At 73.9% G+C, this 54874-nt stretch carries 50 protein-coding genes (1 of these 50 only partly in view); 27 read left to right on the forward strand and 23 right to left on the reverse strand.

Going from position 1 to position 54874, the window contains the following annotated elements; translation table 11 throughout:
• The 6 genes in view from ACZLKG_RS06795 to ACZLKG_RS06820 are tightly spaced (at most 38 nt apart) and all read left to right on the forward strand, a layout consistent with a single transcriptional unit that may run on beyond the window.
• Positions 1-618 carry the 3' portion of an ABC transporter ATP-binding protein gene (locus tag ACZLKG_RS06795; RefSeq protein ID WP_463648294.1) on the forward strand. 951 nt of this gene lie to the left of the window's left edge, so the window shows 618 of its 1569 coding nt (coding positions 952-1569); its start codon lies off the left edge, out of view; the stop codon is at positions 616-618.
• Positions 615-2048, forward strand: a complete 1434-nt coding sequence (locus tag ACZLKG_RS06800) for an ABC transporter permease (RefSeq protein WP_463648295.1) — start codon at positions 615-617, stop codon at positions 2046-2048. The genes ACZLKG_RS06795 and ACZLKG_RS06800 overlap by 4 nt, the downstream gene beginning before the upstream one ends.
• Positions 2045-3355: an ABC transporter permease gene (locus ACZLKG_RS06805; protein ID WP_463648296.1), complete on the forward strand. Its 1311-nt coding sequence runs from the start codon at positions 2045-2047 to the stop codon at positions 3353-3355. Before ACZLKG_RS06800 ends, ACZLKG_RS06805 begins: the two co-directional genes overlap by 4 nt.
• Positions 3356-3385: 30 nt before the next feature.
• On the forward strand, positions 3386-3913 hold the full coding sequence (locus ACZLKG_RS06810; protein ID WP_463648297.1) for a cytidine deaminase: 528 nt from the start codon (positions 3386-3388) through the stop codon (positions 3911-3913).
• Positions 3910-5196, forward strand: a complete 1287-nt coding sequence (locus ACZLKG_RS06815) for a thymidine phosphorylase (RefSeq protein ID WP_463648298.1) — start codon at positions 3910-3912, stop codon at positions 5194-5196. Before ACZLKG_RS06810 ends, ACZLKG_RS06815 begins: the two co-directional genes overlap by 4 nt.
• Before the next feature lie 38 nt (positions 5197-5234).
• Positions 5235-6131, forward strand: coding sequence for a hypothetical protein (locus ACZLKG_RS06820; protein WP_425708232.1), 897 nt, complete (start codon positions 5235-5237; stop codon positions 6129-6131).
• A 42-nt stretch (positions 6132-6173) separates the two neighbouring features.
• On the opposite strand, the gene ACZLKG_RS06825 is transcribed toward ACZLKG_RS06820, so the two are convergent.
• Positions 6174-7871, reverse strand: a complete 1698-nt coding sequence (locus ACZLKG_RS06825) for a phospho-sugar mutase (RefSeq protein ID WP_463648329.1) — start codon at positions 7869-7871, stop codon at positions 6174-6176.
• Positions 7872-8089: 218 nt separating this feature from the next.
• On the opposite strand from ACZLKG_RS06825, the gene ACZLKG_RS06830 reads away from it, so the two are divergent.
• The 7 genes from ACZLKG_RS06830 (at position 8090) to ACZLKG_RS06860 (ending at position 15850) form a co-directional block, all read left to right on the forward strand.
• A complete protein-coding gene (locus ACZLKG_RS06830; protein WP_463648299.1) occupies positions 8090-9628 on the forward strand; it encodes an NAD(P)H-quinone dehydrogenase in 1539 nt (512 codons plus the stop codon).
• Complete coding sequence (locus ACZLKG_RS06835; protein ID WP_425708229.1) at positions 9625-10200, forward strand: hypothetical protein; 576 nt, start codon at positions 9625-9627, stop codon at positions 10198-10200. Before ACZLKG_RS06830 ends, ACZLKG_RS06835 begins: the two co-directional genes overlap by 4 nt.
• A gap of 77 nt (positions 10201-10277) precedes the next feature.
• Positions 10278-11423: a succinyl-diaminopimelate desuccinylase gene (gene dapE, locus ACZLKG_RS06840; RefSeq protein ID WP_463648330.1), complete on the forward strand. Its 1146-nt coding sequence runs from the start codon at positions 10278-10280 to the stop codon at positions 11421-11423.
• Positions 11424-11473: 50 nt separating this feature from the next.
• A complete protein-coding gene (locus ACZLKG_RS06845) occupies positions 11474-12289 on the forward strand; it encodes an LOG family protein (protein ID WP_425708227.1) in 816 nt (271 codons plus the stop codon).
• A 77-nt stretch (positions 12290-12366) separates the two neighbouring features.
• On the forward strand, positions 12367-13848 hold the full coding sequence (gene aspA, locus ACZLKG_RS06850) for an aspartate ammonia-lyase (protein ID WP_463648300.1): 1482 nt from the start codon (positions 12367-12369) through the stop codon (positions 13846-13848).
• Between the two features lie 163 nt (positions 13849-14011).
• Complete coding sequence (locus tag ACZLKG_RS06855; protein ID WP_425708225.1) at positions 14012-14179, forward strand: DUF3117 domain-containing protein; 168 nt, start codon at positions 14012-14014, stop codon at positions 14177-14179.
• 66 nt (positions 14180-14245) lie between these two features.
• Positions 14246-15850, forward strand: coding sequence for a leucyl aminopeptidase family protein (locus ACZLKG_RS06860; protein ID WP_463648301.1), 1605 nt, complete (start codon positions 14246-14248; stop codon positions 15848-15850).
• A gap of 37 nt (positions 15851-15887) precedes the next feature.
• Here the strand turns inward: ACZLKG_RS06860 and ACZLKG_RS06865 are convergent, their stop codons facing one another.
• Complete coding sequence (locus ACZLKG_RS06865; RefSeq protein WP_425708223.1) at positions 15888-16520, reverse strand: O-methyltransferase; 633 nt, start codon at positions 16518-16520, stop codon at positions 15888-15890.
• A 175-nt stretch (positions 16521-16695) separates the two neighbouring features.
• Between ACZLKG_RS06865 and ACZLKG_RS06870 the strand changes: the two genes are divergently transcribed.
• Together ACZLKG_RS06870 and ACZLKG_RS06875 are read left to right on the forward strand one after the other, a co-directional pair.
• On the forward strand, positions 16696-18771 hold the full coding sequence (locus tag ACZLKG_RS06870; RefSeq protein ID WP_463648302.1) for a S1C family serine protease: 2076 nt from the start codon (positions 16696-16698) through the stop codon (positions 18769-18771).
• Between the two features lie 25 nt (positions 18772-18796).
• Positions 18797-19231 (forward strand): twin-arginine translocase TatA/TatE family subunit, encoded by a 435-nt coding sequence (locus ACZLKG_RS06875; protein ID WP_425708221.1) that lies wholly within the window; start codon positions 18797-18799, stop codon positions 19229-19231.
• 57 nt (positions 19232-19288) lie between these two features.
• Here the strand turns inward: ACZLKG_RS06875 and ACZLKG_RS06880 are convergent, their stop codons facing one another.
• From ACZLKG_RS06880 to ACZLKG_RS06895, 4 genes are all read right to left on the reverse strand, one after another.
• Complete coding sequence (locus tag ACZLKG_RS06880) at positions 19289-19762, reverse strand: MaoC family dehydratase (protein WP_463648303.1); 474 nt, start codon at positions 19760-19762, stop codon at positions 19289-19291.
• An 81-nt stretch (positions 19763-19843) separates the two neighbouring features.
• Positions 19844-20977 (reverse strand): Mrp/NBP35 family ATP-binding protein, encoded by a 1134-nt coding sequence (locus tag ACZLKG_RS06885; RefSeq protein ID WP_425708219.1) that lies wholly within the window; start codon positions 20975-20977, stop codon positions 19844-19846.
• Positions 20974-21645, reverse strand: a complete 672-nt coding sequence (locus tag ACZLKG_RS06890) for a DUF1003 domain-containing protein (protein WP_425708218.1) — start codon at positions 21643-21645, stop codon at positions 20974-20976. Before ACZLKG_RS06890 ends, ACZLKG_RS06885 begins: the two co-directional genes overlap by 4 nt.
• Positions 21638-22948, reverse strand: coding sequence for a magnesium transporter MgtE N-terminal domain-containing protein (locus tag ACZLKG_RS06895; protein WP_463648304.1), 1311 nt, complete (start codon positions 22946-22948; stop codon positions 21638-21640). Before ACZLKG_RS06895 ends, ACZLKG_RS06890 begins: the two co-directional genes overlap by 8 nt.
• 126 nt (positions 22949-23074) lie before the next feature.
• On the opposite strand from ACZLKG_RS06895, the gene ACZLKG_RS06900 reads away from it, so the two are divergent.
• Positions 23075-23980, forward strand: a complete 906-nt coding sequence (locus ACZLKG_RS06900; protein WP_463648305.1) for a YflT domain-containing protein — start codon at positions 23075-23077, stop codon at positions 23978-23980.
• On the forward strand, positions 23977-24783 hold the full coding sequence (locus tag ACZLKG_RS06905) for a sugar phosphate isomerase/epimerase family protein (RefSeq protein WP_463648306.1): 807 nt from the start codon (positions 23977-23979) through the stop codon (positions 24781-24783). Before ACZLKG_RS06900 ends, ACZLKG_RS06905 begins: the two co-directional genes overlap by 4 nt.
• 122 nt (positions 24784-24905) lie before the next feature.
• Here ACZLKG_RS06905 and ACZLKG_RS06910 read toward each other — a convergent pair whose 3' ends face one another.
• Entirely contained in the window at positions 24906-26447 is a 1542-nt protein-coding gene (locus ACZLKG_RS06910; RefSeq protein WP_463648307.1) for an aminopeptidase P family protein, read from the reverse strand.
• Positions 26448-26488: 41 nt separating this feature from the next.
• Between ACZLKG_RS06910 and ACZLKG_RS06915 the strand changes: the two genes are divergently transcribed.
• Together ACZLKG_RS06915 and ACZLKG_RS06920 are read left to right on the forward strand one after the other, a co-directional pair.
• On the forward strand, positions 26489-27361 hold the full coding sequence (locus tag ACZLKG_RS06915) for a PHP domain-containing protein (protein ID WP_463648308.1): 873 nt from the start codon (positions 26489-26491) through the stop codon (positions 27359-27361).
• The gene (locus ACZLKG_RS06920; protein WP_425708212.1) at positions 27358-27987 is read left to right on the forward strand and encodes a MarC family protein; all 630 of its coding nucleotides are present in this window, start codon (positions 27358-27360) and stop codon (positions 27985-27987) included. The genes ACZLKG_RS06915 and ACZLKG_RS06920 overlap by 4 nt, the downstream gene beginning before the upstream one ends.
• A 160-nt stretch (positions 27988-28147) precedes the next feature.
• Here the strand turns inward: ACZLKG_RS06920 and ACZLKG_RS06925 are convergent, their stop codons facing one another.
• Together ACZLKG_RS06925 and ACZLKG_RS06930 are read right to left on the reverse strand one after the other, a co-directional pair.
• The gene (locus ACZLKG_RS06925) at positions 28148-29803 is read right to left on the reverse strand and encodes a DEAD/DEAH box helicase (RefSeq protein ID WP_425708211.1); all 1656 of its coding nucleotides are present in this window, start codon (positions 29801-29803) and stop codon (positions 28148-28150) included.
• Positions 29804-29971: 168 nt separating this feature from the next.
• Entirely contained in the window at positions 29972-30196 is a 225-nt protein-coding gene (locus tag ACZLKG_RS06930) for a DUF3107 domain-containing protein (protein WP_425708210.1), read from the reverse strand.
• A 126-nt stretch (positions 30197-30322) separates the two neighbouring features.
• Between ACZLKG_RS06930 and ACZLKG_RS06935 the strand changes: the two genes are divergently transcribed.
• The 3 genes from ACZLKG_RS06935 (at position 30323) to ACZLKG_RS06945 (ending at position 38164) form a co-directional block, all read left to right on the forward strand.
• Positions 30323-31180 (forward strand): DUF3152 domain-containing protein, encoded by an 858-nt coding sequence (locus tag ACZLKG_RS06935; RefSeq protein WP_425708209.1) that lies wholly within the window; start codon positions 30323-30325, stop codon positions 31178-31180.
• A 142-nt stretch (positions 31181-31322) separates the two neighbouring features.
• Positions 31323-34679, forward strand: coding sequence for a PD-(D/E)XK nuclease family protein (locus ACZLKG_RS06940; protein ID WP_425708208.1), 3357 nt, complete (start codon positions 31323-31325; stop codon positions 34677-34679).
• Positions 34676-38164: an ATP-dependent helicase gene (locus ACZLKG_RS06945; protein WP_425708207.1), complete on the forward strand. Its 3489-nt coding sequence runs from the start codon at positions 34676-34678 to the stop codon at positions 38162-38164. Before ACZLKG_RS06940 ends, ACZLKG_RS06945 begins: the two co-directional genes overlap by 4 nt.
• Before the next feature lie 18 nt (positions 38165-38182).
• Here the strand turns inward: ACZLKG_RS06945 and ACZLKG_RS06950 are convergent, their stop codons facing one another.
• Together ACZLKG_RS06950 and ACZLKG_RS06955 are read right to left on the reverse strand one after the other, a co-directional pair.
• A complete protein-coding gene (locus ACZLKG_RS06950; RefSeq protein ID WP_425708206.1) occupies positions 38183-39493 on the reverse strand; it encodes a phosphotransferase in 1311 nt (436 codons plus the stop codon).
• 52 nt (positions 39494-39545) lie between these two features.
• Positions 39546-40157: a TetR/AcrR family transcriptional regulator gene (locus ACZLKG_RS06955; RefSeq protein WP_425708205.1), complete on the reverse strand. Its 612-nt coding sequence runs from the start codon at positions 40155-40157 to the stop codon at positions 39546-39548.
• 51 nt (positions 40158-40208) lie between these two features.
• On the opposite strand from ACZLKG_RS06955, the gene ACZLKG_RS06960 reads away from it, so the two are divergent.
• Positions 40209-41258, forward strand: a complete 1050-nt coding sequence (locus ACZLKG_RS06960; RefSeq protein WP_463648309.1) for a zinc-binding dehydrogenase — start codon at positions 40209-40211, stop codon at positions 41256-41258.
• 75 nt (positions 41259-41333) lie between these two features.
• On the opposite strand, the gene ACZLKG_RS06965 is transcribed toward ACZLKG_RS06960, so the two are convergent.
• The 3 genes from ACZLKG_RS06965 to ACZLKG_RS06975 all read right to left on the reverse strand — a co-directional run bounded on the left by ACZLKG_RS06965 (position 41334) and on the right by ACZLKG_RS06975 (position 44187).
• Entirely contained in the window at positions 41334-41996 is a 663-nt protein-coding gene (locus tag ACZLKG_RS06965) for a hypothetical protein (protein ID WP_463648310.1), read from the reverse strand.
• Positions 41997-42051: 55 nt separating this feature from the next.
• Entirely contained in the window at positions 42052-43038 is a 987-nt protein-coding gene (locus ACZLKG_RS06970) for a DUF2332 domain-containing protein (RefSeq protein WP_463648311.1), read from the reverse strand.
• Positions 43039-43236: 198 nt separating this feature from the next.
• A complete protein-coding gene (locus ACZLKG_RS06975; RefSeq protein WP_463648312.1) occupies positions 43237-44187 on the reverse strand; it encodes an aldo/keto reductase in 951 nt (316 codons plus the stop codon).
• A 108-nt stretch (positions 44188-44295) separates the two neighbouring features.
• On the opposite strand from ACZLKG_RS06975, the gene ACZLKG_RS06980 reads away from it, so the two are divergent.
• Entirely contained in the window at positions 44296-44778 is a 483-nt protein-coding gene (locus tag ACZLKG_RS06980) for a MarR family winged helix-turn-helix transcriptional regulator (RefSeq protein WP_463648313.1), read from the forward strand.
• A gap of 96 nt (positions 44779-44874) precedes the next feature.
• Here ACZLKG_RS06980 and ACZLKG_RS06985 read toward each other — a convergent pair whose 3' ends face one another.
• Both ACZLKG_RS06985 and ACZLKG_RS06990 read right to left on the reverse strand, forming a co-directional pair.
• Positions 44875-45267, reverse strand: coding sequence for a hypothetical protein (locus ACZLKG_RS06985; protein ID WP_463648314.1), 393 nt, complete (start codon positions 45265-45267; stop codon positions 44875-44877).
• Between the two features lie 58 nt (positions 45268-45325).
• Positions 45326-45913: a TetR/AcrR family transcriptional regulator gene (locus ACZLKG_RS06990; RefSeq protein ID WP_463648315.1), complete on the reverse strand. Its 588-nt coding sequence runs from the start codon at positions 45911-45913 to the stop codon at positions 45326-45328.
• Positions 45914-46069: 156 nt separating this feature from the next.
• On the opposite strand from ACZLKG_RS06990, the gene ACZLKG_RS06995 reads away from it, so the two are divergent.
• The gene (locus ACZLKG_RS06995; protein ID WP_463648316.1) at positions 46070-46480 is read left to right on the forward strand and encodes a VOC family protein; all 411 of its coding nucleotides are present in this window, start codon (positions 46070-46072) and stop codon (positions 46478-46480) included.
• Positions 46481-46663: 183 nt separating this feature from the next.
• Here the strand turns inward: ACZLKG_RS06995 and ACZLKG_RS07000 are convergent, their stop codons facing one another.
• The 5 genes from ACZLKG_RS07000 to ACZLKG_RS07020 form a co-directional block, all read right to left on the reverse strand.
• Positions 46664-47257, reverse strand: coding sequence for a TetR/AcrR family transcriptional regulator (locus ACZLKG_RS07000; protein WP_463648317.1), 594 nt, complete (start codon positions 47255-47257; stop codon positions 46664-46666).
• 4 nt (positions 47258-47261) lie between these two features.
• Positions 47262-49067: a PH domain-containing protein gene (locus ACZLKG_RS07005; RefSeq protein ID WP_463648318.1), complete on the reverse strand. Its 1806-nt coding sequence runs from the start codon at positions 49065-49067 to the stop codon at positions 47262-47264.
• On the reverse strand, positions 49064-49588 hold the full coding sequence (locus tag ACZLKG_RS07010; RefSeq protein ID WP_463648319.1) for a PH domain-containing protein: 525 nt from the start codon (positions 49586-49588) through the stop codon (positions 49064-49066). The genes ACZLKG_RS07005 and ACZLKG_RS07010 overlap by 4 nt, the downstream gene beginning before the upstream one ends.
• Before the next feature lie 131 nt (positions 49589-49719).
• Positions 49720-50568, reverse strand: coding sequence for an arsenite methyltransferase (arsM, locus tag ACZLKG_RS07015; protein WP_463648320.1), 849 nt, complete (start codon positions 50566-50568; stop codon positions 49720-49722).
• Between the two features lie 152 nt (positions 50569-50720).
• Positions 50721-50966, reverse strand: coding sequence for a CopG family transcriptional regulator (locus ACZLKG_RS07020; protein ID WP_463648321.1), 246 nt, complete (start codon positions 50964-50966; stop codon positions 50721-50723).
• Positions 50967-51120: 154 nt separating this feature from the next.
• On the opposite strand from ACZLKG_RS07020, the gene ACZLKG_RS07025 reads away from it, so the two are divergent.
• A complete protein-coding gene (locus ACZLKG_RS07025) occupies positions 51121-51759 on the forward strand; it encodes a hypothetical protein (protein WP_463648322.1) in 639 nt (212 codons plus the stop codon).
• Positions 51760-51768: 9 nt separating this feature from the next.
• On the opposite strand, the gene ACZLKG_RS07030 is transcribed toward ACZLKG_RS07025, so the two are convergent.
• Together ACZLKG_RS07030 and ACZLKG_RS07035 are read right to left on the reverse strand one after the other, a co-directional pair.
• Complete coding sequence (locus ACZLKG_RS07030; protein WP_463648323.1) at positions 51769-52632, reverse strand: hypothetical protein; 864 nt, start codon at positions 52630-52632, stop codon at positions 51769-51771.
• Positions 52629-53228 (reverse strand): hypothetical protein, encoded by a 600-nt coding sequence (locus ACZLKG_RS07035; RefSeq protein ID WP_463648324.1) that lies wholly within the window; start codon positions 53226-53228, stop codon positions 52629-52631. Before ACZLKG_RS07035 ends, ACZLKG_RS07030 begins: the two co-directional genes overlap by 4 nt.
• A gap of 470 nt (positions 53229-53698) precedes the next feature.
• Here ACZLKG_RS07035 and ACZLKG_RS07040 point away from each other — a divergent pair.
• A protein-coding gene (locus ACZLKG_RS07040; protein ID WP_463648325.1) for an IS3 family transposase occupies positions 53699-54861 on the forward strand; the annotation gives its coding sequence in 2 pieces (ribosomal slippage) (positions 53699-53977 and positions 53980-54861; 1161 coding nt in all).
• Positions 54862-54874 lie beyond the last annotated feature (13 nt).

Raw genomic sequence — 54874 nt, forward strand, 5'->3', positions numbered from 1 at the left:
GACATCACCCGGCAGCGCGTCAAGCAGCGCCTGCACGGCGGCCTCGGGTTCGTCCCGGAGGACCGCTCGCAGGACGGCATCATCTCCTCGTTCACCATCGCCGAGAACTTCATCCTCGATCTCTACGACACCAGGCCGTACGCGTCCGGGCCGTCGATGAAGCCCCGCGAGATCGCCCGCAACGCCCAGGAGCGCACGGAGGAGTTCGACGTGCGGCTGACGTCGGTCGACGACCCGATCTCCACACTGTCGGGCGGCAACCAGCAGAAGGTCGTCATGGCGCGGGAGATGTCGAAGGACCTGCGCCTCTTCGTCGCCTCGCAGCCCACGCGCGGGGTCGACGTCGGTTCGATCGAGTTCATGCACCAGCGGATCGTCGCCGAGCGCGACGCCGGCACACCCGTCCTCATCGTCTCCACCGAGCTCGACGAGGTCGTCGCCCTCGCCGACCGCATCGCGGTCATGTATCGCGGCCGAGTGGTGGGCGTCGTGCCGGGCGACACCGACCGCGACACGCTCGGCCTGATGATGGCGGGCGTGCCTGCCGACGAGGCGGCCGCACAGGCTGCCAGGCACCACACGACACTCGGTGCCGCGGACCAGGAGGAGGCCTCGTGAGCGAGCCGAACGACGCCGGGGGACGCACGCCCGGCGACCCCGCCGCACCGACGCCCCCGGTGCCCGATCCCGGTGAGGAGGAGAGCACCAGGACGGGTCGGCGCCGCGACTGGCCGGGCACGGTGCGTGACATCTCGACCAAGGGCTGGCTCGTCACGCTGCTGGCCATCGTCGTCGCCCTGGTCGTGGGCTCGCTGCTCGTCATCGTGTCCTCGCCGCGGGTGGCCGAGACGTCGACCTACTTCTTCTCGAGGCCGTGGGACACGATCTACGCGTCGATCGACGCGGTCTACGGCGCCTACCAGGCCATGTTCCGCGGATCCATCTGGGACTTCCGGGCCGACACGCTCACCGGCGCCCTGCAACCCCTGTCCAACACCCTCGTCAACGCGGTGCCGCTGATCCTGGCCGGGCTCGGCCTCGCCATCGGATTCCGGGCGGGCCTGTTCAACATCGGCGGCCAGGGGCAGATCATCCTCGGCGCCATCGTGGCGACCTACATCGGGTTCAGCTGGGAGCTGCCCTTCCTCGTGCACCTGCTGATCGCGGTCGTCGGCGGCGCACTCGGCGGAGCGGCCTGGGCATCGATCGCCGGCCTCCTCAAGGCACGGACCGGGGCGAACGAGGTGATCGTGACGATCATGCTCAACTCGATCGCCGGGTTCCTCATCCTCTACGTCCTCAAGACCACGGTCTTCGGCGGCGAGCGGCCCAACGGCCAGACCTCCTTCCGGGTCGACCCCGATGCCACCTACCCGCTGCTCCTCGGGGCCGACTTCCGCCTCCACGCCGGATTCCTCCTGGCGATCCTCGCCGCGATGTTCACCTGGTGGTTCCTCGAGCGGTCCACCTGGGGCTTCGAGCTGCGTGCCGTCGGGGCGAACCCGGAGGCCGCGCGCACGGCCGGGATCTCCGTCCCCAAGGCCATCTTCGTCGCGATGGCCGTCTCCGGCGCGCTGTGCGGGCTGGCCGGGACCGCGCCCGTGCTCGGCACCGAGCAGTACCTCTCCCTCGGGGTTGCCGGCACGTACGGGTTCGACGCGATCACGGTCGCCCTGCTGGGCCGGTCGCGCCCGTGGGGGACCTTCTTCGCCGGCCTCCTGTTCGGCGCGCTCAGGTCCGGTGGCACGCTGATGTCGACGACCAACACGACGCCGCTCGAGGGAGCGCCCGCCTCCATGCCGATCGAGTTCATCCTCGTCCTGCAGTCCGTCATCGTGCTCTTCATCGCCGCCCCGCCGCTCGTGCGCTGGATCTTCCGGCTGCCCGACCCCGCGCGGCGGACGAGGCCCGGCACGCCCTCGGCGCCGCGGTCGAGCACGACCGAGGGCGAGGGCCTCGCCCCGGCCGGCGCCGTCGGAACGAGCCGTGGCGCAGGAACCGGTAGCGCCTCCACGAGCACGAGCACGAGCACCCGGGAGGACTCATGAGTGCCGCCGTCGTCGATCCGCTCGCCACGCCCGACGCCGGCCCGGTCCAGCAGAAGGTCCGCACCGAGCTCGCCCGGCGGAGCTGGCGCTGGCCGATCATCCACGCGCTGCTCGCCCTGGTCGTGCTCGGCTGGTTCCTGCCCCGCACGCCGGAGGGCGCGACGACCTTCCAGTTCTCGTTGCGCAGCGACCTCGTGCAGCTCCCCAACGCCGAGCTGCCGGGATTCACCACCGTCCTGATCCTGGGCCTGCTCGTCGTCGCGATCCTCGGCGCCGTCACGTTCCTCGCCTGGTCGCGCAGGCACATCACGGTGTGGCTGCACGTGGTCAGCGTCATCGCGCTCGTCGTCGCCTTCCTCACCTGGGTGGGGGCCGGACGGCCGACGATCATCCCGGTCACGTCGCTCATCGCGGGCGGGCTGGCCCTGTCGGTGCCGCTCGTGTTCGGCGCGATGTCGGGCATCCTGTGCGAACGGTCCGGAATCATCAACATCGCGATCGAGGGGCAGCTGCTGTTCGGTGCCTTCCTCGCGGCGATCGTCGCGTCCATGACGGCCTCGGCCTACGTCGGGATGCTCGCGGCACCGGTCGCCGGCGCGCTCGTCGGCGGCCTGCTCGCGCTGTTCACGGTGAAGTACCACGTCGACCAGATCATCGTCGGCGTCGTGCTCAACGTGCTCGTCCTCGGCCTGACGGGCTTCCTCTTCTCGACCGTGCTCTCGGGCGACGGTGCCGACCTCAACCAGCGGCTCCGACTGCCGGACCTCCCGATCCCGTTGCTGTCGGACCTGCCGATCGTCGGCCCGGTGCTGTTCAACCAGTCGATCCTCGTCTACCTCATGTTTGCCGGCGTCGTCCTGCTGCAGATCTACCTCTTCCGCTCCCGCTGGGGCCTGCGGCTCCGGTCGGTGGGCGAGCACCCCAAGGCGGCGGACACGGTCGGCATCGACGTCGTCCGCACCCGCGTGCGCTCGGTGGTCCTCGGCGGCGCCGTCGCCGGGCTGGGCGGGGCGTTCCTCACCGTGGGCTCCGGCCTCGCGTTCGGCAAGGACATGTCCGCCGGACAGGGGTACATCGCGCTGGCGGCCATGATCCTCGGCAGGTGGAACCCGGTGGGCGCGGTGGCGGCCGCCCTGCTGTTCGGGTTCGCGCGCAACGTCGGCAACGTCCTGTCGTCGATCAACTCGCCCGTACCGTCGGAGATCCTGCTCATGCTCCCCTACGCCGTGACGATCGTCGCCGTCGCGGGGCTCGTCGGACGGTCGCGAGCGCCCGCGTCGATCAACACCCCCTACATCAAGGACTGACGCCCCGCCCGACGACGAAGGAGGAGACCGATGTCCCGTCCCCATCCGAACGGCTCGGGTACGGCCGGCCCGGACACGGGCGGTGCGGACGCGGGCGACGCGGACGTGCTCGGCGCGGACGCGCCCGGTCCGGACGTGTGGCAGCGCCTGACGGCGCTCGCCCGCTCCGCGTGCTCGATGGCGTACGTCCCCTACTCGCGGTTCCCGGTCGGCGCGGCCGCGCTCGTCGACGACGGCCGGTACGTCTCGGGCTGCAACGTGGAGAACGCCGGGTACGGGGTCACCCTCTGCGCCGAGTGCGGCCTGGTCTCCGACCTCGTGCTCGGCGGGGGCGGCCGCCTGGTGGCGTTCGCCTGCGTCGGTGCCGACGGAGAGCCGCTCACCCCCTGCGGGCGGTGCCGCCAGCTCCTCGCGGAGCACGCCGCGCCGGGGATGGTCCTGGCCGTCCCGGGCGGGAGAGCCACCATCGAGGAGATGCTGCCCGGCGCGTTCGGCAGCAAGGACATCGACCGGATCGCGGCCTGGCGGGCCGACCGAGCACCTGAGGAGCCCACGTGACCGAGAGCCACGACGCCGTCGACGTCATCCGCACCAAGCGCGACGGTGCACCCCTGAGCGAGGACCAGATCGACTGGGTGGTCGACGCCTACACGCGCGGCGTCGTCGCCGACGAGCAGATGGCGGCCCTCGCCATGGCCGTCTACCTGCGCGGCATGGACGCCGCCGAGACGGCCCGGTGGACGGCCGCGATGATCGCGTCGGGGGAGCGCATGGACTTCTCCTCCCTCGGACGCCCGACGGCGGACAAGCACTCCACCGGGGGCGTCGGCGACAAGATCACCCTCCCGCTCGCGCCGCTCGTTGCCGTCTTCGGCGTGGCCGTCCCGCAGCTCTCCGGCCGTGGCCTCGGGCACACCGGTGGCACCCTCGACAAGCTCGAGTCGATCCCCGGCTGGCGCGCGGCCCTGACGAACGACGAGATCATGGGGCTGCTCGACGGGGTCGGCGCGGTCATCTGCGCCGCCGGAACCGGCCTGGCCCCCGCCGACAAGAAGCTCTACGCGCTGCGCGACACGACCGGCACGGTGGAGGCGATCCCGCTCATCGCCAGCTCGATCATGAGCAAGAAGATCGCCGAGGGGACCGACTCGCTCGTCCTCGACGTCAAGGTCGGTTCCGGCGCGTTCATGAAGGACCAGGACCGCGCCCGCGAGCTCGCCACCACGATGGTCGAGCTCGGCGAGCGCGCCGGCGTCGCCACGACCGCCCTGCTCACGGACATGAGCGTCCCGCTGGGTCGCACCGTCGGCAACGCCCTCGAGGTCCGCGAGTCCGTCGAGGTCCTGTCCGGCGGGGGACCGGCCGACGTCCGCGAGCTCACCCTCGCGCTCGCCCGCGAGATGCTCGACGCCGCCGGCAAGGCCGACGCCGACCCCGCCGCCGCGCTCGACGACGGCCGCGCGATGGACGTGTGGCGGCGGATGATCGCCGGCCAGGACGGAGACCCGGACGCCGCGCTCCCGACGGCGCGCCACACCCAGGACGTCGTCGCCGAGCGCGCGGGGGTGCTCACGCGGCTCGACGCCTACGGCGTCGGGGTGGCCGCCTGGCGGCTCGGGGCCGGACGGGCCCGGCAGGGCGACGCGGTGCAGTCCGGCGCGGGCGTGGAGATCCTCGTGCGACCCGGCGAGCCGGTCGCCGCCGGGCAGCCGATCCTCACGCTGCACACCGACGACGAGCCGCGGGTGGCCCGGGCCCTCGAGGCGCTCGACGGGGCCCTCGAGGTCGGCGACGCAGCCCCACCGGTCGGCGAGGTCGTGCTCGCGCGGATCTCGGGGTGACCCTGGCGCCGGACGCCACCGCGGGGCACGCTGGGCGCATGACGACGCCGGCGCCCCGCCCGTGGGCACACGTCACCCTGTCCACGCTGCTCGACCCGTTCGCCCGCCCCGTGCGCACGACGCCCCTGGCCAGGCGGCTGTCCGCGCTGGTCCTGCCGGCGCGCGCGGCGGGGCTCACCGAGGACACCACGCGTGCCGCGAGCGTCGGCGACGCGCGGCTGCTCGCCGGGGTCCGCGCGGAGATCGGCGGCGCGCACGCCGTCCAGCGGGACCGGACCACGTGCGGGTCGGCCACCCTCGTCGTCCTCGCCGCGCTCGGGGACCCGGCGCTGGAGCGCTGGATCGCGGACGGCACCCGGCCGGCCGGTGCGCGGCCCGAGATCCCGGACGACGCCGAGACCGCGGCCCTGGCCGGCGACGGCCTAACGCTGAACTCGCCGGAGCGTCGGTTCGACGCCGCCCAGCGGATCGTCAAGCGGAGGACCTCCCGGCGGGCGCTCGCGATCGCCGACTGGCCCGACCGGCTGGGCACGCCGCCCTGGGCGGCGGCCCGCGTGGCCCGGTTCCCCGGTGTGCGCTACCGGTGGACCCCGGTCGACGACCGCTCCGAGCGCGGGGCACAGGTCCTCGCCGCCGTCCACTCCGCGACGCTGGCGGGCGTGCCCGTCCCCCTGTACACCTCGGGCGACCTCGGCGGCGGCCTCGGCGTCGCGGTGCCCCGGCACGTGGTGCTCGCCCTGCCTGCCGTCGACCGCGGGAGCGGACGCGGCGTCGACGACTCGGGCGCGCCGGTGCTGACGATCTACGAGCCCTCGCGCGGGCTCGACCACCAGGTGCCCGTGGCGGACCTGCTCGCCCGGTCCGTCCCGCTCAAGGCACTCGGTTCCTGGTCGCACGTCGCCTGGGCGCTGCTTCCCGTGCCCGCCACGCGCTGAGGGAGGATCAGGTCCCCCTCGGGCGTGCGGGCGGAGGGACGATCAGATCCCGATCGCGGCGGCGACGTCCTCGCGCAGCGCGGCCATCCGGAGGTCGGCCGCCTCGCGGGCGGCCGCCAGGCCGGCCTGGCCGACCCCGACGACGACCTCGAGGTAGCACTTGAGCTTCGGCTCGGTGCCGGAGGGACGTACGACGACCCGGTCGCCGACCTCCGTCTCCCACACCACGCCGTCGGTCGGCGGCAGGTCCCGGGACCCGTGAACGAGGTCGAGCGAGACGACGACGGGGGAGCCGGCCAGGTCCGTCGGCGGCTGCTCGCGGACCTGTGTCATCGCCCGGGAGATGAGGGACAGGTCGGTGACCCGCACCGTGAGCGGGGCGGTGACGTGCACGCCGTGCTCCAGCGCGAGGTCGTCGAGCAGGTCCTGCAGCGTGCGACCCTCCCGCCGCGCGGTGCCGGCCAGCGCGGCGAGCCGGACCGCGGCGGAGATCCCGTCCTTGTCCTTCACGCCCTCGGGGTCGACGCAGTAGCCGATCGCCTCCTCGTAGCCGAACACGATCCGCGGCGCGCGCGCGATCCACTTGAAGCCGGTGAGGGTGACCGCATGGTCGAGCCCGTGCGCGGCAGCGACCTTGCCGAGCAGCCGCGAGGAGACCACCGAGCTCGCGAGGACCGGCCGCTGCCCGGCGGCCGCCGGAGAATGCCCGTCGCGGGCGTCCGACGCCGCTCGCGCGGCCTGTGTGCCGAGGAGCGCGCCGATCTCGTCGCCCGTGAGCTGGCGCCAGCCGCCCGCGGCGTGCGGCGCGGGAACGGCGGCCGAGCAGCGGTCGGCGTCGGGGTCGTTGGCGATGACGAGGTCGGCCCCGACGCGGCGGGCCGCGGCGAGCGCGAGGTCGAGGGCGCCCGGCTCCTCGGGGTTGGGGAACGACACGGTGGGGAAGTCGGGGTCCGGGTCCCGCTGCTCGGCGACCTCGCTCAGGTCGCTCGCACCGATGCGCGCCAGCGCCGCCCGCGCCACCTCGGCGCCGACGCCGTGCATGGACGTGTGGACGATCGTCAGCCCCTCGGCGGCGCCGCCGGGAGCGAGCGTGGCGACCCGGTCGAGGTAGGCGTCGACGATCTCCTCGCCGAGCCCCTCGCGCTGCCCGCGGGGCAGCTCGCGCAGGTCGCCGACGGCGGCGATCGCCTCGGCGATCCGTGCGTCCCAGGGCGCGACGATCTGTGCGCCGCGCTCCTCGGTCGGCACGGTGCGGCCACCGAGGTAGACCTTGTACCCGTTGTCGGCCGGCGGGTTGTGGGAGGCCGTCACCATGATCCCGGCGTCCGCGTCCAGGTGCCGCACCGCGAATGCGAGCACCGGGGTCGGCAGGGGACGGGGCAGGAGGAGCGCCCGACCGCCGGCTCCGGAGACGATCTCCGCGGCGTCGCGAGCGAACTCGTGCGAGCCGTGCCGTGCGTCGTGGCCGACGACCACGACCGGGCCGTCGCCGACGTGCTCGCGCAGGACGGCCACGAGTCCCGCAGTCGCCCGCGTCACGGTGGCGCGGTTCATGCGGCTCTCGCCGGCGCCGATCTCGCCCCGGAGCCCGGCGGTGCCGAACTCGAGGGGTCCGTCGAACCGGCTCGCGAGGTCCGTCGCCGCGTCGCGGTCGGTCCCCGCGAGCGCGATGAGCCCGGTGAGCTCGGCCCGGGTGTCCGGGTCCGGGTCCTGGTCGGCCCAGTCGCGGGCCCGGCCCATGACGTCCGGCCCCACGACGATCGGTGCGGTCTCGCTGTCCTGCGCATCGGTCATCCCCCGAACCTACTGCGCGCCGGGGCGGGGCCGCGACGCGGCGGGCCCGGTCTCCCGGCCGCCCGTGCGGGGCGGGCGGACCGGCGGGCAGGCGACCCGGCATGCGGACGACCCGGCCCCCCGTGCGGCGCTCCGGCTACGCGGACTCTGGGAGCATGGGCGCCGTGAGCCAGACGACCAGCGCACCGCCGACCGCAGGGGCCGCCCCCGCACCGACCACCGGCCCGAGCACCACGCCGCACGCCGGCACCGAACGTCCGGGCCCCTCGGAGGTCCGCGGCGGGTCCCGCGTCGTCATCCTCGGGGGCGGGCCGGGCGGCTACGAGGGGGCACTGGTCGCGGCCCAGCTCGGTGCCCGCGTCACGCTGATCGAGCGCCACGGCCCGGGCGGGTCCGCCGTGCTCACCGACGTCGTGCCCTCCAAGACCCTCATCGCCACCGCCGAGTGGCTCACCGTCACGGACTCCGCCCACGAGCTCGGCATCCGCTCCGACGAGGTCCCCGAGAGCGGCGTCGGCGACCTGTACGCCGATCTGGGGGTCGTCAACGCGCGGGTGCGCGAGCTCGCCGCCCGCCAGTCGGACGACATCCGCGGCCGGCTCGTACGCGAGGGCGTCGAGATCGTCGACGGCACCGGGGCCCTCGGCGGCGTCCTGTCCGCCGGCGGCACGCGTCGCGTCACCGCGACCCTGGCCGACGGCACCGTCCGCGAGCTCGAGGCCGAGATGGTCCTCGTCGCCACCGGCGCGACCCCACGGGTCCTGCCGACCGCCGAGCCGGACGGCGAGCGGATCCTCACCTGGGCGCAGATGTACGCGCTCGACGAGCTGCCCGAGCACCTGGTCGTCGTCGGCTCCGGCGTCACCGGCGCGGAGTTCGCGAGCGCCTACAACTCGCTCGGCGCCCGGGTCACGCTCGTCTCCTCCCGCCACCGGGTGCTGCCCGGTGAGGACGCCGACGCGGCCGGGCTCATCGAGGACGTGTTCCGGCGACGCGGGATGACCGTCCTGTCCCGCTCGAGGGCCGCGGCCGTGCGCCGGGTCGGGGACGGCGTCGAGGTCGAGCTCACCGACGGCCGGGTGGTCGAGGGCTCGCACTGCCTCGTCGCCGTCGGCGGGGTCCCCGCGACGGACGGGATCGGGCTCGAGGAGGCCGGTGTCGAGCGGACCGGTTCCGGGCACGTCGTCGTCGACCGGGTCTCGCGCACCCGCGCGTTCCGCGTCTACGCGGCCGGCGACTGCACCGGCGTGCTCCCGCTGGCCTCCGTGGCCGCCATGCAGGGCCGGATCGCCATGTGGCACGCCCTCGGCGACGCCGTCCAGCCGCTGGACCTGTCCATCGTGTCCGCCAACATCTTCACGGCGCCCGAGATCGCGACGATCGGCGCGACGGCCGAGGACTGCGCCTCGGGAAGCGTCGACGGGGCGATCTCGATGCTGCCGCTGGCCCGCAACCCGCGGGCGAAGATGCTCGGCATCGCCGACGGGTTCGTCAAGATGATTTCCGACCGGGCCACGGGCACGGTGCTCGGCGGCGTCGTCGTCGCCCCCCGCGCCAGCGAGCTCATCCTGCCGATCACGCTCGCGGTCACCCACCGGCTCACGGTGGACCAGGTCGCCAACGCGTTCACGATCTACCCCTCGCTGTCCGGGTCGATCACGGAGGCGGCGCGCACCCTCCACGTCGCCGGGTCCGAGTCATGACGCCGCGACGGTGGCTCGCGGCGGCGGTCTGCGTGGCGGGCCTGGCTGCCTGCTCGCCCACGCCCTCCGGCCCGACCGACGCGCCGTCCGGGTCGTCGGACGCGCCGTCCGGGAACGACGAGCGGGCCGAGGCGGAGGAGCTGCTGCGGTCGGAGGGCTATCTCGCGGACGACGGCTCGGTCGAGTTCGGGCCGGCCGGGCCCGGGACCGACGAGGTCGACGTGCACGAGGCCCTGTGCACCTACGTCTTCGGCGCCGAGGGCGAGGTCGCCGAGCGGGCGGGCCTCGACGAGGCGGTTCTCGCCGACGGCAGCGGCTACCGGATGCTGGGTGCCAACGGTTCGGGGGTCGAGTGCGCCTGGGGCGCGCCCGAGGCTCCCGTGCTCGTGCTGGCGTCCTGGGGGAGCAGCGACCGGTTCGACGACGACGAGGACGCGCTCGAGGTGCTCGTCGAGCTCCCCGACGGCGTCGGGGTCGCCCACTACGACCCGGACTCCGACGTGGAGCGCCTCCCGGCCGACGAACTCGAGGAGTGGTTGACGGAGGCGCCCGCGGTCACGCAGTCGGTGTGACCCGCGGGGGAGACTCCGCGCGGGTGCGCCGGCGGTCCGGCTACCCTGGCTCGGTGAGCGACCCCGCCAGTACCGGCCTGCCCCCCACGACCGCCACGCAGCTTCCCGACCTCGCGAGCAGCGACGTCGTCGACCTGTTCCGGGCGGTGTGCGACGTCCCGTCCGTCTCGGGGGCCGAGGCGCCGCTCGCGGACGCGATCGAGAGCGCCCTGCGCGCCCAGCCGCACCTCGAGGTCCTGCGCGACGGCGACACGGTCGTCGCACGGACGCACCTCGGCCGTGCCTCCCGGATCGTCGTCGCCGGCCACATCGACACGGTCCCGCTCGCGGACAACCTTCCCACCGAGCTCGTCGAGGAGGACGGCGCCCAGGTGCTGGTCGGGCGCGGCACCGTCGACATGAAGGGCGGGGTCACGGTGGCGCTCTGGCTGGCGGCCCGCCTGACCGGGCCGCAGCACGACGTCACCTGGGTCTTCTACGACAACGAGGAGGTCGACGCCGACCGCAACGGCCTCGGGCGCGTCGTGCGCGAGCACCCGGAGTGGGTCGCGGGGGACGTCGCGGTCCTCGGGGAGCCCACCGCCGGCGGCGTCGAGGGCGGCTGCAACGGCACGCTCCGCGTCGACGTCACCACCCGGGGCGTCACCGCGCACTCCGCGCGGGCCTGGCGCGGCCACAACGCCGTGCACGCGGCCGGGGAGGTCCTCGAGCGCCTCGCGGACTACGAGCCGGCGGAGGTCGCCGTCGACGGCCTGGTCTACCGTGAGGGCCTCAACGCCGTCGGCATCACCGGCGGGATCGCGACCAACATGATCCCCGACGCCTGCACGGTGAGCGTCAACTACCGCTTCGCGCCGTCGCGATCGGTCGACGAGGCGGTCGAGCACGTGCGCGCCGTGCTCGCCGGCATCGACGCCGAGGTCGTCGTCACCGACGCGGCCGGCGGGGCCCGGCCCGGGCTCGACGACCCCGTGCTGGCCGCCGCCGTGGCCGAGCTGACCGGCGCGACCGGCGGCAGCGTCGGACCGAAGTACGGCTGGACCGACGTCGCCCGGTTCGCCGAGCTCGGCATCCCCGCGCTCAACTTCGGCCCCGGCGACCCGATGCTGGCCCACGCCGACGACGAGCGGTGCCCGACGGACCAGGTGCGCGACTGCGCCCGGGCGCTCGCCGCGTGGCTCGCCCCCGACCTCGATCTCGCCGCCGCGGGGCGGGGAGCCTGACCCGTGGCGGGGGTGCGCACCGTCCCTGGTCGGTGCGCCACACTGGTGCCATGAGCGCCGAACGAGGGCCACAGCGTCGGACCGACGACACGTACCGGAAGGGGCCAGTACTCCTGCGCCGCCAGCAGATCCCCGACCAGACGACCGACGCGCGCCTCCTCGCGCCCGACCAGGACGCCTCCTTCGTCCACCAGGACCCGTGGCGGGTCATGCGCATCCAGTCCGAGTTCGTCGAGGGCTTCGGGGCGCTCGCCGACCTGGGCCCGGCGATCTCCGTGTTCGGCTCCGCACGGCTGGGCGAGGAGTCGCCCGAGTACGAGATCGCGCGCGAGGTCGGCCGGCTGCTCGCCGGCGAGGGCTTCGCGACGATCACCGGCGGCGGCCCCGGCATCATGGCGGCCGCCAACCGCGGCGCGGTCGAGGGGGGCGGGCTCAGCGTCGGGCTGGGCATCGAGCTGCCGCACGAGCAGGGCATGAACGAGTACGTCGACCTCGGCGTCAACTTCCGCTACTTCTTCGCCCGCAAGACGATGTTCCTCAAGTACAGCCAGGGCTTCGTCGTCCTGCCGGGCGGGTTCGGCACGATGGACGAGCTCTTCGAGGCGCTCACGCTCGTGCAGACGCAGAAGGTGACGAGCTTCCCGATCGTCCTGGTCGGCACCGCGTTCTGGTCCGGCCTCGTCGACTGGCTCACCGACACCATGCTCGAGCGGGGCACCATCTCGGAGTACGACGTCGAGCTCGTGCCGGTCGTGGACACCGCCGAGGAGGCCGTCGACGCCGTCCTGTCCCGGGTGCACCGGCTCGCCGACGAGAAGCGGGCCCAGCAGGCCGCCGAGGAGGAGGGCGCCGGTCGGCCCGAGTAGCCGGCGATCCGGGACACTGGTCCGACGGTCCCGAGGTCGGACCACCCATGACCACCCGAGGGCGAGGAGCAGCGCGGATGACGACCAGGACCGAGGAGGACCTGCTGGGCACGGTCGAGGTGCCCGCGGACGCGTACTACGGGATCCACACGCAACGGGCGATCGACAACTTCCGGATCAGCTCGTCGAGGATCAGCGACTTTCCCGCGATGGTTCGGGCGATGGTGCAGGTCAAGAAGGCGTCCGCGCTCGCCAACGGCGAGCTGCGCACGATCGAGCCGCGGATCGCGCGGGCGATCGCGGCGGGCTGCGACGAGATCCTCGTCGGCGGACGGTGCCTGGACCAGTTCCCGATCGACGTCTTCCAGGGCGGCGCCGGCACGTCGGTCAACATGAACACCAACGAGGTCGTCGCCAACCTCGCCCTCGAGACGCTCGGGCTGCCGAAGGGCCGGTACGACGTCGTCAACCCCAACGACCACGTCAACAAGAGCCAGTCCACGAACGACGCCTACCCCACGGGCTTCCGCCTCGCCGTGTACTCGGTGGTGCACGAGCTGCGGGCGGAGATCGCCCGCCTCGCGGACGCGTTCGGGGCCAAGGGGGAGGAGTTCGCGGACGTCCTGAAGATGGGGCGCACCCAGCTCCAGGACGCCGTGCCGATGACCCTGGGCCAGGAGTTCACCGCCTTCGCCGTGCTGCTGCACGAGGAGGTCCGCCACCTGTCCCGGCTCGCCGAGCTGCTCCTCGAGGTCAACCTCGGGGCCACCGCGATCGGCACGCGGCTCAACACCCCGACCGGCTACTCCGAGCTCGCCGTCGCCAAGCTCGCCGAGGTCTCCGGGCTGCCCGTCGAGCCCGCGGAGAACCTCATCGAAGCGACGTCGGACACCGGTGCCTACGTCTCCATGCACGCCGGGCTCAAGCGCGTGGCCGTCAAGCTCGGGAAGATCTGCAACGACCTGAGGCTGCTGTCGTCCGGCCCGCGCGCCGGGTTCAACGAGATCAACCTGCCCGAGCTGCAGGCCGGGTCGTCGATCATGCCCGCCAAGGTCAACCCGGTGATGCCCGAGGTCGTCAACCAGGTGTGCTTCAACATCATCGGCAACGACGTCACCGTGACGATGGCGTCAGAGGCCGGCCAGCTCCAGCTCAACGTCATGGAGCCGGTCATCGCCCAGGTGCTCTTCGAGTCCGTCGACCTGCTGCGCAACGCCTCGAAGGGACTTCGCGAGAAGTGCGTCGTGGGGATCACGGCGAACCCCGAGGTCGGTCTCGCGGACGTCCTGGGCTCCATCGGGATCGTCACCTACCTCAATCCCGTCATCGGCCACCACAACGGTGACCTCGTGGGCAAGGAGGCGGCCCGCTCCGGCCGGTCGGTGAAGGAGGTCGTGCTCGAGATGGGCCTGCTGGACGAGGCGCGGGTCGACGAGCTGCTCTCCAGGCGCAACCTCATGCACCCCGAGTACCAGGGCGAGATCTTCCCCGACGAGGACCCGGACACCTACCCGCGCCCCGACGGCTCGACGCCGGACGGCGAGATGGCTGCGCACTGACCGGCGTGGCAGGTCAGCGGGGAGGCCGGACCATACAGCACCCTGCTACCTCCGGCGCGTCTTGACCTAGAATGTACGAGGCCATGGTGCCCGCGCGGTCGGTACGGGGCAGGCCCCCGTCTCGCGGCGGGCCCGATGATGCAGGAGAACGAGAGGTGCGGCAATGGCAGCGATGAAGCCGAGGACCGGGGACGGGCCGCTCGAGGTGACGAAGGAGGGCCGCGGGATCGTCATGCGCGTCCCGCTCGAGGGTGGTGGCCGCCTGGTCGTCGAGCTCAACGCGACCGAGGCCGGCGAGCTGAGCGAGGCGCTCTCCGCCGTCGCCTCCTGACCGACGCACCACCTGCCGACGGCCGGCCGCCCAGCGGCCGGCCGTCGGCGTGAACGGAGGACCGCCGTGCGCACCACCGAGACCACCGGCCCGCAGGTCGACCTTCCGGACGCCGTGCTGCCCGGGCTGAGCATGAGCGACCGCCCGTGGGAGGAGGCGCTCGGCGGCGATCCGGCGCCCGGGGCGGTCGTCCTCCTCCTCGGGGCGGACGGACCGGGCCCGCGGGCCCGCGCCGTCGGTGAGCGCTACGGCGTCGACGTCGAGGCGGAGTCCGAGGCCGGGGGAGGCGGGGCGGCGGGCGCCGTGCGCACGGTGCGTCTCCCACGCAAGCTCGACGGTGTCGACGTCCCCTGGTCCGGCCTGCCGCCCGTGCTGCACCTGGTCCGGGCCGGCACCGGCCGGGCGCCGGACCTGCGCGCCGCCGGGCTGGCCGCCGGCCGCGCCCTCGCCGGCACCACGGCCGCGGTCGTCGTCGCGGAGGACCCGGACCCGTCCTCGCCGGGCGACGACGTCGCGGCGTTCGCGGCGGGTCTGTGGCTGGACGCCTACCGGCTGCCGACCGCCGCGCACGACGACGCCACGAAGGCACCGGTCGCCGAGGTCGAGCTGCTCGTGCCCGGCGGCACGGACCACGACGCCACCGCGCTGGCCCGCGAGGCCGTCACCGCCACGCACCAGGCCCGCGCGCTGACCGCGACTCGGTCGACCGTGAAGAACCCCGCGTGGCTCGCGGCCGCCGTGCGCCACCTCGTCGACGGTCTCGAGCCGACGGTCCGCGGCCGCGTGAGCGTCGACGTCCAGGACGAGCGGGCGCTCGACGAGCGGGGCGCGGGCGCGATCCTCGCCGTCGGCGCGGGTTCTCCCACGCCGCCGCGGCTCGTCACCGTGACCTGGACGCCGCCGGGGCCGGTGCGCTCGCGGGTGGCCCTGGTCGGCAAGGGCATCACGTTCGACACCGGCGGGCTGTCGAAGAAGCCGACCGACGGCATGCTGACGATGACCACCGACATGGCGGGCTCGGCCACCGTGCTTGCCGCGGTGCTCGCGGCGGCGCGGCTCGGCCTCCCGCACGCCGTGACCGCCGTCCTCCCGCTCGCGGAGAACTCCTTCGGCGGCGGTTCCTACCGGCCCGGGGACGTCGTGCGCACCCTGTCGGGACGCACCGTCGAGGTGGCGAACACGGACGCGGAGGGGCGGCTCGTCCTCGCCGACGGCCTCACCCACGCGATCGAGGTGGCCGATCCGGACGTGATCCTCGACGTCGCCACCCTCACCGGTGCCGCACGCATCGCGCTCGGTACCTCGACGACGGCGATGGTGGCGACGGACGACGCCCTCGCCGCGGAGCTGTCCGCCGCGGGCGAGGCGGCCGGCGAGCCGCTCTGGCGCCTGCCGATGCCCGCGGACTCCGAGGCGGCGCTGGACTCCGACCTCGCCGATCTGCGGCAGACGCCGCGCGCGGACGTGCACGCCGTGGGCGGCACGATCTTCGCCGCCCTGTTCCTGCGCCGGTTCACCGAGGGCCGGCGCTGGGCCCACCTGGACATCGCCGGCACCGGGCGCTCGACCGGCGGCAAGCGGCTGCCCAAGGGGGCGCCCACCGGGGTGGGGGCCGCGGTGATCGTGCGGTGGCTCGCCGAGCTCGGCCGGGACGGGACGCCGGAGGACTGACCGGGCGCCGGTGAGGGGCGGTATCGCGGACGGAGGATCAGATGCGGACGGCGGCCACCACGCCGGTGCCCGCGGTGAGCAGCGTCGGCAGGAGCCGCTCGTCCTCCCGCAGGGAGCGGACGAGCTCGCGCGCCGTGACCGTCGTGTCGTCCCGCCGGGCTGGGTCCGCCACGCGGTCCCCGGACAGCGCGCCGGAGACGACGAGGACGCCGCCCGGGCGCAGCAGGCGGATCGACTGCTCGACCGCCTCCGGAGCCTCGGCCGGGTCGCCGTCGACGTGCACGAGGTCGTAGGCGCCGTCCGCGAGGCGCGGCACCACGTCGAGCGCGCGGCCCGAGATCAGGCGCGTGCGGGCCGGACGGACACCGAGCGCGAGGAAGGACTCGCGGGCCGAGCGCTGGTACTCGCCCTCGACGTCGATCGTGGTGAGGACGCCGTCGGCGGGCATGCCGGACAGCAGCCAGAGGCCGGAGACGCCGGTGCCGGTGCCGATCTCGGCGACCACCCTGGCCTGGACGGTCGCGGCCAGGAGGCGCAGCACCGCACCGGTGCCCGGGGAGACGGGCGTGACGCCGAGCTCCTCGGAGCGTGCCCGGGCCCCGGCGATGACGTCCTCCTCGGGGACGAACTCCTCCGCGTAGGCCCACGACTGCGCCTTGTCGACCGACATTCGATGCTCCCTCCACACGGCACGGCGTGCCCGACTGCCCCCGATCGTATGCGCCGGGCCGCCGCACGCCGGGAGGCGGGCCGCGAACCGGCTGCCGCGGGGGAGCGCTCCACCGCGCCCGTGCCACGACCAGCACCGCGCGGCGATACCGTATGCCCGACAGAAGGAGGGTCACATGGCCGACGAGAGACAGTTCCCCGCCGGGCCGGGTGCGCGTGACGACGAGCGGCACCCGGACGGACGCCAGGGTCCTGCGGACCCGACGCAGGGGGGCCCGTACTCGCGGTTCGCCCCGCCCGCAGAGCACGACGACGAGCCGGCCGGCCGGCACGCCCAGTCAGGCCCGCAGGGCGGGCCCGGCGCGCCGGACCAGCGCCCGGCGAACCCGGCGAGACCGATCGGTGCGCCGCGTGAGCGGGCCGAGGCCCGGGGCGAGGGCCAGTGGATGCCCTCGGGGGCACGCCAGCCGATGCCGTCCGCACGCCCGACCGGCACCGGACCGCAGTACGTGGGTTCGGGCGGCGAGGCTCCGTCGGGCGGCTCGGCGACCGGGGCCACGCGCGCCCTCGACGGCACGTCGGAGACGGCCCCCGTGGCCCCGGCCCCCGGTGGTGAGGCGGGTGCGGGCGTGGCTCGATCCGGCGCGGCACCCGCGGCCGCGGGCCCCGGGTCCGGGCACGCGGCCGGGGGCCCTCGCGCGCAGGGTCCCGGGCCGGCAGGACCCGACGGCGCCGACCCGACCGCGCCGGGGTACCCGGGGCCGACCGGCGCCGGGTCCGGCGCCGAGGGCCGGTACGGACCGGGCGGACCCGCACCGTCTGCCGCGTCCGGCGCCGGTGCCCACGGGGCCGCGTCGTCCTCGACCGCGGTCGGTGGTGGGCCCTCGGGCGGGGGGCCGGGCGGGCACGACGCCGCCTACCGGCCCGGTCACGGCTTCTCCGCGCCCGCCGGGGCGTCCGACCACGGGTCCGCCCCCGGTGTCGGCGGAGGAACCGGGCAGGGCTTCAGCGGCGGTTCCGGCGGGTTCGGTCCCGGTGGTCACGGCGGCGGCGCGGGTGCGGGCGGGTTCGGCTCCGGCGGCTACGGCTCGGGCGCCGACCGGAGCACTGCCGCGGGCGACGGCTCCGGGTCGGGCCGGGCAGGTCGCAGGGGGGTCGCCGTACCGATCGTCGCCCTGCTCACGGTCGTCGCGCTCCTGGCCGGGCTCGTGCTCGGCGCCGTCGGGGGCCGCTGGCTGTTCCCGGAGGGGTCCACCGACGCCGCCGACGAGGAGGGGGAGACCAGCGACTCCGCGGAGTCCGAGAGCGGAGCGGTCGGGGTCGACCGCCCGGACGCCTCGGTCGCGCAGATCTCCGACATCGCGCTCGCCTCGACCGTCTACATCGAGGCCCGCAGCGGCCAGGTCGGCGGCACCGGCACGGGGATGATCTACTCCGAGGACGGCCTCATCGTCACGAACAACCACGTGGTCGAGCCCGGCATCGACGGCCGGCTCACCGTGACCTTCCACGACGGGACCCAGGAGGAGGCCGAGCTCGTCGGCCGCTCGCCGGGGTACGACCTCGCGGTCCTCCAGGTGCCGCGCGAGGACCTCACGCCCCTCGCGCTCGCCGACTCCGACGAGGTCGTCGTCGGTGACCTCGTCATCGCCGTCGGAGCCCCGCTCGGCCTCACCGGCACGGTCACCGCCGGGATCATCTCGGCCCGGAACCGGCCCGTGACCGCCGGGGCGCCGGGCGACGAGAGCTACATCAACGCGCTCCAGACCGACGCGGCGATCAATCCCGGCAACTCGGGCGGGCCGCTGCTCAACTACGACGGCGAGGTCGTCGGCATCAACTCGGTGATCTACGCGACGTCGGGCGAGGGCGGTGGAACTCCCGGCAGTATCGGGCTCGGCTTCGCCATCCCGTCCAACCAGGTGGAGATCACGGTAGGACAGCTCATCGAGGACGGGACCGCCTCCTTCGCCCAGATCGGCATCAGCCTCGACCCCAGCTACTTCGGCGAGGGCGTGCGCGTGGTCGAGGACGAGAACGGCATCGTGCCCGACGGCCCCGGCGACGAGGCCGGGATCGAGCCCGGCGACATCATCACCGCCGTCGACGGCACCCCCGTCACGGAGCCGTCGGAGGTCATCGTGTTCGTCCGGTCGCACCAGGGAGGCGACACCCTCACGCTGACGATCGAGCGCGACGGCAACGAGGAGGAGGTCGAGGTCACCCTCGCGGAGGTCGAGGAGGAGGTGTGATGCCCCCCGCCTAGGATGGGGTGCCATGGGGATCAGCGGGAGCGAGCTCGTCGTCCTGCTGCTCGTGGGCTTCCTCGTCGTCGGACCGGAGAAGCTGCCGGAGCTCTCGCGCCAGCTCGCGCGGGTCGTGCGGCGCGTGGTGGCCGTCGCCCGGGACACCGGGGACAAGGTGCGTGCCGAGCTCGGCGACGACCTGGACGACCTCAAGTCCCTCGACCCGCGACAGTACGATCCGCGCCGGATCGTCGCCGACGCCATGAAGGAGCCGGCGCGCACCGCCCGTCCTGCCACGCCGGCCGAGTACACGGGGGCGTCCTCCGGCGCCTCGGGTGCCGCCGCGGGGTCGGTGGCGTCGGGCCTCGCCGGAACTGCCGGGTACCCGGACGGCGCACCGGAGCGTCCGCGGGCCGACCCGGTCGACCCGACCCGCCCGGCGCCGTTCGACCCGGACGCGACCTGACCGGTCGGTGACGTCCGACCCGGACGCGACCCGACCGTGCGTCGGTCCTGCGGCGGCTCAGCTCTCCGCCGGCGCCTCCACCGACCCGGGGGAGCGCATGACGACCAGCTTGGTGACCATCCGCTGGCACAGCTCGTCGTCCTGGTTGAGGGTGCGGCACTCCACGACGACGATGCCGCGGTCCGGCCGCGAGCGTGAGGGCAGGATCTCCTGGACCGTGCTGACGACCCGGAGCGTGTCGCCCGGCCGCGTGGGGCGCGGCCACTCGAGCTCGGCCCCGGCGCCGATGACGCCGGCGGCCAGCGGCACGCTCTCGACGACGAGGCGCATCGTCACGCCGGCGGTGTGCCACCCGCTGGCGGCCAGGCCGCCGAAGAACGTCCCGTCGGCCGCCTCGGGATCGGTGTGGAAGGGCTGCGGGTCGTACCGGCGACCGAACTCCATGATCTCCTCGGCCTCGAGGCGGTAGGTCGCGCTCGTGATCTCGTCGCCGACCGTGAGGTCCTCGAGGTACAGGCCGGTCGCGGTCATGCGCGGTGCTCCTTGGTCATGGGTGGCTCTTCGACACGCGTGGCCGCGTCGACGGGTGGTGTGCGGGTGCGTCGGTGGCGCTCAGACCGGGGTGACGCCGAGCGAGCGACCCGCGAGTCCCCGCGCGCGGGTGCCGAGGCGGCTGGCGAGGTCGAGGAGGGCCACGGTCGCGGGGGACGACGCGGCGGCCGGGGAGACGGTCGCCGGGACGCCGGTGTCGCCGGCCTCACGGACCGGGACCTCCAGCGGGAGCTGGGTGAGCAGCGGGACGTCGTAGCCGAGCGTCTCGCTGAGCCTGCGGGCCGTCTCCGCACCGCCGCCGGAGCCGAACAGCTCGGTGCGCGTGCCGTCGGGCCCTTCGAACCAGCTCATGTTCTCCACGACGCCGACGACCTTCTGCCGGGTCTGCTCGGCGATGGTGCCGGCGCGCTCGGCCACCTCGGAGGCGGCGACCTGCGGGGTGGTGACCACGAGGATCTCCGAGCCGGGCAGCAGCTGCGCGACCGAGATGGCGATGTCCCCGGTCCCGGGCGGAAGGTCGAGGAGGAGGACGTCGAGGTCCCCCCAGTAGACGTCGGCGAGGAACTGCTGCAGCGCCCGGTGGAGCATCGGCCCGCGCCATACGACGGGGCGGCGGTCCTGGACGAACATGCCGATCGAGATGACCTTCACGTCGTGCTGGACGGGCGGGAGGATCATGTCGTCGACCTTGGTCGGTGGCAGCTCGACCCCGAGCATGCGGGGGATCGAGAAGCCGTAGATGTCGGCGTCGAGGACCCCGACCTTGAGGCCGGTCGCGGCCATCGCCGTGGCGAGGTTCGCGGTGACCGTCGACTTGCCCACGCCGCCCTTGCCGGACGTCACCGCGTAGATGCGCGTGAGGTTGCCGGGCTTGCTGAACGGGATCTCGGGCTCCGGCACGCCGCCCCGGAGCTGCGTCTTCAGCTCCTTGCGCTGCTCCTCGGTCATGACGCCCATCGCGACGCTGACGCCGCTCACGCCGTCGAGCGCGGCGACGGCGTTCGTCACGTCGCGGGTGATCGTGTCCTTCAGCGGACAACCCGCCGTCGTGAGGTCGATGCCGACCTCGACGTCACCCGCCTCCCCGATGTCGATGCTGCGCACCATGCCCAGCTCGGTGATGGGGCGGCGGATCTCGGGGTCGATGACCTTTGTCAGCTCGGCGCGGACGGACTCGATCGTGGGGGCGGTCATGCCTCCATGGTAGGCAGCCCCGGGCCCGCGTCCCGGTGCGTCTGGTCACCCCGACCGGGGGCGTCCGGACCGGCATCGCCCGCGGGGCCGGCGCGTCCGGCGCCGTCGCGGGTGTCGTCCCGTGGGGCGTGCGCGTCGTCGGTGACGGTTCCGCGCAGCCCGGCCAGCTCCTTCTCGAGCTCGACGATGCGGCGGTCCCGGTCGGCGACCTCGTCGGCGAGCAGGTCGCGCAGCTCCGAGCGCACGAAGTCCCTGGTGGCGACCTCGCCGACGGCCATGCGCAGCGAGGCGATCTCCCGCGTGAGGTACTCGGTGTCGGTGAGGTTGCGCTCGGCCCGCTGGCGGTCCTGCTCGGCCGAGACCCGGTCCCGGTCGACCTGGCGGTTCTGCGCGAGCAGGATGAGCGGGGCCGAGTACGACGCCTGGAGCGACAGCATGAGGGTGAGGACCGTGAAGCCGAACTCCTGCGAGTCGAACCGCAGGTCGGCCGGCCCCCACGTGTTCCAGGCGAGCCACACGACGACGAACACCGTGAGGTAGATGAGGAACCGCGGCGTGCCGAAGAACGTCGCCACGGACTCCGAGACGCGCCCGACCCGGTCGGGATCGCTCGTGCGACGCAGGAGGCGGGGGCGTCTGGTCGTCGGTGTGTCGAGCCGGTCAGTCATCGGTTCGCCGCTCCTCCACGCTCTCGTCCATGGCCTCGTCGGTGACGTCACCGTCGGCCTCGCGCCAGTCCTCGGGCAGGAGGTGGTCGAGGACGTCGTCGACGGAGACGGCGCCGAGGAGGCGTCCGTCCTCGTCGCCCACCGGCAGCGCGGTGAGGTTGTAGGTCGCGAGCAGGCGGGTCACCTTCCCGAGCCCGTCGGTGGGCAGCACCGGGTCGATGTCCGTGTCCAGCAGCGTGCCGACGGCCGTGACCGGTGGCTCGCGCAGCGCGCGCTGGAGGTGGACGACGCCGAGCAGCCGCCCGGTCGGCGTCTCCAGCGGTGGGCGGACGACGAAGACCAGCGCACCCAGGGCGGCGGGGACGTCGCGGCGGCGCGCGTGGGCGAGCAGCGTCGCGACGGTGGCCTCCGGCGGGAGGATCACCGGCTCGGTCGTCATGAGGCCGCCGGCGGTGTGCTCGTCGTAGGCCAGCAGGCGGCGCACGTCCTCCGCCTCGTCCGGCTCCATCCGCTCGAGCAGTGCCGCGGCCGTCGACTCGGGGAGCTCGGACATGAGGTCGGCGGCGTCGTCGGGCTGCATGACGTCGAGCACGTCGGCCGCCCGCTCGAGGTCGAGGCCGGAGACGATGTGGACCCGGTCGTCCTCACCCATCTCCTCGAGCACGTCGGCGAGGCGCTCGTCCGGCAGCTGGGCGGCGACCTCGAGCCGGCGGTGGTCGGGCAGGTCGTGCAGGACGTCCCCGACGTCGGCCGGCTTGAGGTCGGTGAGCTGGGCGAGCAGGGACTCGGTGCCCTGGGACAGCGCCGCACCGGTGAGGTCGGTGATGCCCTCGATCCCGACGACGAGGGTCTCCCCGCGCTGGAACGTCGCCCGGGGCCGGTGGCGGCGGACGAAGACCTTCGTCACGAGCCAGTCCCGGTTGCGCTGCTGCTCGATCGCGAGGTCGAGGACGGTCGCCTCGCCCGAGCCGTCGGCCAGCGTGACCCGTCGGTCGAGGAGCTCGCCGACCACCTGGCGCTCCGCCGCTCTTGGCTGGAACCGGCGCAGGTTGAGCAGTCCGGTGGTGATGACGGCCCCGGGCTCGATCGCCGTGACGCGGGTCAGCGGCACGAAGATGCGGCGCCGGCCGGGCACCTCGACGACGAGCCCGACGGCGCGCGGCGCGGCCCGGACCCGGGTGAGCAGGACGACGTCGCGCACCCGCCCCACCTGGTCGCCGATCGGGTCGAAGACGGCGGTACCGGCGAGCCGGGCCACGTAGACGCGCGCGACGGTGGTCGGTCGGGGCGTGGTGGTTGTCACGAGCGCAGCGTAACCACGGGCGGGCAGGTCGCACGCGGCGGACGGCCCGCGGGGCGCGGTGGCGGACGGTGCGCGGTGCGCGGTGCGCGGTGGCGGCCGGGTCGGGGCGAGCGGGATACTGGGCCCATGTCCATCACGAACCAGCCGCTCGGTGCGAAGGCGCAATCGATCCCCACGGGGGTCCAGATCTCCGCCTACTCCAGCTACGAGGAGGCGCAGCGGGCCGTCGACCACCTCTCCGACAACGATCACGACGTGCGCCTCGTGTCGATCGTGGGGGAGGACCTGCGGCTCGTGGAGCGCATCACCGGGCGGCTCGACTACGGGAAGGTGGCCGGCTCCGGCGCGCTCACCGGAGCCTGGTTCGGTCTGATGATGGCTCTGGTCATGTGGCTGGTCATCGGGAACTTCGGGCTCGTCGACTTCGTCATCCCCGTGCTCGTCGGCGCGGCCTTCGGCGTGCTGCTGGGCATCGTCAGCTACGCGGTCCGGCCCAAGACCCGCGACTTCACCTCGGCCAGCACGGTCGTCGCCAAGCGGTACGTGGTCATCGCCGGTCCGACGGCCGCCGACGAGATGCGCGCCGCCCTGAGTTCGGCGGGCCTGATCGGCGACGCGCCCGCCACGACCGCCCGGGCGCAGGCGGCGCCCTCCGGCGCGGGCGGGCCCGCGGGCCCGCACGGCGGCGGTGCCTATGGCGCCGGCGCTCAGGGTGCCGGCGGCGCTGCGGCCGGTGCCGGCGGAGCGGTGGCCGGCGGCGGCCAGGACGCCTGGACCCCGGGCGCCCGTGGGACCCGCAGCGCGCCCGGAGAGGTGCAGCAGGACACCGGTGTCGAGGATCAGCCCGGCCGCCCGGCGCCGACCGGCTTCGCCCCCGGCGTCGACGGCACGCCGCGCTACGGCGCCCGCCTCGAGGACCTCACCCCGGAGCAGCGCGCACACGCCGAGGCCCAGCTGCGCGAGGCGGACGAGCACCGAGGGGCCGCGGAGAACCGCCCGGCCACCGAGGCGGGCGGGCCCGACCAGCCGTGAGCATCCCGGTCGGCCTCTCCACGGCCTCCGTCATGCCGGGGTCGGTGGAGGACACCTTCGCCATGGCGGCGGAGCTCGGCTACGACGGCGTGGAGATCATGGTGCTCACCGCGCCCGAGTCCCGCGAGCCACGCCTCATCAACGCGCTGTCGCGGAAGTACGGCCTGCCCGTGCACGCGATCCACGCGCCCACGCTGCTGCTCACGCAGGGCGTGTGGGGCCGCGACCCGTGGGAGAAGGTCGACCGGTCGGTGGACCTCGCGGCGCAGGTGGGTGCCGACGTCGTCGTGCTGCACCCGCCGTTCAGGTGGCAGCGGAAGTACGCCCGCCAGTTCGTCGACGCCGTCGCCGAGCGGGAGGCGACGCGCGACGGCGTGCGGCTCGCCGTGGAGAACATGTTCACCTGGCAGGCCCAGGCCGGCGGCGCGCACGTCAAGGCCTACTCACCGGGCTGGGACCCCACCGAGCACGACTACGGCTCGGTGACGATCGACCTGTCCCACGCGGCGACCTCCGGGATGGACGCCGAGGCGACGATGGCGATGGTCCGCTCGCTGGGGAAGAAGCTCGCGCACCTGCATCTCACGGACGGCTCCGGGACGATCAAGGACGAGCACCTGGTGCCCGGTCACGGCAACCAGCCGTGCGCCGAGGTCCTGGCCCACCTGCGGGACACCGGGTTCGGCGGCTCCGTCGTCGTGGAGATCAACACCCGGTCGGTGTCGTCCCTGCAGCGACGCACGATGTGCATGGAGTCGCTCAGGTTCGCGCGCGAGCACCTGGCCGCGGACCGAGCGGGGTAGCCGGAGCGCGACCGTTCCCCGGGGACCGGGCAGGGGTGTCGACGACCGGGCGGGCGCTCAGCAGGCCTGCTCGGTCGACGAACCCGCCGCCCCGTCGTGGACGGTCGACCACGCGAGCGAGGTCAGCCGCGCAGGTCTGCCATCCACGCCTCGATCGCGCTCGGCGTGCGGGGCAGGGCGGCCGACAGGTTCTCCACCCCGTCCTCGGTGACGAGCACGTCGTCCTCGATCCGCACGCCGATCCCACGCAGCTCCGCGGGCACCTTGAGGTCGTCGGCGCGCAGGTACAGGCCGGGCTCGATCGTGAAGACCATGCCCGGGACGAGCTCGGCGTCGAGGTACATCTCCCGGCGGGCCTGCGCGCAGTCGTGGACGTCCAGGCCGAGGTGGTGCGACGTCCCGTGCACCATCCACCGGCGGTGGTACTGGCCGTCGGGCTTGAGCGACGTGGCGGCGTCGACGGGCAGCATCCCCCACTCGGCCAGGCGGGCGGCGACGACCTCCATCGCCGCGGTGTGGACGTCACGGAACCGGACGCGCGCGCCGCCCTCGCCGACCCGGGCGGCGACGGCGAAGGCCGCGTCGGCCGCGTCGAGGACCGCCTGGTAGACCCGGCGCTGCGGCTCGGTGAAGACGCCGTCCACCGGGAGCGTGCGCGTGACGTCGGCGGTGTACAGGGAGTCGACCTCGACGCCGGCGTCGAGCAGGAGGAGGTCGCCGGGCCGGACCTCGCCGTCGTTGTGGATCCAGTGCAGCGTGTTCGCGTGGTTGCCGGCGGCCGCGATCGTCTCGTAGCCCATGCCGTTGCCGTCCTCGCGGGCCCGGGCCGCGAACGCCCCCTCGACGACGCGCTCGCCCCGCTCGTGGCCGGACGCCCGGGGGAACGAGCGGACCACGTCCTCGAAGCCCCGGGCGGTGGCGGCGACCGCGGAGCGGATCTCGCCGACCTCCCACTCGTCCTTGACGAGCCGGATCTCGGACAGCCGCTCGGTGAGCTCGGCGTCCGCGCCGGCGGTGCTCGTGAGGCCGGCCTGCGCGCGCACCTCGTCGACGAGCGCGGTGACCGCCCGATCGGCGCCGGTGACGAGGCGGACCTGCACCTGCCCGACGCCGGCGTCCTTGGCGAGGTCGTCCCGCAGGGTGTCGATGTGCGCGGTGCGCAGGCCGGTGGCGGCAGCGACCTCCTCCAAGGAGGGCCGCACCCCGACCCACAGCTCGCCGTACCGGGAGTCGGCGTAGAACTCCTCGGTGTCCTTCCCGGCCCGCGGGCGGAGGTACAGGACGCCCTCGTGGCCGTCGCCCTCGGGGTGCAGGACGAGCACCGAGTCGGGCTCGGTCGCCGCGCCCCAGCCCGTGAGGTGGGCGAACGCCGAGTGGGCGCGGAACGGGTGGTCCGTGTCGTTGCTGCGCACGCGCAGGTCGCCGCCCGGGAGGACCAGCCGCTCGCCGGGGAGCTCGAGGGAGATGGCCGCGCGCGCCGCCGCCGCCGTGTCCGCGGACGGCAGGCGGTCGGGCAGCGGGGCCTCCGTCTCCTCCCAGCCGTCGGCGATGAAGGCACGGAACGCCGCCGAGCTGGGGCGCTGGGACCGGTTCGAGCCGCGGTCCTCGACGGGCTGGCCGTCGGCGGGAGTGGCGGACCGGGTGGCGTCGGAGGAGGAGGTCATGCCCCCATCGTCGCACCGCGCGCGCCCGTACACTCCGTCCGGTGACGACGGCGCGGATCGACCCCCACACGCACTCGACGGTCTCGGACGGCACCGACAGCCCGACCGGACTCGTCGAGGCGGCCGCCGCCGCACGCATCGACGTCCTCGGCGTCACCGACCACGACACGACGGCGGGCTGGGCCGACGCCGTCGCGGCGGGGGAGCGCCTCGGCGTGACGATCCTGCGCGGCATGGAGGTCTCCACCCAGCACGAGGGACGCTCGATCCACCTGCTGGCCTACCTGTTCGACCCCGGGCATCCGGGCCTGCTCGCGCGCACCGAGCGGGCCCGCTCCTCCCGGCTGGACCGGGCCCGGATGATGGTCGAGCGCATCGCCGTGGACTTCCCGATCACGTGGGAGGACGTCCTGCGCCACGTCGACGACGGCACCACCGTCGGCCGGCCCCACATCGCGGACGCGCTCGTCGCCGCCGGACACGTGCCGGACCGCAACGCCGCGTTCGCGCCCGGCGGGCCGTGCGCCAACCGCACGAAGTACTACGTCCCGCACTACGCGCCCGACGTGGGCGAGGCGATCGGGCTCGTCCGGGAGGCGGGCGGCGTGCCGGTCATGGCGCACCCGTGGGCGCAGCGCGGCCGGGCGCTGACTGCCCGGGCGCTGGACGAGGCGATCGAGGCCGGCCTGCTCGGGCTGGAGGTCGACCACCTCGACCACGACGACGAGGCGCGCGCCGGGCTCAGGCGCCTCGCCGAGCGGCACGACCTGCTCGTCACGGGCAGCTCGGACTACCACGGCACAGGCAAGACCAACCGCCTGGGCGACCACCTCACCGACCCGGGCCAGCTCGAGCGGATCGTCGCGGCAGGCACGCTCCCGCTCGCGGGCGCCGGACACCGGGACGCGCGATGAGCGACCTCGTCGACCTCGCGGTCCTGGTCTCCACCTTCGTCACGCTGTTCGTCATCATGGACCCGGTGGGCAACCTGCCCATCTTCCTGTCCCTGACCTCCACGATGACGATCCGCGAGCGCAGCCGTGCGGCGCTCGCCGCCACGTGCGTCTCCCTCGGGGTGATCGGGGCGTTCGCGGCCGGTGGGCCCTACATCCTCGACTTCCTCGGCATCACCGTGCCCGCGCTGCAGCTCGCCGGTGGCCTGCTGCTGCTCATCGTGGCCATGCAGCTCCTCAGCGGGGCCGCCGAGGAGCCCGGCCCCTCGGGCTCCGGCGCCGCGGTCGCGCTCGTGCCGATGGGGACCCCGCTCATGGCGGGGCCGGGCGCGATCGTCGCTGCGATGCTGGCCGTGCAGGACGCGGACACCGGACCGCAGCTCACCGGCGTGGTGATCGGCATCGTCGGTCTGCACGTCGTCATCGGGCTCTCGCTGCGCTTCTCGAGCGTGGTCCACCGCGTGCTCGGGGTCTCGGGGACGACGCTCGTCACGCGCCTGTCCGGCATGCTGCTCGCCGCGATCGCGGTGCAGCTCGTCGCGACGGCGACCTTCGCGTTCGTCGACATGTACCTCGCCGGTCGCTGACCGGACCCGCTCCCGCGCGCCCTCGGCGAGCGAGGTCGTGCTTGGGCTGGCGAGTTCGTGCCTCGCACGCACGATCTCGCCACCGCAGGCACGACCTCGACATCAGGAGCGCGGCCCGGAGCGGGAGCCTCGGGGGCAACCGCTCCGGGCCGGCCGGGGCTCAGTCGGTCGAGGCGGGGGCGCTGGCGCCCTGACCGCCGCCGGCGGAACCACCCGTGCGACGGCGACGCCGCCGCCTGGGTCGGCCGGACCCGCCCTCGCCGCCGGAGCGCTCGGACCGGCCGTCCTGCTCGCCGGAGCGCCGGGAACGCGCGCCGTCGGGCCGACCGCCCTCGGACCTACCGCCGGAGCGCGGCCCGTCGCGTCGGGCGCCGTCACCGCGCCCGCCGTCGGACCGGCGCGAGCTCTGCCGCGAGCCCGCGGACTTCCCGGTCTCACCGATGTCCTCGACCTCCTCCGCGCCGAGCCCGGCGCGCGTGCGGGCCGAGCGGGGCAGCGTGCCGCCCGTGCCCTCGGGGATGTCGAGGTCCGCGTAGAGATGCTCGGAGGTGTGGTACGTCTCCGGCGGCTCGGCCAGGCCCAGGCCGAGCGCGTTGTTGACGACCGACCAGCGCGGGATGTCGTCCCAGTCGACGAACGTCACCGCGGTGCCCGAGTTGCCCGCGCGGCCGGTACGGCCGATGCGGTGGAGGTAGATCTTCTCGTCCTCGGGGCACTGGTAGTTGATGACGTGCGTGACGTCGTCGACGTCGATGCCGCGGGCGGCCACGTCGGTGGCGACGAGGATGTCGACCTTGCCGGTGCGGAACGCGCGCAGCGCCTGCTCACGGGCGCCCTGGCCGAGGTCGCCGTGGATCGCGGCCGACGCGAACCCGCGGTCGGCGAGGTCGTCGGCCACCTTGGCGGCGGTGCGCTTGGTGCGCGTGAAGACGATGGTCAGCCCGCGCTCGCGCGCCTGGAGGATCCGGGCGAGCATCTCGACCTTGTTCATCGCGTGCGCCCGGTAGACGACCTGGCGGGTGGCCTTGACCGTCGCGCCGGTGTCGTCGGGGTCCTGGGCCCGGATGTGCGTCGGCCGCGTCATGTAGCGCCGCGCGAGCGCGACGACCGCGCCCGGCATCGTGGCCGAGAACAGCATCGTGTGCCGGTTGGCGGGCGTGCGGGAGAGCAGGGTCTCGACGTCGGGCAGGAAGCCGAGGTCGAGCATCTCGTCGGCCTCGTCGAGCACGACGGTGGACACGGCGCTCAGGCGCAGCACCTTCTGCTTGAGCAGGTCGATGAGCCGGCCGGGCGTACCGACGACGACCTCGACGCCGGCCTCGAGCGCGGCGATCTGCGGCTCGTAGGCGCGGCCGCCGTAGACCTGGACGATCCGCACGGAGCGGCGGCGGGACGCGGCGACGAGGTCCTCCGCGACCTGCTTGGCCAGCTCACGGGTGGGCACGACGACGAGACCCTGCGGGGCGCCGGGGTCGAGCAGCTCGTCGTAGCCGTCCTCGCCCGGGGCGAGGGTGTGCTGCAGCAGCGGGATGCCGAAGCCCAGCGTCTTGCCGGTGCCCGTCTTGGCCTGGCCGATGATGTCGGCGCGCTTGAGCGCCACGGGCAGGGTGAGGGACTGGATCGGGAACGGGTGCGTGATGCCGACGTCGCGCAGGGCGCCGGCGATCGGCTCCGCGACGCCGATGTCGGCGAACGTCTGCTCGGCCGGGACGCTGGGCGTGTCGGCATCGGTGATGTCGGGGGTGGCGGCGTCGGTCTCGACGGGCGCGTGGGCGCCGGAGACGTCGACGACGCCCGAGGTGGCAGGGGTGGTCATGATCCTTCTTCGGTCGGCGGTGCGCCGGGTTGGCGCGGGCAGCCGATCGCACACGGTGCAGGGCGCTGGGCGCCCGAGGATTCGCAGGAACAACGACCGGTCAGCCGGGACCCCTCGACGATACTCCTCCCGGCGCCGCTCGGCGGGACCGGAGGAGTGGGACGGGACTCAGCCCAGGCCGAACCCCACGCGGCGGTCCTCGACCGCGCCGATCTCGACGTGCCCGATCGCGGCGGCGGGCACGAGGAACCGCTTGCCCTTGGAGTCCGTGACGTCGAGCGGCGAGTCGGACGCCAGCGCCTCACGGACGGAGGCGACGAAGGCCTCCTCGTCGGAGTCGATCTCGACGACGACGTCGCGCATGCTCGACCGCATACCGATCGTGACCTGCATTGATGTTCCTCCGTCCGGCCCGCTCGCGGCGGGCCTCGTGCTGGGAAGCGTGTCACCGAGGTGGTGCTGCTCCATCGTAAGGGCGCTCACTGACAGGTCGGGGCCCGGCTGCCAGACTGGTCGGCGATGTCCGACTCCAGACGACTCCCGACCGTTCTCGGCGTTCTCGCGTGCGCCGCGCTGGTCTCGTCGCCCCTCCTCGCCGCGCCGACGGTCGCGGACGAGCACGCCGCGGGCAGCGACGTGGACCTGCGCGCGGCGTGGGCCGCGCGCCCGGGACCGCTGCTGCCCGACGACGACGAACCGACCCTGCTCGAGCTCGTGCAGGTCCCCGACGGCACGGACGGTGACGGCACGGCGGCCGACGGGGCCGGGGACACCGACGTCGATCTGCCCGAGGGCGTGGACGAGGACGCCTACGGCGCGGGGATCCGGGGCGATCTCGTGGCCGCGGAGGGATCCGGCTCCCTGCGCGTGGTGGCGGGCACCGATCCGGCGCCGCGCGAGGCCGAGCGGACCTACAGCGTGCGGGTCGAGGTCGAGCGCGGCCTGCCGGTGGACCGCGAGGCGTTCGCCGACTACGTGCTGGACACCCTCAACGACGACCGCGGCTGGGGCCACGACGGCTCGGTGGCGTTCGAGCGCGTCGACGGCGAGGACGCGGACTTCGGTGTCACTCTCGCGGACGGGCCGCTGAGCATCGAGCTGTGCGAGCCGCTCGACGTCGGCGGCATCTACTCGTGCGGCCGCAACGGCCGGGCGGTCCTCAACGCCGACCGGTTCGGGGAGTCGATCGAGCCGTTCCTCGAGGCCGGCGGGACGCTGCCGCAGTACCGGCAGTACCTCGTCAACCACGAGGTCGGTCACCTCCTGGGGTACCAGCACGTGGACTGCCCCGCGCCGGGCGACCCGGCCCCGGTCATGGTCCAGCAGTCGATCAGCCTGCAGGACTGCGTCCCCAACGCCTGGGTGGCCGAGGAGTAGAGCCCGCAGCGGGCGGGGGGCCGGGCGCTGCGCCGGTCGGCCTGCCGCAGCGCGACCGATCCGAGCACCCGCCGACCGGGCGAACCGGACGTCGACCCACGGGCGCACCGCGGATGTCGGACCTGCGTGGTTGCATGACGGCATGTCCTCCCCGGTCCGTCCTCGGCTGCGCCTCGACACCGCTCCCGAGCCCGTCGAGGTGCCGCTGAGCCAGGTGGCCCGGTCGGTCGCGGACGAGCTGGCGGCCGGCCCGGGCCCGCACCTGCTCACGCTCGGCGCCCCCGGCGCGGGGCGGACCACGCTGGCCGTGCAGACCGTCGTCGAGGCGGCCCGCGCGGGCCGCCGCGTCGCGCTCCTGACACCGTCCCGGCGCGTGGCCGGTCGTCTGCGGGACGAGGTCGCCCACCGGACCGGGGCGCACGACGCCGCGGTGCAGGTCGTCACGCCGACCTCCTTCGCGTTCGCGCTCCTCGGGCAGCACGCCGCCTACTGGGGCGGTCCGGAGCCCGCTCTCCTGTCCGGCCCCGACGAGGACGGCATCCTCGCGGAGCTGCTCGATGCGCACGACTCGGGGCAGGTCACGTCACCCGGGTGGCCTGCGTCCGTACCCGCCGAGGCGCTCGGGCTGGACGCCTTCCGGCACGAGCTGCGGGACATCCTGGCGCGCGCGGGCGAGCTCGACCTCGAGCCCGACGACCTCCGGCGTCTCGCTGCCGACCACGACCGGCCCGAGTGGGCCGCGGTGGCCGCGGTCCTCGAGCAGTACCGCGACAGCACCGGCGCTCAGGACGCGGCCGACGAGCAGGCGCCCGCCGTGGGACTCGGCCCCGAGCGCCGCTATCGGCGCTACGACTCCGCGCGACTCGTCGACGAGGCGGCGCTCGTCCTCAACTCCTGGCACGTACCACCGACCGGCGTCCCGGCCGGGACCGCCGGTGCACCGACCGTGCCGCGGTGGGACCTCGTCGTCGTCGACGACTACCAGGACGTCACCCGTTCGACCGCGCGCCTGCTGCGCGTGCTCGTCCGGGACGGTGCGCGGCTGCTCCTGCTCGGTGACCCCGACGTCGCCGTGCAGACGTTCCGGGGCGGGAGCCCCACCCTGGTCGCCGAGGCGACGTCGGACTTCTCCGACGGGGGGTTCGGCGCCCAGGTCCGGCTCCTGCCCGAGGTGCACCGCGGGACGCGCGGCCTGCGCGCCGCGGTGGCCCGGCTGACCGAGCGGCTGCCCGCCGGCGGGCCCGGTCTGGCGCGTCGGCGATCGCCGGTCGCCGGAGGAGGAGCCGTTCCTGCACCGGATCCCGGGGCGTCGGGGATCGACGCCGACCGAGACGCGGGCCGTACGGCCGACCGCGACGAGCCGTGGCCCGCCGTCGAGGTACGCACACTCAGCTCCGCGGCCGTCGAGGCCGACACCGTCGCCGACGCCGTGCGCCAGGCCCACCTCGTCGACGGCCTGCCGTACCGGCGGTGCGCCGTCGTCGTGCGGACGAGCGGTCAGGCGAGCTCGATGCGGGCGCTCCTCGGTGCCCGGCGCGTCCCCGTCTCCCCGGGTCGACTGGGTGCGCTGCGGGACGAGCCTGCCGTGCGACCCCTCCTGGCGGCCGTGCGCGTGGCCGCCGAGGGGCCGACGGGCCGGGCGCTGCGCGACCTCATGCTCTCGTCCGTGGGCGGTGCGGACCCGGTGGGCCTGCGCAGCCTCATGCGCACGCTGCGGGCGGCGAGCGGGGCGCGCGGCGGCGCCGTCGACTCCGACACGGTCCTGCTCGACGCCGTGGCGGCGGTGGACGAGGGTGGCGTCGCCGCCCTGCCCGGGTCCATGTCCGCAGCCCTGACCGACCCGCTCGTGCGGGTCGCGCGGGTGGTGGGGCGCACGCGCACCGCGCTCGTCGCCGGAGAGGGACCGACGGCGGTCCTGTGGGCGGCATGGGACGCGGCCGGCCTCGCCGAGCCGTGGCAGACGCGCGCGATCGACGGGGGAGCCGGGGCCGCACAGGCGCACGCCGACCTGGACGCCGTGCTCGCCCTCTTCTACGCCGCCGAACGGTACGAGGCGCGCGGCGCCACGGCCGGTGCGATCGGATTCGTCGACCGCGTCGAGAAGCAGCGCGTCGCCGAGGACACCCTCGCCGCCCAGTCGGGCCGCCGCGACCTCGTCGAGGTGCTCACGCCCGCGCAGGCGGCCGGGCAGGAGTGGGACCTCGTCGCGGTCGCCGGCCTCCAGGAGGACGTCTGGCCGGACATGCGCCGCCGCGACACGATCCTCGGCAGCCAGGCGCTCGTCGACGTCGTCACCGGCCGCGGGGACGGCGCCGACCGCTGGACCGAGGCCCGCAAGGAGGTGCGGGACGACGAGCTGCGCCAGCTCGTGCTCGCGACCTCCCGCGCGACGAGCAAGCTCCTCGTCACTGCCGTCGATGGCGTCGACACGCGCCCCTCGCTGTTCCACGAGCTCCTCGCGCGGGACGCGGCCGCGCACGACCGCGGCGACGCAGGGGCCCGCACGGCTCCGGACGCCGGCGCACGGCCACGGCCAGCGGACCGGGAACAGATCGTGGCCCGGGACCTGCGTGAGCTCGTCGCGCGGCTGCGCCGGCGCCTCGCCGACGATCCGGGAGACGCCGACGCCGCCCGGGTCCTCGCGCGGCTGCGCGCCGAGGGCGTGGCAGGGGCGGACCCGCAGGAGTGGGTGCTCGCCCACGAGGTGAGCACGCTCGCGCCCCTGAGGAGCACGGACGAGCCGGTCACCGTCAGCCCGTCGGCCGTCGAGTCCGTCACCACGTGCGGACTTCGGTGGGCGCTCACCCGGTTCGGCGGGCGGGGCGGCGACTCAGACAGCCAGGCGCTCGGCACCCTCGTGCACGAGATCGCCGAGCAGCACCCGGCCGGCAGCCGCGACGAGCTACGGTCCGCGTTGCACGAGCGGATCGGTGAGCTCGACCTCGGCGAGGGCCTCGCCGCCGACCAGGAGCGGGCCAAGGCGGAGCGGCTCGTCGAGCGGCTCGCCGAGTACGTCGCCGTTCCGGTCCAGGTCGCCACGGAGGTCGACGTCGACGAGATCGTGGGCGAGGCGCGCGTCCGCGGGCAGATCGACCGGCTCGAGACCCAGTCGGACGGGCGGGTGGTGGTCGCCGACCTCAAGACCGGCAAGGGCATCAGCCAGGCCGAGGTCGAGGAGCACGCCCAGCTCGGCGCCTACCAGGCGGCCCTGCTCGAACGGCACCGCCGCGGTGAGGGGGCGGAACCCGCCGGCGCGCGGCTGGTCTTCCTCGGCACCCCCAACAAGTCCGTGGCGATCCGGGAGCAGGACGCCCTCGGCGCCGACCGGGGCACGTGGGCGCACGAGCTCGTCGATCGCGCCGTGACCGAGATGTCCGGAGCCGGTGTCCACGTCCGGACGAACAAGTACTGCGACTTCTGCGAGGTCCGCACCTCCTGCCCGCTGCAGACCGCCGGCCGTCGCGTCGGCGGGACCACCACCTCCGAGGAGACGGAATGACCGAGCCCGGCACGCCGCAGGCCGTGACGCCGGCCGGGACCGCCCGACTCCTCGGGAGCAGCTACGCGCCGACCGAGGAGCAGGCGGGCGTCATGGCGCATCCGATGGCGCCCCAGCTCGTCGTCGCCGGCGCCGGCTCGGGAAAGACCGAGACGATGTCGCTGCGGGTCGTCCACCTCGTCCACGCCGGCCTCGTGCGACCCGACCAGGTCCTCGGCCTCACGTTCACCCGCAAGGCGGCCGGCGAGCTCGACGTCCGCCTGCGCGAGCGGCTCGGCACGCTCCGGCGGGCGCTCGGCCACCGACGGACCGCACCACGCGACGACCTCGAGGCCGAGCGGCCCGAGGTCAGCACGTACGACTCGTTCGCCGGGGCCATCTACACGGACCATGCCCTGCGGCTCGGCCTGGACCCCACCGCCCGCCTCATCACCGCCGCCGAGACCTACGAGCTCGCCCACCGGGTCGTCGCGGGCTGGACCGGGCCGCTCGCCCACTCCTCCGACACCGCGCTGTCGACCCTGGTGAAGGCTGTGCTCGACCTCGACGGTCAGACCATGTCGCTCGTCGCCTCCGACGTCACGCCCGAGGCGCTGCGCACCGAGCTGGCGGCGACGGCGTCGACCCTGCTCGAGGCACCGGTCTCGGGGCGGAAGAAGGGACCGAGCGCGGAGGTGCGGTCGGTGGCCACCAGTCACCTCGCCCGCGTCGAGCTCCTCGAGATGGTTCAGACGTTGCGCGAGGAGCGCCGCGCGAACGGCGTGGCCACGTTCGCCGACATCGCCGACGCCGCCCGTCGGATCGTCACCGAGATCCCCGAGGTGCGCGACGAGCTCCGCGCGAGGTACCGGCTCGTCCTGCTCGACGAGTATCAGGACACCTCCGTGGCCCAGACCGACCTGCTGGCCGCTGCGTTCGGCGGCGGGTGGCCCGTCACGGCGGTCGGCGACCCGCACCAGTCGATCTACGGCTGGCGAGGCGCCTCTGCCGCCGCCCTCGAGGAGTTCCCGACCCGGTTCGGCGGCGCGGAGCCCGCGGCGGTGCGGAACCTGTCGGTGTCCTGGCGCAACGACCACGCGATCCTCGACGTCGCGAACGCGATCGCCGGCCCGCTCCGTTCGGGCTCCGGCCTCGGGCTGCCCACCCTGGACGCTCGGCCCGGCGCGGGGGACGGGACGGTGCTGGGCGCCTGGTTCGCCACCGACGGCGAGGAGGCGGCGGGGCTCGCTCTCGCGCTCCGGCAGCGCTGGTACGAGCCCCACGTCGCCGCCGAGGCGAGCAGGCCGGGCTCCGGCCCGACGGCGGCAGTGCTCACCCGCACCAACGCCCAGCTCGCACTCGTCGAGGACGCCCTGCGCGCCGAGGGCGTGCCGTGTCAGGTGGTCGGGGTCGGCGGGCTCGTCACCCGGCCGGAGATCCTCGACGTGCGCGCGGCGCTCGCCGTCGCGGTCGACCCCACGCGGGGCGACCGGCTCGTCCGTCTCGTCACCGGTCTCGGGCTGGGGCTGGCCGACCTGCGCACGCTCTGGGCGTGGGCCGGGCACCTGGCGCGGCTCGGGCTCCGCGACGGCGCCGAGGCGGGCACGGCGGAACTCGCCGACGACGCGCCTGGCGAGAGTGCGGGCGAGGCCGGTCTCGACCGTGAGGAGACGGCCATCGACCCACGGCAGGAGCAGTCCCTCGCCGAGGCGATCGACCACCTCCCGCGCGACGGGTGGGCCTCGGCCGGTCACGCCCTCACCGACGTCGCCCGCGACCGGCTCTCGCGGCTGGCGCGTGCGCTGGGCCGCATTCGTTCGGTCGTGCGCCTACCGGTCCACGACGCCGTCGGGGTGGCGATCGAGGCGCTCGGCCTCGACCTCGAGGTCGTCGCCGCGTCGAGCGAGGCTCCGGCGACCGCCCGCGCCGGCCTCGACGAGCTCGTGCGGCTCGCCGGTACCTACGCGAACGGCATCGAGGGCGCGACGGTCGCCGGTTTCCTCGCCTACCTCGACCGCGCGGAGGAGCAGGAGGGCGGCCTGGCCGACGCGCAGGCCGGCGAGTCGGAGGTCGACGACCCGTTGCGCGGCGTCGTCCAGCTGATGACGATGCACCGGTCGAAGGGGCTCGAGTGGGACGTGGTCGCCGTCCCCGGGCTGTCGCTCGGTTCGTTCCCGAAGGTGTCCGTACCCGCGAGCCTCGCGAACCCCGCCGAGTTCGTCCCCAAGGACTCCGCCTGGCTCACCGACCGCGGCTCCGTCCCGGCGAGCGTGCGCGGCGACGCGGACCGGCTCCCAAAGCTCGAGCTCGCCGACGCGACCGACCAGCACGGCATGGACGACGCCCTCGAGGACTTCAGGCGCGCCGCCGGCCTGCACGCGCTCACCGAGGAACGACGGCTCGCCTACGTCGCCGTCACCCGCGCGCGGAGCGAGCTCCTCCTCACCTGGGCGAGCTTCACCAAGGAGACGAAGACGCAGCGGTACCGGTCCCCGTTCCTCGACGAGGCCGTCGACGCCGGTGTGGTCGAGCCGCTGACGGGCCACCTGCTCGACCGCCCGGACGATGCGCCGGAGGAGAACACGCAGATCGGGCGCGCGCGGGTCGCCACCTGGCCACCGCCGCCCGGACGCGAGGGGGAGGCGGTCCGTCGGGTGCGCGCCGCCGCCCGCGCGGTCGACGCGGCGTCGGCAGGGCCGCTGGATATCGAGGCCGGGGAGGGTGCCTCGGGGTGGGACCGGGCCGCCGCGCTGCTGCTCGCCGAGCGCGACGAGCTTCTCGCCCGCCGCGGCGAGGTCCCGCTCGGCGACCACCTCGCCGCCACCGGTCTTGTCTCGCTCGCGGGCGACCCCGAATGGTTCGCCCGGCAGATCCTGCGCCCCGTGCCACGGGCGCCGCGGCGCGAGGCCGACCTCGGCACGCGGTTCCACGAGTGGGTCGAGCGGCGCTTCGAGGCCGAGGTCCTCACCGGGCTGGCCGGCCACCTCGACGACGCCGAGCGTGGCGCCCTGGGGCTCGACCCCGACAACGGTGACGCGGACGAGGGGGGAGCACCCACCGGGGCCGGCGGGAGTGCCGGCACCGCCTCGGGCCGGGGCCCGGTCGACGAGCGCGAGCTCCGCCGACTCCAGGACGCCTTCGAGTCCTCGGAGTGGGGCAGCCGGCGACCGACCGCCGTCGAGGAGGCCGTCGAGGTGTCGGTCGGTCCGCTCGTCCTGCGCTGCCGCATCGACGCCGTGTACGCGAACGTCGACGGGACCGTGGAGATCGTCGACTGGAAGACCGGTCGGGTGCCGGGGCCCGACGAGCGGGCGGCGAAGCTCCTGCAGCTCGACGTCAACCGGCTGGCGTGGTCGCGGGCGAAGGGCGTACCGATCGACCAGGTGCGCGCGCACCTGTACTACGTGCTGCACGCCGAGACCATCCCCGCCCGGACCGACGACGAGGCCGCGGTCGAGGCGCGGATCAGGTCCGCGATCGAGCGGGGGGTCCGGCCCGGGAGCTGACGCGCGCGACGCGTAGCCCTACGGCTCGCGGCCCTCGCGGCGCCACTGCTCGTACTCCTCGGTGAGGTCCGCCGTCGCCGCGGTCGGCTCCGGGACGCCGGGCGCGTCCGGGGACTCGCCGGGGTGGACGTCGAACGCCGGCCACGCCTCGGTGTCGAGCTCGGCCGCCGCGCCGTCGGGACCGGCGGCGGGCTCGTCCGCCTCGGAGGGCGTCGAACCCTCGGAGCGCTCGACGGACCGCTCGTCGGCGGGCAGGGCAGCACCGGCGGTGTCAGCCGGCTCCTCGCTCGCCCGGTCGCCGTCGAGGGTCCGGTCCGTGGCGTCCGGGACCGCTGCGGCGCCGACGACGGTCACCGGCGCGGCCGCGGCCGCCGTCTCGGCGAGGATCTCGCGCACCTCGGCCCCGATCGGCGGTGCGTCCGCGACGTCGGACGCCAGCTCGGCGAGCATCTGACGCGCGTCGCCCACGACTGCGTCGTCCCGGGTGCGCAGCCCGAACATCAACCACCGCGTGAGCAGCAGCTCGGAGGCGAGCTGCGCACGGTCGAGGAGGAACGGGTCGTCGGGGGCCGAGGCGTGGCGGGCGTAGGAGCCGTGCACCTGCTCGAAGGTCTCCGGGTCGACCCCGGTGACGAGCCAGGCGAAGTCCTCCGCCGGGTCGCCGACGTGCGCGTCCCCGAACTGGGACAGCGCCACCACGCGGTCCCCGGACGCGCGCACGAGCTCGGCGTCGAGGTCCCCGTGGACGACCGTCGAGGCGGCGGGCCACAGGTCGTCCGCCTCCAGGGCCGCCTCCCACCGGTGCACGAGCTCGGCGGGCAGGTTGCCCGTGCGGGACGCCTCGTCGACCTCGGTGAGTCGGCGGGCCCGGTAGGTCGCCATGTCGTACACGGGCAGGCCGGCGCTGCCCACGAGGTCGGTGTCCAGGGAGTGCAGCGCGGCGAGCGCACGCCCGAGGTGGTCCGCCAGCTCGGGGCTCTCGTCGATGTCGCGCGGGTCGATCGCGCGGCCGGGGAGCTCGCGGGCGACCATCGCCCGGCCGCCGCCCTGGAGGGTGGCGAACCCGGCGGGCCGCTCGACGTCGAACGGCAGGTCGCGTGCGTCGACCCGCTCGGCCAGCCGCTCGAGCAGGGCGACCTCCCCCTCGAGGGACGCGCCCGCGGCCGCCGTGCGTGGCGCCCGCACCACCCAGTGGTGACCGCGTGAGTCGAGCACCCCCACGGTCTGGAAGTCGGTGGTGGTGCGGACCGGGGGTCGGGTGGCCACGACGTCGAGCCCCGGCACGGCCAGGGTCGCGAGCGCAGCCAGCGCGATGGGCGAGCGAGTCACGCGCCCACGGTAGGCGCTGCCCGCCGGACCGGTGGTGCTGGCGCGCCGCCGGTCACGGTCCGGTGACGGATGCCGCCTCGTCCACCAGCGCTCGTGCGGCGCGCGCGGCGGCGGCAGGCGCGCCGACCGCCGGCAGTGCGCCTCGCAGGGTGAGCGCACCCTCGTGGAGCGTGGTCAGGGTGAGCGCGAGCCCACGGGAGTCGGCGAGCCCCGCCTCCCGGGCGAGCCGTTCGAGCAGGTCGAGCAGCCACCGCTTCTGGTCGGCGGCCACCGCGTGGGCGGGGTGGCTCGGGTCGGGGAGCTCGGCGAGCGCGTTGACGAACGCGCACCCCCGCGAGCTGCCCGGCGACCACTCGAGCAGCGCGTCGAACGGGGCGGTGACCCGGTCCCGCGCGGAGCCGGCGGCGTCGACCGCTCGCTCCACCGCGCTGCGCCACCGGCGGTCGCGCGCGAGCAGGTAGGTGGCGACGAGGGCGTCCTTCGAGCCGAACCGGTCGTAGAGCGTGCGCTTGGTGACGCCGGACCGCTCGGCGACGAGGTCGACGCCGACCGCCGTGATCCCGCGGTCGTAGAAGAGCTGCGACGCGGCGTCGAGGATGCGCCGCGCGGCAGGGGTCAGCGCGTCCGGGTCGGGCGGGCTTGACCTCACCGATGTGTGAACCATAGCGTCGAGACTAGTTCACCGATCGGTGAGATTGAGGCATCTGGAGGTCACATGTCCGAGGAAACGATGACGGCGGCGGTGCTGCGCCGCCACGGGGGTCCCGACGCCGTCGAGCTGTCCCGGGTGCCCGTGCCACGCCCGGGCCCCGGCGAGGTGCTCGTGCGCGTGCGGGCGGCCGCGCTCAACAACACCGACCTGTGGACCCGCGAGGGCGCCTACGGGTTGCCGGGCGACCCCGACGCCCGGGCGGGCTGGCGCGGCCCCATGACGTTCCCGCGGATCCAGGGCGCGGACGTCACCGGGACCGTGGCGGCGGTCGGGGAGGGCGTGGCCCCCGACGTCGTCGGCCGCCGCGTGCTCGTCGACCCCGCGCTCTACGACGCAGACTCCGACGACGCGCACCCGGTCGGCCTGCTCGGCAGCGAGCGCGACGGCGGGTTCGCAGGCTTCGTCGCGGTCGACGCCGTGCGTGCCCACCCGGTCGACGACTCCCCGCTGACGGACGCCGAGCTGGCGACCCTGCCCACCGCCTACGGCACGGCGCTCGGCATGATCGAGCGCGGCGGCGTGACGGGCGGGGAGACGGTCGTGGTCACCGGCGCGTCCGGCGGCGTCGGCCTGGCGCTCGTCCAGCTGGCCGCCGAGCGCGGGGCGGACGTCGTGGCGGTGAGCAGCGCGGGCAAGCTCGACGCCGTGCGGTCTGCGGGCGCCCGCGCCGTCGTCGACCGCGGGGGAGGCCTGTGGGAGGCCGTGGCGGCCGCCGCCCCGGGGGGCGTCGACGCCGTTCTCGACGTCGTCGCCGGGCCCGGCGTGGCGGAGGGCGTCGGGGTCCTGCGGGAGGGCGGCCGGTGGGTCGTCGCGGGTGCGCTCGGCGGTCACCGTATCGAGGTCGATGTGCGACGCCTGTACCTGCACAACCGCACGATCGTCGGGTCGAGCATGCACACGCCGGCGCACTTCGCCGCGCTCGTCGAGATCGCCCGCACGGGTCGCGTGCGCCCCGTCGTCGCGGCGACCTACCCGCTCGCGGACATCGCTCGCGCGCACGCCGAGCTGGCCGAGCGGCGGCACGTCGGGAAGCTGGTGATCGACGAGCTCTGATCGGGCGCCTGGCCCGCGGTGGGCGGCAGTGCTTCCGCGCGGCGTCGCCGCCGTACCGAGACAGGGATGCCGATCTCAGACGTCGCCGTCGAAGATCCCGCCGTCGAGCAGCCAGTGGTAGCGCAGCCTGAGCGCCCGCTCGGTGCTGGCCAGGAGCGTGGCGACCAGCAGCGAGACGTTGAACCAGGCCGGGAGCTGGATCGGTGAGGTGAACGTGCCCAGTCGGTCGGCGACGGGCGGGATCTGGGAGAACTCCTGGACGAGCTGCGGCACGCCGAGGACGAGCGCGACGGCGAGCACGATCCACGAGACGGCCCCGAGGGCGCGGCTCGCCACCGGGTGGTCGCGATTCAGGCGCGCACGGCGCCCCTCCGCCGACCGGGGGTCCGGCGCGAGCTGCTGCTCCGTCCCGTCGTGGGCGACGAAGTGGCAGCGCCGCAGCCCGAACCCGCTCGTCACCACCTCGATCGTGCCGCCGGGCACGGGAAACATCGCCGGGAGCTTGGAGCGGGCATGCTGCTTCCCGTCACGGTAGAGCTTGGCCCGCACCTCGCCGTCGGAGTCGCCACCGTGGCGGAGGTCGACGGACCAGACGGGCCACTCACCGGCCGCGTCGCCGAGGCGTACGTGGAGGAGCGATCGAAAGAAGAGCTGCCACCAGCGAAAGCGTTTGAGGTCGCTGCCGTCGCCGGCCTCGATCTTTCGGAAGGCGCGTCGTCGTTTCCGGTCCGAGGCCACGGCTGACACGGTAGACGGTGCGCGGCGGTCGTCGCCGATCGCGTGCGAACCGGGCTCATCTGTGGAGGGCTGCGGCCGATCGCCCGTGCGGGTCCGTCAGTGCCCGAGGCGCTCCGTCGACCGCCAGGACGAAACGGCCGGCCGCCTCGGGCTCGACCTCGACCCGGTGCGCCACGCCGTTGCCCTCGTTGCTGATCCAGTGGCCCGGCAGATCGCCGACCAGGTCGACGAACCGCGCCCGGTCCTCGGCAGACAGGTACGGGAGCACCGCGGTGTGGAAGACGACGAGGGTCGCCTCCGTGGGAGCCTCCGCCGCGAGGTCGGGGAGCGCGTCGATCAGGTCGCCCTTCACCACGCGCGGTGGGTCCCGGCGTGCGACCTCGAGCGCCGACACGAGCCGGCGGCGGCGCTCGTCGTGGCCCGGCCAGACGAGCGTCTCGAGCCAGGTGCGCGCGTCGTCGTCGTCGACGTCGACCGGCGCGAGATCGATCCCCGCGCGCCAGACGACCTCAGGTATTGCCGTCGGGGGCTCGATGCCGTCGAGCTCGCACGGGATGACCACCGGTGACCGCCCGTCCACCGGGTCGAGCGCGGCTGTCCGGCCGGCCGCGTTCGGACCGAACCGGTAGGAGTATCGGTCGGGCAGCAGGCACAGCCCGGCGGACGCACCGACCTCCAGCAGCGCGAGCGGACCCGGCAGCTGCGCGAGGAACGGCAGGAAGACGGCACAGCGCCCGGCCTCGTTCGTCTGGGTCGCGCGAGCGAGGACGGTCTCCCGTACGTCGTCCCACCGTTCGATCACCGTCCGGCGGAACGATTCCACGGTGTCGGCGGCTCCGTGGAAGCGTGCTGCCGCGAGGACGAGATTCGGCTGGCGCTTGCCGCGCGGCAGATCCGCGAGCAGGTCAAGGATATCGTCGTCGTCCGCGACACTCAGCGCCCAGTCCTCGTAGACGGCCGAGACGCCGCGCGCCTCACGCTCCGCGAAGAGGCGATAGCCGTGGGCGATCGACTTCGTGTCGCGGTCACCTGCTCGGTCCATGTCGGCCATAGTGCGCGGTGGGTCGGGTCCAGCGCACCTCCGAGGTCGGCGTCACGCGGCGGTCGTCGCCGATCGCGTCCGACCGGTGCCGGCCGAGCGCATGCGAACCGAGCGGCCCCGGACGACACGGGGTCGTCCGGGGCCGCTCAGGTCAGTGCCGCGGTTCCCGGCCCGTCGCCGGGCCGGAGCGGCAGCGGGTCAGGCAGCCTGCGCGTACGGCTCCGACGCGGCGTCGAGGCGGGCGACCTCGTCGGCCGAGAGCATGAGCGACGGCGCGGCCATGAGGGCCGGCAGCTGCTCGACCCGGCTGGCCGAGGCGATCGGCGCGGTGACGCCCTTGGCGAGCAGCCAGGCCAGCGCCACGGTCGCCGGCTCGACGTCGCGGGCCCCGGCGATGTCCACGAGCGTGTCGACCACGTCGAAGGTGGCGTCGGAGAGGTAGCCGGAGAGCATGCCCGCGCGCGCCACCCCCTCGATCTCGCCGGCCGCGCGGTACTTCCCGGTGAGGAGGCCCGCCGCGAGCGAGGAGTAGGGCAGGACGGCGGCGTCGAACTCGGCGGCGATCGTGCCGTAGCCGTTCTCGACGTCGGCGCGGTGCAGGAGGCTGTACTGCGGCTGGATGGCGACGGGGACCGTCAGCCCCTCGCGCACGGCCGTCTCGAAGAACTCGCGCGTGCGCTCGGGGGAGTGGTTGGACAGGGCGATGTGGCGAACCTTGCCGGACCCCACGAGGTCGTGGGCGAGGCGGGCCTGGTCCGCGATCGTCACGTTCTCGTCGTCGTAGTGGAAGTAGTAGAGGTCGACGTAGTCGGTCTGCAGGCGACGCAGGGACTCCTCGAGCGCGGTCGTGACGTTCTCCCGGGCGAGTCCCGTCCGGGCCGGCAGCCCGCCGACCTTGGTCGCGAGGACGACGTCGGCGCGGTTGCCGCGCTCAGCCATCCACTCACCGATGACCTGCTCAGACACGCCGCCGTCGTTGCCGTCGACCCAGAAGGAGTACATGTCGGCGGTGTCGATGAAGTTGCCGCCGGCGGCGACGAACGCGTCGAGCACGGCGCACGAGGCCTCGCGGTCCGAGGTCCACCCGAAGGTGTTGGTGCCGAGGTTGAGTGGGAACACCTCGAGGTTCGTGCGCGGGATGAGGGTCATGGGGACTCCTTCGCTGGTCGGGTGCGGGCGATCCGGCGGGAACGCTTGCTACGGAAACAAAGGTACGCTCTATTACTTTCCGTGGCAACTCATTGCTACCCTCGGGTGATGGACAACACCTCGGAGCCGCGCTGGCTCACGGCCGACGAGATGGCGACCTGGCTCTCGCTGTGGTCGACGATGACGTGGCTGCCCGCCCGTCTGGACGCCCAGCTGCGCAGGGACGCCGGCCTGAGCGCGAGCGAGTACCACGTCCTGTCGCAGGTCTCGATGGCACCGGGCCGCTCCCGGCGCCTGAGCGAGGTGGCGGCGGCCGCCAACCTCACGCTGTCCCACCTCTCCCGGGTCGCCGACCGCATGGCGCGCGCGGGCTGGCTCGTGCGCAGCCCGGACCCGGCCGACGGTCGCTTCACCCTGGCGACGCTGACCGACGAGGGGATGCGCGTCGTCGAGGCGGCCGCCCCCGGGCACGTCGCCGCGGTGCGCAGCTACGTCTTCGACCGGCTCGGCCCCGAGCAGGCGGCGGCGCTGGGGGAGGCGCTCGCCGTCGTGGCGGAGGCCGTAGGGCCGGCCTCCATGACGAAGGACTGAGCCGGCCGGGGCTGCTGCTGCGACGAAGGGCCGAGCCGGTCGGGCCTGCCGCCTCGACGAAGGACCGGGCCGGTCGGCGGCCGGGCGACGGGGTGATCAGCCGGCGAGGACCAGCCCTGCACCGGCCCCGATCACGCCCACCACGACGGCGACGCCGCCCGCGGCGATCGACCACCGCATGGCGTTGGGCCGCTGCGGATCCTTGCCGACGACGGACAGGAAGAAGCCCAGCGGCATGAGGATCGCCCCGAGCAGGACTCCGCCGGACATGGCCTCGGACCAGGCCGGCACGTCTGCGCCGCGCAGGTAGAGGCCGATGACGAGCCCGAGGATGACGAGCACGCCGGCGTGGGCGTGGCCGGCCCGGAAGTAGGTGCGCTGCAGCTCGTTGGCGGGTACCCGGCCGCCGACGACCCGCAGGAGGAAGCTCCCGCCGAACGCGATGGCGACCACGGTGAGCAGGACGATCCCCGCGTCGGTGTCGGACATGGTCAGGCCTTTCGTCGGTACTGCCGGCGGTCGAGCGCGGTGGACGGCGCGCGATCGGTCATGTCGGCGACCCGTAGAGCATCCCGGCGGCGCGCCGGGCGAGGTCGGTGAGGTCGGGGGCGGGGCGGCCGCCGGTGAGGTCGGCCCGCTCGAGGTTGCCCGTCAGGGCGAGGGTGGTGAGGCCGTGGACGAGCGACCAGCCGGCGACGACGGCGGCGTGCGCGTCCTCGACCCGCCCGTCCGCGCCGAGCGTCTCGACGCCACCGCGGAGCTCGCCGAACGCCCGGCTGCTCGCGCGTGCGAGCTCCGGGTCGTCGAGCAGGAGGTCCGGTGCGAACATCACGGCGAAGTGCGCCGGGTGGGAGGTGCCGTACTCGACGTAGGAGACGCCGACGTCGAGGAACGTCCCCCCTCCCTCGCGGGTGGCGATCAGGGCATCGGCGAGGCCGTCGAAGCCCTCGGTGGCGATGGCGGTGAGCAGACCGTCGCGAGAGCCGAAGTGGTGGCGGGGCGCCGTGTGCGAGACGCCGATCGCGGCGGCGATCGCACGCAGGGAGAGCTGCTCGGGGCCGGACGACGTGATGACCCGCAGGGCCTCGTCGATGACCGCGCGCCGAAGGTCGCCGTGGTGGTAGCTCGGGTGCATCCCCATAACTTACTGCCGGTAAGTTGCCACTGTAAAGATGATGCGCGCGTGCGCCGACGAGCGCACTCCGGCGCCGGTTGGCAGCGGGGGCGACCACGGCAGTCGTCCCGTTGCCACGTCGTGGCCGGAGGAGGACGATCGCGGGAGGAGGCGACCATGACCGAGTACCCGACCATCCGACTCACTGCCATCGATACGACCGACGTGCGCGGGCTCGCCGACTTCTCCCGCGAGCTTCTGGGCTACCGGTACCGGCCCGGGGACGAGCCGCCGACCGGCGGTCCGGAGACTGCCGACTGGCTCGTCCTGCAGGATGGTGCGGGGGTCGACCGGCTGGCGTTCCAGGAGGTCGAGCGTCTCGAGCGCACGACCTGGCCCTCCCACGACGTCCCGATGCAGATGCACCTCGACCTGACGGTCGCCGGCCGCGACGAGCTCGAACGCCAACGTGGGCGGGCAGAGGCGCTGGGCGCGGCGCTGATCATGGACCGGACGGACGACCCTGACGTGCCGCTCTACGTGCTCGCCGACCCGTCCGGGCACCCGTTCTGCATCCTCGTGTGGTGAGGCGGAGGTTGCTCGTCGACCGCCCTCGACCACTGCAGGGAGACGAGCGACGGCAAGCGGGCGACCGGGGTGCCGGGTCCCGCCGGATCACGCGTCCGCGCGATCGCCGCCGGGCAGGAAGTCGTCGACGAGTCGCGGTGTTGCGTGGGAGGCGGGCGCGTCGGCGCCCTTCGCGCGGGTCGGTCAGTCGGCCACCAGGCCGCGGAGCACGAGGCCCGGGATCTCGGCCAGCATGGGCGCGAGGTCCGCGTCGAGGTCCCGCTCGAGGAGGGTCGTGGGGGTGTCGATGAGGTGCTCGACGAGCGAGACGGCGACGTCGAGCGGCATCTGACGCAGCTCGCCGGACGCCATGCCGTCGCCGATGATCCCCCGCAGGAGCGCCGAGTCCTCGTCGCTCACCACGAGGTAGACGGGCGTCCCGTTCGCGTCGCGGTGGGAGACGGCGATCTCGACGCCGGCCGAGATCTCCGGCCGGTGCGTGTCGAGGTGGTGCAGGTAGGCCTCGACGTAGGCGCGCAGCCGCGCCGTCGGACCCTCGTGCGGTGCTACGGCGGCGGCGAGCGCGGTCTCCAGCTGGCCGAACACGTGCTCGAGGACGTGCATGAGCAGCGCGTCGCGGGAGCCGAAGTAGTAGACGACGGCGCTCTTGGCGACGTCCGCGCGGCGGGCGATCTCGGCCAGCGAGGCACGCGGGTAGCCCACCTCGTTGACGGCGGAGATCGCGCCGGCGAGGATCTGCCGGCGCCGCGCCGCCCCGGTGAACGTCTCGGTGGTCACCGGATCATCGTGCTCGATCGGGGACGAGGAGCTCGTCGACCAGGCCCGGCGCGGCGCGCACGGCGAGGTCGACCGCCTCGTCCGCGGCGACGTCGTGGGCTTCGTAGGCGCCCCACCCGCCGGCGGTCATGGCCGAGACCGTGCTCAGCCCGAGCCGGCGCTGCAGCAGCGAGCGGCGCACGGCGATCGTGCTCACGGCGTCGCGGCGCAGGGCGGTCGTGGTGCGGGTCGTCAGCCCGGACCGCACCACGAGGTGCTCGCCCGAGATCGCGTGCCCCAGGGCCCGGTAGGCGACGATCGCGCCGAGCAGCGCGACCGCCCAGACCCCGACCGGCAGCCAGCCGACCCACGCGGGGACCGCCCCGGTGAGCACCGGCGTCGCCACCGCCGCCGCCACGACGGCGGCGAGGCCGGTCGCCCACAGGACACGCTGGACGAGGGCGGTGCGCGGGTGGCGGCGCAGGGGTGCGTCGAACGGCGACGGGTCGCCGAGCACCTCGCCCGCGACTCGGCGTGCCACGCCGATCGGCCCCCGGGGGAGGATCGCCGTGGGCTCGGACGGGTCCCACACGCTCAGGCCGGTCGTCACTACGTTCGTGTCCGCCATGCCGATGAGCCGGCCGAGCACCGGCTCCCCGATCGACAGTCCCCGCATGCGCGCCTCGTCCCGGTTGACCTCGCGCGTGCTGAACATCCCGCGGCGGGTGCGCAGGAAGCTCGTCCCCTCCGAGCGCACGCGGGTCAGCTCGAAGCGCCAGAAGCTCGTGAGGAAGTTGATGCCCATCCCGACCGCGCCGACCAGCCCGCCCGCGACGACCACGAGCGCGATCCGCGCGACCAGGTCGAGCGAGGACCAGTCGACGAGCCGGCCGCCGATCTGGAGCAGGTCGACGCCGAACGTCAGCGCGAACCAGTACCCGCCCCAGAGCAGGCCCGCGGCCATGAGGTACGCCCAGATGCTGAACAGGTGATAGACCATCCACCACGCCCGGAAGGTCGCGAGGACCGTCGTGCGGCCGTCGTCGGCGGTCGACGGATCCTCGTCGGTCACCGGTGCGTCGGCGGGCTCCGGTCCGTGCGCGGGCTTCGGGGCGTCGGCGGGCTCCGGTCCGTGCGCGGGCTTCGGTGCGTCGGCGGGCTCGGGTCCGTCCGCGGGCGGCGGACCGTCGGGTACCTGTGGCGCCGGCCGGACCCGGGTGTGCAGGAGCTCCTCGCGCAGCCGCTCGGCGTCGGCGGTCGCGAGCGCGTCGAGACGCAGCGCGGACTCTCCCGCTGCCGTCTGCTGACCGGCGCCGATGGCGACTACCCGCAGTCCGCCGAGGCGGTGGTGGAGCCTCGCCTCGGTGTCGACGCTGCGGATGCGCTCGCGCCGGATCGTGCGGTGCGAGCGCACGAGGACCCCGGTGCGCCGCTCGACATGGGTCGGCGTGACGCGGTAGCGCGTGAACGCCCAGCGCACGAGGTCGGCCGCGGCGCCGACCACGCCGATCGCGGCGATGACGATGAACGGCCAGAGCGCCCCGAGGTCCGGTCGGATGCCGAACGCGAGCGCGATCGGGACCGGCAGCGTGGAGACGAGGCTGCGCGCGAGGTCCACCCAGATCACGCGGTAGCTCAGCCGGTGCCACGGGGTCGGGTCCGACGCCGCGACGGCATCGGGATCGCCGGACGCCTCGTCCGTCGGCTCGCGGGTCGACGTCGTCGGGTGGGCGTCGGCCACCGGCTCCGTCCCGTCCGACGCGGGGGTGGTCGTGACGCCGTCCGTCGTCGCGGGCCGGCGATCGCCGGGGGAGGCGGGGTGCTCGCTCACGTGGCGTCACCCTCGGTGAGCTCGGCCGCCTTCGCCAGCCGCGTGGACGCCTCCTCGGCGACGGCGCGGTCGAGCCCCTGCACCTTGATCGCGCCGTAGGACGAGGCGGTGGTCACGCGCAGCGTCGACAGGCCGAGGAGCTGCTCGATCGGTCCGCGCACGGCGTCGACGGTCTGGATGCGGGAGACCGGGGAGACCCGCCACTCCTGCACGAGCCACCCGGTGGTGGCGTAGGCGGCGTGCTCGGTCAGCTCCCAGCGGTGCACGCGGAAGCGCCACCAGGGTTCGACGGCGACCCGGGCGAGGAGCATCGCGCCGGCCGCGATGACGGGGGCCAGCAGCCACGGCCGCGCCGACTCCCACAGGCCGTACGCGACGAGGAGCGCCGCGAGCACCGCGCCCCACACCGCGAGCGCCCGGAGCGCCCACATCGCCACGGCGCGGCGCTCGACGCTGTGGGCGGGCCGGCGGACGCGCAGGGCGGCGGCCCCGTCGCTGGGGTGGTCGTCGCTGGCGTTCATGTGCCCTCCCGAAGTTGACCGATCGGTCCAAGTCTAGACCGATCGGTCAAGAGGGTTCGACGGCGAATCCTCGGGGCGCGGCCCCCGTCCGTGCTCGGGGCTCAGGCCGTCCAGTGCCCGCCGGCCGCCGCTCAGGCGGTCCGGGGCTTGCCTGCGGAGACGAGGGCGTTGTGCATGCCCGCCGCGACGTCGCCGGTGAACGTGACCTCGGGGTCCTCGAAGCCGACGTCCCGAAGGATCGTCAGGTACTCGCTACGGGAGAGGGCGCCGGCGATGCAGCCCGCGAAGGAGCCCCGCTCGGCGCGCTCGGCGGCGCCGAGGTGGTCCTCCGCGACGACGTCGGAGATCGCGATCCGTCCCCCGGGCGTGAGGACCCGGAAGGTCTCGGCGAGGACCGTCGGCTTGTCGGTGGACAGATTGACGACGCAGTTGGAGATCACGACGTCGACCGAGGCGTCGGCCACGGGCAGGTTCTCGATCTCGCCCTCGCGGATGTCGACGTTCGTCGCCCCGGCCGCCTGTGCGTTGGAGCGGGCCCGTTTGATCATCTCGGGTGTCATGTCGACGCCGATCACGTGGCCCGTCGAGCCGACCTGGCGGGCCGCGAGGAGGACGTCGATGCCGGCTCCGGAGCCCAGGTCGAGCACTCGTTCGCCCGGCGCGAGCTCGGCGATGGCACCCGGATTGCCGCACCCGAGGGAGAGCGCCACGGCGTCTGCGGGGAGGTCGACGAGGGCGGTCGCGTCGTAGAACCCGGAACCGAAGCGGGGATCGTTCTCGACAGGCCCGCAGCAGCCGGAGCCCGACGTCGCGACGGCCGAGTAGCGCTCGCGGACCTGTTCGCGCAGCCCGGCGACCGGAGTGAGCGACAGCGTGGTGGCGGTGCTCTCGGAGGTCGGGCCGCAACAGGTACTCGCGGCTGCGCCGGTGGTGCTGCCGTCGGGGCTGCAGCAGGAGGTCTGCTCGTCCGTCTCGCTCATGCGGACTCCCGTCGTCGTGCGACAGCGCGAGGGCCGCGCCGCCCCAGGAACGTGTATCGACCCTGATCAATATAGAGACCGGTGGTCCCGGGCGCGCTGAACGAAGCCGCGAGGTCAACCAGGGACGACCCGGACGACGTCGCCGTGTGAGATCACCAGCCGGTGCTCCTGAGCAACGTGCGCTCCGACTCGACCAGGAACGGGCTGTCGGAGCCGGGTTGCCCGACCCGCTCGATCACCGCATCCGCCAGTGCCGTCAGCTCCGCCTCGCCCTCGAGCTCATCGACCAGCCGCCGTCCGGCGCGCAGAAAGAACTGCGACGGGCTCATGGCGTGTCGCGCGGCCACTCGCTCGAAGCGCTCGAAGTCGAGGTCGGGGATCGAGATCGCGGTCTGCATGCGCCCCAGCCTGATCTATCGGGCCGATCGGTGGGCATCCTGTGGACGAGCACCGACCGCGGGCAGGCTCGAGGGCGAAACTGGCACGGACGATCCGGATCCGCCCTATGTTCGAGGGCGGGCGGTCCGTGATCGCATATCTCTTGGGGGCAGGATGACCGATCCGTTGGCGTTGCTCGAGTCCGAGGTGCGCGAGCTCGTGCGCAGGCGGGACATCGACCCCGCGCGCGAGCCCGACACCACCCGGACACTGGCCGTCGCGGCTGCTGCCGAGTTCGAGGAGCGCTCGACCCGAGGGCTCGTACCCCCGCTGGCGGACGTCGACGCGGCGGTCAAGCACGTGATGGACGCCGTCGTCGGCCTCGGACCGCTCCAGGCCCTGCTCGACGACCCGGAGGTCGAGGAGCTGTGGATCAACGAGCCCGGCAAGGTCTTCGCGGCTCGGCACGGTCGGGCCGAGCTCACCACCGTCCTGCTCGACACCCAGCAGGTGCGGGACCTCGTCGAACGCATGCTCCGCTCCAGCGGCCGACGGATCGACCTGTCCTCGCCGTTCGTCGACGCCGCACTGCCCGGCGGTGAACGGCTGCACGTCGTCATCCCCGAGATCACGCGCGAGCACTGGGCGGTGAACATCCGCAAGTACCTCGTGCGGGCACGCTCGCTCGACGACCTCGTCCAGCGCGGATCACTCAGCCCGCACGCCGCCCGCGTGCTCGACGGATCGGTCCGCGCCGGCCTCAACGTCCTCGTCTCGGGGGCGACACAGGCAGGGAGGGAACCAGGATGTTAGGTCACCGCCCTAATGTGAGCAGTCCCCGCACATACCGAGCGCCAAGTCCTCACGCGCCCACTCGTGCACCGCCCGTGCAACAGTCGAGGGATCATCGAGGTCAACGGACTTATAGATGAACCCCACCAGATCCGTCGGCATCTTCGGTATCGAGGAATCCTTCAGGAGCAGGCAACGGCGTCCGGCCATGAGCATCGCGCCCACTTCGATGACGAGGTTGTAGTTCATGCCCCTGCCGCGTCGATCCTCGAAGAACGCGATCCCGTAGTTGGACGCCCACATGTGGGCGGCAACGTTGCCCCACAGGTCATCAACCAGAGCGCGCTGGGATGCGAGCAGGAAGCGGAGTCCATGAGCTTCGAGACTGTCGCCAGTCACCTCCAGAGCCGGAGCGACGGGGTCCTCATGTGTCTCGTCGTCATCCGGGAAGCGCGTCATCCCAAAGACGTGGGCGGCTGGGGGGGAGGACTTCGTGAACTCGGCGACCGGGCGTAGGAGCTGAGGCGGTGCAAGCGAGGAAGGGATAAGCGGATGCCGCGAATGGGCAAGGTGTGCGCCGCCTGGCAGTGACTCTGCGAGCAGAGCGGTGGCATCGTCACCGACGAGCTCCGCGACACGCTGCCGTCCCAACGGCGTGATCAACCACGCCCCATGTGCCTTGCCCGGCGTGGTGAGCCCAGACTTCCCGAGAGCGCCGATGACGTTGCTGATCCTGGCGGGCGCAGGTAGTGATGTGTCGCGAAACAACTGTGTGACAGCGCGCCCGCTGAAGCCGCCGTCCTCGGAGCGCCCGGATGCGATCGAAGCGAGGATGAGTGTCTGGTCGGCCATCGGCATCCTCTGCACACGGATGCCGACGGACGTGTCGGTCACGCAGGTTCCCCATTACCGTTCGAAGACGTCTTCCGGGACGTCCGTCGAGGAGCGCGTCGTTTCGGGACGTCCTGGAACTTGGACTCGACCGCCCGCCGTCCTGTCTTGGGGACGTAGAACTGTTCGCGGTCGCCATGCTGTGCGGCGATGAGGCTGCTGGACGCGGCGCTACTCCAGTCGCGGTTGTAGTTGCCCGGCATGTCTTCGTGGGCGTTGATGAGCGCAGTCTTGACGTCGTCCTTAGTGAAGGATTCCGCACCTTGAACGTGCATCAGGTAGTACCCGGCTGCACAGATCTTCTGAGCGAACGTCTTGGCTTCGGTCTCGTCGATGAACTCACCGAGCGTGAGATCGTCCCACTGCGGCAACTGTGCCGTCGCGCCGGTCTCGGAGTCTCCCGACTGCAGTGGCTGGCTAACCCCTCGCCCACGGCCAGTGGTCACGATTGGGGCAGCGCCGAACAGGAGGGCGATGACGTTGGACATCGTCGCCTCGTCCACTGGCCGGGTAATGGAAATGCCTGGACCTTCGACGGTGACTTCGGCGAAGGACGGGGGCGCTGCAGCGGGGGTTGTATCTGCATCGTTGGCTGTCATGTCTTTAAGGGTGACAGCCGTATGTATACGTTGTCAACGATGTGTGTAAACGGCTGACGCCTACGAGATGTATCGAACCCGGCTCAAGGTGCCGGGCACCACACTTAGGACCGGCTGTAGAGCTGACTGTCTGCGTAGTAGCGGCATAGGTGCGTGCGCCGTCCACGCCCTCTGGGGCATGATCGGTAATGCAGCAGTACACCAGCGTCGTATCGCGCCTGTCGGGCCTCACGTGAGGTCGTCTCGTGGCAGAGAGACGCTCCTGATTCCTAGGAGCATCCATGCCACAGCAATCCGTCGCCCCCGTCCTCCGTGCCCGCAACAAGCTCGCTGCTCTCCACGTCGGCAAGAAGCGTGGGCTCACGCCCGATCCTGACGCCTTAGTCGAGGCTCAGCTGGAGGGGTCTGCTGCACGGATAGGTGACACCTGATCTGTGGTGCCGGAAGGTGCTGCTGGAAGGATGTCGATCGTGCCCAGACCTCATCCCAAGGAGTTCCGCGACGATGTCGTGGCCGTGGCCCGCCGCGGGGACGCTCCGATCAAGGACATCGCCAAAGACTTCGGGATCAGCGAGTCCTGCCTGCGTAACTGGCTACAGGCCGCCGATGTCGAGGACGGCAACCGCCCCGGCGTGACCCGGAGCGAGTCCGCCGAGCTGCGCGAAGCGAAGAAGCGTGTCCGCCTGCTCGAGCAGGAGAACGAGGTCCTGCGCCGCGCAGCGGCCTACCTCTCCCAGGCGAACCTGCCGGGAAAATGATGTACCCGCTCGTAAAGGAGCTCGCCGCTGACAGGATCCCTGTCGCGGTGACGTGCCGGGTCCTCAAGCTCGCCCGCCAGCCCTACTACCGCTGGCTCGCCACCCCGGTCACCGACCGTGATCTCGAGCAGGCCTACCTCGCGAACGCCTTGTTCGACGCTCACCGAGACGACCCCGAGTTCGGGTACCGGCTCCTGGGCGACGAGGCCCGCGAAGCGGGGCACGTCGCGTGTGATCGCACGGTCTGGCGGACCTGCCGGGACAACCGGTGGTGGAGCGTGTTCGGCAAGAAGCGCAACGCGAACGGCAAGCGGCCCGGCCCGCCGGCCCATGACGATCTCGTCGAGCGGGACTTCACGGCCACCGCTCCCAACGAGCTGTGGCTGACCGATATCACCGAGCACCCCACCGGTGAGGGCAAGATCTATCTCTGCGCGGTCAAGGACGTCTACTCGGGACGGATCGTGGGGTACTCGATCAGCGATCGCATGAAGACCCGCCTCGCGGTCGACGCTCTGGTATCGGGGGTCTCCCGCCGCGGCGGTGATGTCGCCGGTTGCGTTGTGCATTCGGACCGCGGCTCCCAATTCAGGTCGCGCCGATTCCTGGCCGCCCTACGCTGCCACGACCTCGTGGGCTCGATGGGCCAGGTCGCCTCCGCGGGGGACAACGCCGCGATGGAGTCCTTCTTCTCGCTCCTGCAGAAGAACGTCCTGAACCGCCGTCGTTGGGCCACTCGGGCCGAGCTGCGGATCGCGATCGTGACCTGGATCGAACGGACTTACCACCGCCGAAGGCGACAGGACCGGCTCGGTCGCCTGACCCCCATCGAGTACGAGACCATCATGACCACTCAGATCGCACTCGCGGCCTGAGAACACCTGTCAC

Source organism: Georgenia sp. Z2081 (assembly GCF_055326445.1).

Excerpts from the sequence above, each read along its gene's own strand:
- ACZLKG_RS06805 (WP_463648296.1), top strand. The coding sequence starts at position 2,045 with ATGAGTGCCGCCGTCGTCGATCCGCTCGCCACGCCCGACGCCGGCCCG.
- ACZLKG_RS06810 (WP_463648297.1), top strand. The coding sequence starts at position 3,386 with ATGTCCCGTCCCCATCCGAACGGCTCGGGTACGGCCGGCCCGGACACG.
- ACZLKG_RS06820 (WP_425708232.1), top strand. The coding sequence starts at position 5,235 with ATGACGACGCCGGCGCCCCGCCCGTGGGCACACGTCACCCTGTCCACG.
- ACZLKG_RS06825 (WP_463648329.1), bottom strand. The coding sequence starts at position 7,871 with ATGGGCCGGGCCCGCGACTGGGCCGACCAGGACCCGGACCCGGACACC.
- ACZLKG_RS06835 (WP_425708229.1), top strand. The coding sequence starts at position 9,625 with ATGACGCCGCGACGGTGGCTCGCGGCGGCGGTCTGCGTGGCGGGCCTG.
- ACZLKG_RS06845 (WP_425708227.1), top strand. The coding sequence starts at position 11,474 with ATGAGCGCCGAACGAGGGCCACAGCGTCGGACCGACGACACGTACCGG.
- aspA (WP_463648300.1), top strand. The coding sequence starts at position 12,367 with ATGACGACCAGGACCGAGGAGGACCTGCTGGGCACGGTCGAGGTGCCC.
- ACZLKG_RS06855 (WP_425708225.1), top strand. The coding sequence starts at position 14,012 with ATGGCAGCGATGAAGCCGAGGACCGGGGACGGGCCGCTCGAGGTGACG.
- ACZLKG_RS06865 (WP_425708223.1), bottom strand. The coding sequence starts at position 16,520 with ATGTCGGTCGACAAGGCGCAGTCGTGGGCCTACGCGGAGGAGTTCGTC.
- ACZLKG_RS06870 (WP_463648302.1), top strand. The coding sequence starts at position 16,696 with ATGGCCGACGAGAGACAGTTCCCCGCCGGGCCGGGTGCGCGTGACGAC.
- ACZLKG_RS06875 (WP_425708221.1), top strand. The coding sequence starts at position 18,797 with ATGGGGATCAGCGGGAGCGAGCTCGTCGTCCTGCTGCTCGTGGGCTTC.
- ACZLKG_RS06880 (WP_463648303.1), bottom strand. The coding sequence starts at position 19,762 with ATGACCGCGACCGGCCTGTACCTCGAGGACCTCACGGTCGGCGACGAG.
- ACZLKG_RS06885 (WP_425708219.1), bottom strand. The coding sequence starts at position 20,977 with ATGACCGCCCCCACGATCGAGTCCGTCCGCGCCGAGCTGACAAAGGTC.
- ACZLKG_RS06890 (WP_425708218.1), bottom strand. The coding sequence starts at position 21,645 with ATGACTGACCGGCTCGACACACCGACGACCAGACGCCCCCGCCTCCTG.
- ACZLKG_RS06900 (WP_463648305.1), top strand. The coding sequence starts at position 23,075 with ATGTCCATCACGAACCAGCCGCTCGGTGCGAAGGCGCAATCGATCCCC.
- ACZLKG_RS06910 (WP_463648307.1), bottom strand. The coding sequence starts at position 26,447 with ATGACCTCCTCCTCCGACGCCACCCGGTCCGCCACTCCCGCCGACGGC.
- ACZLKG_RS06920 (WP_425708212.1), top strand. The coding sequence starts at position 27,358 with ATGAGCGACCTCGTCGACCTCGCGGTCCTGGTCTCCACCTTCGTCACG.
- ACZLKG_RS06925 (WP_425708211.1), bottom strand. The coding sequence starts at position 29,803 with ATGACCACCCCTGCCACCTCGGGCGTCGTCGACGTCTCCGGCGCCCAC.
- ACZLKG_RS06930 (WP_425708210.1), bottom strand. The coding sequence starts at position 30,196 with ATGCAGGTCACGATCGGTATGCGGTCGAGCATGCGCGACGTCGTCGTC.
- ACZLKG_RS06935 (WP_425708209.1), top strand. The coding sequence starts at position 30,323 with ATGTCCGACTCCAGACGACTCCCGACCGTTCTCGGCGTTCTCGCGTGC.
- ACZLKG_RS06940 (WP_425708208.1), top strand. The coding sequence starts at position 31,323 with ATGTCCTCCCCGGTCCGTCCTCGGCTGCGCCTCGACACCGCTCCCGAG.
- ACZLKG_RS06945 (WP_425708207.1), top strand. The coding sequence starts at position 34,676 with ATGACCGAGCCCGGCACGCCGCAGGCCGTGACGCCGGCCGGGACCGCC.
- ACZLKG_RS06955 (WP_425708205.1), bottom strand. The coding sequence starts at position 40,157 with ATGGTTCACACATCGGTGAGGTCAAGCCCGCCCGACCCGGACGCGCTG.
- ACZLKG_RS06960 (WP_463648309.1), top strand. The coding sequence starts at position 40,209 with ATGTCCGAGGAAACGATGACGGCGGCGGTGCTGCGCCGCCACGGGGGT.
- ACZLKG_RS06970 (WP_463648311.1), bottom strand. The coding sequence starts at position 43,038 with ATGGACCGAGCAGGTGACCGCGACACGAAGTCGATCGCCCACGGCTAT.
- ACZLKG_RS06975 (WP_463648312.1), bottom strand. The coding sequence starts at position 44,187 with ATGACCCTCATCCCGCGCACGAACCTCGAGGTGTTCCCACTCAACCTC.
- ACZLKG_RS06980 (WP_463648313.1), top strand. The coding sequence starts at position 44,296 with ATGGACAACACCTCGGAGCCGCGCTGGCTCACGGCCGACGAGATGGCG.
- ACZLKG_RS06985 (WP_463648314.1), bottom strand. The coding sequence starts at position 45,267 with ATGTCCGACACCGACGCGGGGATCGTCCTGCTCACCGTGGTCGCCATC.
- ACZLKG_RS06990 (WP_463648315.1), bottom strand. The coding sequence starts at position 45,913 with ATGCACCCGAGCTACCACCACGGCGACCTTCGGCGCGCGGTCATCGAC.
- ACZLKG_RS06995 (WP_463648316.1), top strand. The coding sequence starts at position 46,070 with ATGACCGAGTACCCGACCATCCGACTCACTGCCATCGATACGACCGAC.
- ACZLKG_RS07010 (WP_463648319.1), bottom strand. The coding sequence starts at position 49,588 with ATGAACGCCAGCGACGACCACCCCAGCGACGGGGCCGCCGCCCTGCGC.
- arsM (WP_463648320.1), bottom strand. The coding sequence starts at position 50,568 with ATGAGCGAGACGGACGAGCAGACCTCCTGCTGCAGCCCCGACGGCAGC.
- ACZLKG_RS07020 (WP_463648321.1), bottom strand. The coding sequence starts at position 50,966 with ATGCAGACCGCGATCTCGATCCCCGACCTCGACTTCGAGCGCTTCGAG.
- ACZLKG_RS07025 (WP_463648322.1), top strand. The coding sequence starts at position 51,121 with ATGACCGATCCGTTGGCGTTGCTCGAGTCCGAGGTGCGCGAGCTCGTG.
- ACZLKG_RS07035 (WP_463648324.1), bottom strand. The coding sequence starts at position 53,228 with ATGACAGCCAACGATGCAGATACAACCCCCGCTGCAGCGCCCCCGTCC.